At 32.3% G+C, this 57,671-nt stretch carries 62 protein-coding genes, 2 tRNA genes and 1 riboswitch (1 of these 65 running past the window's edge); of the genes, 6 read left to right on the top strand and 58 right to left on the bottom strand.

Translation table 11 applies throughout. The features are described from left to right. Nucleotides 1-3: 3 nt before the first annotated feature. From AC1Q7N_RS08495 to AC1Q7N_RS08580, 18 genes are all read right to left on the bottom strand, one after another. Nucleotides 4-77 (bottom strand) — tRNA-Gly (locus AC1Q7N_RS08495). A 22-nt stretch (nt 78-99) separates the two neighbouring features. Then, nucleotides 100-186 (bottom strand) — tRNA-Leu (locus AC1Q7N_RS08500). Between the two features lie 747 nt (nt 187-933). Next, on the bottom strand, nt 934-1,389 hold the full coding sequence (locus AC1Q7N_RS08505) for a SprT family protein (protein WP_001829897.1): 456 nt from the start codon (nt 1,387-1,389) through the stop codon (nt 934-936). Continuing rightward, nucleotides 1,382-3,532, bottom strand: coding sequence for a Tex family protein (locus tag AC1Q7N_RS08510; protein WP_001832739.1), 2,151 nt, complete (start codon nt 3,530-3,532; stop codon nt 1,382-1,384). Before AC1Q7N_RS08510 ends, AC1Q7N_RS08505 begins: the two co-directional genes overlap by 8 nt. 287 nt (nt 3,533-3,819) lie before the next feature. Beyond that, nucleotides 3,820-4,590: an RNA polymerase sigma factor SigB gene (sigB, locus tag AC1Q7N_RS08515; RefSeq protein ID WP_002440602.1), complete on the bottom strand. Its 771-nt coding sequence runs from the start codon at nt 4,588-4,590 to the stop codon at nt 3,820-3,822. Beyond that, on the bottom strand, nt 4,565-5,044 hold the full coding sequence (gene rsbW, locus AC1Q7N_RS08520; RefSeq protein ID WP_001829903.1) for an anti-sigma B factor RsbW: 480 nt from the start codon (nt 5,042-5,044) through the stop codon (nt 4,565-4,567). Before rsbW ends, sigB begins: the two co-directional genes overlap by 26 nt. A gap of 1 nt (nt 5,045) precedes the next feature. Further along, a complete protein-coding gene (locus AC1Q7N_RS08525; protein WP_001829952.1) occupies nt 5,046-5,372 on the bottom strand; it encodes an anti-sigma factor antagonist in 327 nt (108 codons plus the stop codon). Nucleotides 5,373-5,471: 99 nt separating this feature from the next. Beyond that, a complete protein-coding gene (locus AC1Q7N_RS08530; protein ID WP_001829902.1) occupies nt 5,472-6,473 on the bottom strand; it encodes a PP2C family protein-serine/threonine phosphatase in 1,002 nt (333 codons plus the stop codon). A gap of 344 nt (nt 6,474-6,817) precedes the next feature. Further along, nucleotides 6,818-7,180, bottom strand: a complete 363-nt coding sequence (locus AC1Q7N_RS08535) for a type II toxin-antitoxin system PemK/MazF family toxin (RefSeq protein WP_001829891.1) — start codon at nt 7,178-7,180, stop codon at nt 6,818-6,820. Beyond that, nucleotides 7,177-7,347, bottom strand: a complete 171-nt coding sequence (gene mazE / locus AC1Q7N_RS08540; RefSeq protein ID WP_001829931.1) for a type II toxin-antitoxin system antitoxin MazE — start codon at nt 7,345-7,347, stop codon at nt 7,177-7,179. Before mazE ends, AC1Q7N_RS08535 begins: the two co-directional genes overlap by 4 nt. Before the next feature lie 86 nt (nt 7,348-7,433). Next, nucleotides 7,434-8,582, bottom strand: coding sequence for an alanine racemase (alr, locus tag AC1Q7N_RS08545; RefSeq protein ID WP_002457107.1), 1,149 nt, complete (start codon nt 8,580-8,582; stop codon nt 7,434-7,436). 66 nt (nt 8,583-8,648) lie between these two features. Next, a complete protein-coding gene (gene acpS / locus AC1Q7N_RS08550; protein ID WP_002457108.1) occupies nt 8,649-9,002 on the bottom strand; it encodes a holo-ACP synthase in 354 nt (117 codons plus the stop codon). 47 nt (nt 9,003-9,049) lie between these two features. After that, nucleotides 9,050-9,559 carry a PH domain-containing protein gene (locus tag AC1Q7N_RS08555; protein ID WP_145376510.1) on the bottom strand — a complete coding sequence of 170 codons (510 nt, stop codon included), beginning with the start codon at nt 9,557-9,559 and terminating at the stop codon, nt 9,050-9,052. Next, on the bottom strand, nt 9,546-11,051 hold the full coding sequence (locus tag AC1Q7N_RS08560; protein WP_145376508.1) for a PH domain-containing protein: 1,506 nt from the start codon (nt 11,049-11,051) through the stop codon (nt 9,546-9,548). The genes AC1Q7N_RS08555 and AC1Q7N_RS08560 overlap by 14 nt, the downstream gene beginning before the upstream one ends. Next, entirely contained in the window at nt 11,044-11,523 is a 480-nt protein-coding gene (locus AC1Q7N_RS08565) for a PH domain-containing protein (RefSeq protein ID WP_002457111.1), read from the bottom strand. The genes AC1Q7N_RS08560 and AC1Q7N_RS08565 overlap by 8 nt, the downstream gene beginning before the upstream one ends. 249 nt (nt 11,524-11,772) lie before the next feature. After that, a complete protein-coding gene (cshA, locus tag AC1Q7N_RS08570; RefSeq protein WP_002457112.1) occupies nt 11,773-13,302 on the bottom strand; it encodes a degradosome RNA helicase CshA in 1,530 nt (509 codons plus the stop codon). A gap of 298 nt (nt 13,303-13,600) precedes the next feature. Beyond that, entirely contained in the window at nt 13,601-14,956 is a 1,356-nt protein-coding gene (locus AC1Q7N_RS08575; protein ID WP_145376506.1) for a UDP-N-acetylmuramoyl-tripeptide--D-alanyl-D-alanine ligase, read from the bottom strand. An 11-nt stretch (nt 14,957-14,967) separates the two neighbouring features. Then, complete coding sequence (locus AC1Q7N_RS08580; RefSeq protein WP_145376504.1) at nt 14,968-16,041, bottom strand: D-alanine--D-alanine ligase; 1,074 nt, start codon at nt 16,039-16,041, stop codon at nt 14,968-14,970. 390 nt (nt 16,042-16,431) lie between these two features. Here AC1Q7N_RS08580 and AC1Q7N_RS08585 point away from each other — a divergent pair, with 390 nt between their 5' ends. Continuing rightward, nucleotides 16,432-17,643: an FtsW/RodA/SpoVE family cell cycle protein gene (locus tag AC1Q7N_RS08585; protein WP_002486299.1), complete on the top strand. Its 1,212-nt coding sequence runs from the start codon at nt 16,432-16,434 to the stop codon at nt 17,641-17,643. A 98-nt stretch (nt 17,644-17,741) separates the two neighbouring features. On the opposite strand, the gene AC1Q7N_RS08590 is transcribed toward AC1Q7N_RS08585, so the two are convergent. The 3 genes from AC1Q7N_RS08590 to csoR form a co-directional block, all read right to left on the bottom strand. After that, the gene (locus tag AC1Q7N_RS08590; protein WP_001829949.1) at nt 17,742-17,879 is read right to left on the bottom strand and encodes an Lmo0850 family protein; all 138 of its coding nucleotides are present in this window, start codon (nt 17,877-17,879) and stop codon (nt 17,742-17,744) included. A 142-nt stretch (nt 17,880-18,021) separates the two neighbouring features. Next, a complete protein-coding gene (gene csoZ / locus AC1Q7N_RS08595) occupies nt 18,022-18,225 on the bottom strand; it encodes a putative copper chaperone CsoZ (protein ID WP_002494680.1) in 204 nt (67 codons plus the stop codon). A 12-nt stretch (nt 18,226-18,237) separates the two neighbouring features. After that, complete coding sequence (csoR, locus tag AC1Q7N_RS08600) at nt 18,238-18,531, bottom strand: copper-sensing transcriptional repressor CsoR (protein WP_001829893.1); 294 nt, start codon at nt 18,529-18,531, stop codon at nt 18,238-18,240. Nucleotides 18,532-18,704: 173 nt separating this feature from the next. Here csoR and cls point away from each other — a divergent pair, with 173 nt between their 5' ends. Together cls and AC1Q7N_RS08610 are read left to right on the top strand one after the other, a co-directional pair. Beyond that, nucleotides 18,705-20,189, top strand: a complete 1,485-nt coding sequence (gene cls, locus AC1Q7N_RS08605) for a cardiolipin synthase (RefSeq protein WP_002457116.1) — start codon at nt 18,705-18,707, stop codon at nt 20,187-20,189. A 181-nt stretch (nt 20,190-20,370) separates the two neighbouring features. Beyond that, entirely contained in the window at nt 20,371-21,024 is a 654-nt protein-coding gene (locus AC1Q7N_RS08610; RefSeq protein WP_001829983.1) for an HD domain-containing protein, read from the top strand. 105 nt (nt 21,025-21,129) lie between these two features. Here AC1Q7N_RS08610 and yidC read toward each other — a convergent pair whose 3' ends face one another. The 7 genes from yidC to AC1Q7N_RS08645 form a co-directional block, all read right to left on the bottom strand. After that, a complete protein-coding gene (gene yidC / locus AC1Q7N_RS08615) occupies nt 21,130-22,002 on the bottom strand; it encodes a membrane protein insertase YidC (RefSeq protein WP_002458703.1) in 873 nt (290 codons plus the stop codon). A gap of 88 nt (nt 22,003-22,090) precedes the next feature. Further along, nucleotides 22,091-22,729 (bottom strand): thiamine phosphate synthase, encoded by a 639-nt coding sequence (gene thiE / locus AC1Q7N_RS08620; RefSeq protein ID WP_002505076.1) that lies wholly within the window; start codon nt 22,727-22,729, stop codon nt 22,091-22,093. 5 nt (nt 22,730-22,734) lie between these two features. Continuing rightward, nucleotides 22,735-23,523 carry a hydroxyethylthiazole kinase gene (gene thiM, locus AC1Q7N_RS08625; RefSeq protein WP_001829971.1) on the bottom strand — a complete coding sequence of 263 codons (789 nt, stop codon included), beginning with the start codon at nt 23,521-23,523 and terminating at the stop codon, nt 22,735-22,737. After that, nucleotides 23,516-24,337, bottom strand: a complete 822-nt coding sequence (gene thiD / locus AC1Q7N_RS08630; RefSeq protein ID WP_001832736.1) for a bifunctional hydroxymethylpyrimidine kinase/phosphomethylpyrimidine kinase — start codon at nt 24,335-24,337, stop codon at nt 23,516-23,518. Before thiD ends, thiM begins: the two co-directional genes overlap by 8 nt. Further along, nucleotides 24,330-25,019 carry a thiaminase II gene (tenA, locus tag AC1Q7N_RS08635; RefSeq protein WP_001829894.1) on the bottom strand — a complete coding sequence of 230 codons (690 nt, stop codon included), beginning with the start codon at nt 25,017-25,019 and terminating at the stop codon, nt 24,330-24,332. Before tenA ends, thiD begins: the two co-directional genes overlap by 8 nt. 71 nt (nt 25,020-25,090) lie before the next feature. Next, a riboswitch (TPP riboswitch) is annotated at nt 25,091-25,189 on the bottom strand. Nucleotides 25,190-25,302: 113 nt separating this feature from the next. Continuing rightward, a complete protein-coding gene (locus tag AC1Q7N_RS08640) occupies nt 25,303-25,962 on the bottom strand; it encodes a transglycosylase family protein (protein WP_001829904.1) in 660 nt (219 codons plus the stop codon). Between the two features lie 387 nt (nt 25,963-26,349). Further along, on the bottom strand, nt 26,350-26,745 hold the full coding sequence (locus tag AC1Q7N_RS08645; protein WP_002457121.1) for a single-stranded DNA-binding protein: 396 nt from the start codon (nt 26,743-26,745) through the stop codon (nt 26,350-26,352). 190 nt (nt 26,746-26,935) lie between these two features. Between AC1Q7N_RS08645 and AC1Q7N_RS08650 the strand changes: the two genes are divergently transcribed. Continuing rightward, nucleotides 26,936-27,376, top strand: coding sequence for a YwpF-like family protein (locus tag AC1Q7N_RS08650; protein ID WP_001829935.1), 441 nt, complete (start codon nt 26,936-26,938; stop codon nt 27,374-27,376). A gap of 317 nt (nt 27,377-27,693) precedes the next feature. On the opposite strand, the gene fabZ is transcribed toward AC1Q7N_RS08650, so the two are convergent. From fabZ to fdaB, 26 genes are all read right to left on the bottom strand, one after another. Then, nucleotides 27,694-28,131 (bottom strand): 3-hydroxyacyl-ACP dehydratase FabZ, encoded by a 438-nt coding sequence (gene fabZ, locus AC1Q7N_RS08655; RefSeq protein ID WP_001829953.1) that lies wholly within the window; start codon nt 28,129-28,131, stop codon nt 27,694-27,696. 33 nt (nt 28,132-28,164) lie between these two features. Then, nucleotides 28,165-29,430, bottom strand: a complete 1,266-nt coding sequence (gene murA / locus AC1Q7N_RS08660) for a UDP-N-acetylglucosamine 1-carboxyvinyltransferase (protein ID WP_001829978.1) — start codon at nt 29,428-29,430, stop codon at nt 28,165-28,167. Nucleotides 29,431-29,539: 109 nt separating this feature from the next. Further along, a complete protein-coding gene (locus AC1Q7N_RS08665; protein WP_002456242.1) occupies nt 29,540-29,773 on the bottom strand; it encodes a DUF1146 family protein in 234 nt (77 codons plus the stop codon). Between the two features lie 148 nt (nt 29,774-29,921). After that, nucleotides 29,922-30,326: a F0F1 ATP synthase subunit epsilon gene (locus AC1Q7N_RS08670; protein WP_002447782.1), complete on the bottom strand. Its 405-nt coding sequence runs from the start codon at nt 30,324-30,326 to the stop codon at nt 29,922-29,924. A 19-nt stretch (nt 30,327-30,345) separates the two neighbouring features. Further along, the gene (gene atpD / locus AC1Q7N_RS08675) at nt 30,346-31,758 is read right to left on the bottom strand and encodes a F0F1 ATP synthase subunit beta (protein ID WP_001829930.1); all 1,413 of its coding nucleotides are present in this window, start codon (nt 31,756-31,758) and stop codon (nt 30,346-30,348) included. Nucleotides 31,759-31,779: 21 nt separating this feature from the next. Next, a complete protein-coding gene (gene atpG, locus AC1Q7N_RS08680) occupies nt 31,780-32,646 on the bottom strand; it encodes an ATP synthase F1 subunit gamma (protein WP_001829942.1) in 867 nt (288 codons plus the stop codon). An 84-nt stretch (nt 32,647-32,730) separates the two neighbouring features. Further along, on the bottom strand, nt 32,731-34,242 hold the full coding sequence (atpA, locus tag AC1Q7N_RS08685) for a F0F1 ATP synthase subunit alpha (protein ID WP_001829913.1): 1,512 nt from the start codon (nt 34,240-34,242) through the stop codon (nt 32,731-32,733). A gap of 22 nt (nt 34,243-34,264) precedes the next feature. Continuing rightward, complete coding sequence (locus AC1Q7N_RS08690) at nt 34,265-34,804, bottom strand: F0F1 ATP synthase subunit delta (protein ID WP_001829963.1); 540 nt, start codon at nt 34,802-34,804, stop codon at nt 34,265-34,267. Then, nucleotides 34,804-35,319, bottom strand: a complete 516-nt coding sequence (locus AC1Q7N_RS08695) for a F0F1 ATP synthase subunit B (RefSeq protein ID WP_002457122.1) — start codon at nt 35,317-35,319, stop codon at nt 34,804-34,806. Before AC1Q7N_RS08695 ends, AC1Q7N_RS08690 begins: the two co-directional genes overlap by 1 nt. A gap of 97 nt (nt 35,320-35,416) precedes the next feature. Then, on the bottom strand, nt 35,417-35,629 hold the full coding sequence (gene atpE, locus AC1Q7N_RS08700; protein ID WP_001048816.1) for a F0F1 ATP synthase subunit C: 213 nt from the start codon (nt 35,627-35,629) through the stop codon (nt 35,417-35,419). Nucleotides 35,630-35,671: 42 nt separating this feature from the next. After that, a complete protein-coding gene (gene atpB, locus AC1Q7N_RS08705) occupies nt 35,672-36,400 on the bottom strand; it encodes a F0F1 ATP synthase subunit A (protein WP_001829936.1) in 729 nt (242 codons plus the stop codon). 25 nt (nt 36,401-36,425) lie between these two features. After that, on the bottom strand, nt 36,426-36,776 hold the full coding sequence (locus tag AC1Q7N_RS08710) for an ATP synthase subunit I (RefSeq protein ID WP_002494682.1): 351 nt from the start codon (nt 36,774-36,776) through the stop codon (nt 36,426-36,428). 152 nt (nt 36,777-36,928) lie between these two features. Continuing rightward, nucleotides 36,929-38,074: a non-hydrolyzing UDP-N-acetylglucosamine 2-epimerase gene (wecB, locus tag AC1Q7N_RS08715; protein WP_001829933.1), complete on the bottom strand. Its 1,146-nt coding sequence runs from the start codon at nt 38,072-38,074 to the stop codon at nt 36,929-36,931. A gap of 24 nt (nt 38,075-38,098) precedes the next feature. Then, the gene (gene upp / locus AC1Q7N_RS08720) at nt 38,099-38,728 is read right to left on the bottom strand and encodes a uracil phosphoribosyltransferase (protein WP_001829916.1); all 630 of its coding nucleotides are present in this window, start codon (nt 38,726-38,728) and stop codon (nt 38,099-38,101) included. 28 nt (nt 38,729-38,756) lie between these two features. Next, complete coding sequence (gene glyA, locus AC1Q7N_RS08725) at nt 38,757-39,995, bottom strand: serine hydroxymethyltransferase (protein ID WP_021298841.1); 1,239 nt, start codon at nt 39,993-39,995, stop codon at nt 38,757-38,759. A gap of 24 nt (nt 39,996-40,019) precedes the next feature. Continuing rightward, nucleotides 40,020-40,544: a TIGR01440 family protein gene (locus AC1Q7N_RS08730; RefSeq protein WP_001829927.1), complete on the bottom strand. Its 525-nt coding sequence runs from the start codon at nt 40,542-40,544 to the stop codon at nt 40,020-40,022. A 109-nt stretch (nt 40,545-40,653) separates the two neighbouring features. Continuing rightward, nucleotides 40,654-41,073 carry a low molecular weight protein arginine phosphatase gene (locus AC1Q7N_RS08735; protein ID WP_002457126.1) on the bottom strand — a complete coding sequence of 140 codons (420 nt, stop codon included), beginning with the start codon at nt 41,071-41,073 and terminating at the stop codon, nt 40,654-40,656. After that, nucleotides 41,070-42,113 carry an L-threonylcarbamoyladenylate synthase gene (locus AC1Q7N_RS08740; RefSeq protein ID WP_001829923.1) on the bottom strand — a complete coding sequence of 348 codons (1,044 nt, stop codon included), beginning with the start codon at nt 42,111-42,113 and terminating at the stop codon, nt 41,070-41,072. Before AC1Q7N_RS08740 ends, AC1Q7N_RS08735 begins: the two co-directional genes overlap by 4 nt. Nucleotides 42,114-42,275: 162 nt before the next feature. Next, on the bottom strand, nt 42,276-43,112 hold the full coding sequence (gene prmC, locus AC1Q7N_RS08745) for a peptide chain release factor N(5)-glutamine methyltransferase (RefSeq protein ID WP_002440566.1): 837 nt from the start codon (nt 43,110-43,112) through the stop codon (nt 42,276-42,278). Continuing rightward, on the bottom strand, nt 43,099-44,175 hold the full coding sequence (prfA, locus tag AC1Q7N_RS08750) for a peptide chain release factor 1 (protein ID WP_001829940.1): 1,077 nt from the start codon (nt 44,173-44,175) through the stop codon (nt 43,099-43,101). The genes prmC and prfA overlap by 14 nt, the downstream gene beginning before the upstream one ends. After that, nucleotides 44,175-44,774 (bottom strand): thymidine kinase, encoded by a 600-nt coding sequence (locus AC1Q7N_RS08755; RefSeq protein ID WP_001829979.1) that lies wholly within the window; start codon nt 44,772-44,774, stop codon nt 44,175-44,177. The genes prfA and AC1Q7N_RS08755 overlap by 1 nt, the downstream gene beginning before the upstream one ends. Nucleotides 44,775-45,060: 286 nt before the next feature. After that, nucleotides 45,061-45,318 carry a type B 50S ribosomal protein L31 gene (locus tag AC1Q7N_RS08760; protein WP_001829959.1) on the bottom strand — a complete coding sequence of 86 codons (258 nt, stop codon included), beginning with the start codon at nt 45,316-45,318 and terminating at the stop codon, nt 45,061-45,063. A 116-nt stretch (nt 45,319-45,434) separates the two neighbouring features. After that, nucleotides 45,435-46,751, bottom strand: coding sequence for a transcription termination factor Rho (rho, locus tag AC1Q7N_RS08765; protein WP_145376502.1), 1,317 nt, complete (start codon nt 46,749-46,751; stop codon nt 45,435-45,437). 303 nt (nt 46,752-47,054) lie between these two features. Continuing rightward, complete coding sequence (locus tag AC1Q7N_RS08770; protein ID WP_001832742.1) at nt 47,055-48,482, bottom strand: aldehyde dehydrogenase family protein; 1,428 nt, start codon at nt 48,480-48,482, stop codon at nt 47,055-47,057. Nucleotides 48,483-48,909: 427 nt separating this feature from the next. After that, on the bottom strand, nt 48,910-50,169 hold the full coding sequence (murA, locus tag AC1Q7N_RS08775) for a UDP-N-acetylglucosamine 1-carboxyvinyltransferase (protein ID WP_001829922.1): 1,260 nt from the start codon (nt 50,167-50,169) through the stop codon (nt 48,910-48,912). A 361-nt stretch (nt 50,170-50,530) separates the two neighbouring features. Continuing rightward, entirely contained in the window at nt 50,531-51,391 is an 861-nt protein-coding gene (gene fdaB / locus AC1Q7N_RS08780; RefSeq protein ID WP_001829938.1) for a class IIb fructose-bisphosphate aldolase FdaB, read from the bottom strand. Between the two features lie 219 nt (nt 51,392-51,610). On the opposite strand from fdaB, the gene AC1Q7N_RS08785 reads away from it, so the two are divergent. After that, complete coding sequence (locus AC1Q7N_RS08785; RefSeq protein ID WP_001829945.1) at nt 51,611-52,132, top strand: DUF2529 domain-containing protein; 522 nt, start codon at nt 51,611-51,613, stop codon at nt 52,130-52,132. A gap of 226 nt (nt 52,133-52,358) precedes the next feature. On the opposite strand, the gene pyrG is transcribed toward AC1Q7N_RS08785, so the two are convergent. The 3 genes from pyrG to AC1Q7N_RS08800 form a co-directional block, all read right to left on the bottom strand. Next, on the bottom strand, nt 52,359-53,966 hold the full coding sequence (pyrG, locus tag AC1Q7N_RS08790) for a CTP synthase (RefSeq protein WP_001829895.1): 1,608 nt from the start codon (nt 53,964-53,966) through the stop codon (nt 52,359-52,361). A gap of 336 nt (nt 53,967-54,302) precedes the next feature. Further along, entirely contained in the window at nt 54,303-54,839 is a 537-nt protein-coding gene (gene rpoE, locus AC1Q7N_RS08795) for a DNA-directed RNA polymerase subunit delta (RefSeq protein ID WP_001829934.1), read from the bottom strand. Nucleotides 54,840-54,949: 110 nt separating this feature from the next. Then, on the bottom strand, nt 54,950-55,810 hold the full coding sequence (locus AC1Q7N_RS08800) for a GNAT family N-acetyltransferase (protein ID WP_001829899.1): 861 nt from the start codon (nt 55,808-55,810) through the stop codon (nt 54,950-54,952). Between the two features lie 302 nt (nt 55,811-56,112). Here AC1Q7N_RS08800 and coaW point away from each other — a divergent pair, with 302 nt between their 5' ends. After that, entirely contained in the window at nt 56,113-56,910 is a 798-nt protein-coding gene (gene coaW / locus AC1Q7N_RS08805; protein ID WP_002440556.1) for a type II pantothenate kinase, read from the top strand. A gap of 221 nt (nt 56,911-57,131) precedes the next feature. On the opposite strand, the gene AC1Q7N_RS08810 is transcribed toward coaW, so the two are convergent. Beyond that, nucleotides 57,132-57,671, bottom strand: partial view of a DUF2750 domain-containing protein gene (locus AC1Q7N_RS08810; protein WP_001829955.1) — the 3' portion only. Its footprint extends 126 nt past the window's final position; the window shows 540 of its 666 coding nt (coding positions 127-666); its start codon lies beyond the right edge, outside the window — the gene reads right to left on this strand; its stop codon occupies nt 57,132-57,134.

Raw genomic sequence — 57,671 nt, forward strand, 5'->3', positions numbered from 1 at the left:
AAATGGAGCGGGTGATGGGAATCGAACCCACAACATCAGCTTGGAAGGCTGAGGTTTTGCCATTAAACTACACCCGCATGTAGATATAAAAATTCAATTTGGTGCGGCCGAGAGGACTTGAACCTCCACGGGATTAACTCCCACTAGGCCCTCAACCTAGCGCGTCTGCCATTCCGCCACGACCGCTGGCAAAACGCATAATTAGAATTTAATTATCGAGAACATTAACTATTGTAAATGCTTTGTTACGTTTTGTCAATAATAATTTAACTTTATATTAATAAAATTAATTAGTACTTAATATTAAGACCTCTTATTAAGACAACGATAACTATGATATATCACAACAATTACATTGTCAATGCTTTTACAAGTATAATTTAAATTTTGTTTGTAACATTATACACAAGTCAAATTATATAGCATTACATCGTAAATCATTCTACAATATTATCTTAAACTTCAATTAAAAAATACAAATATGTTCTTTTTAATTATTTTACTACCATAGCGTAAGTCAAGGATAACTAAAATTACCTTTAAATAATATAAAAAAGTTACATCACCATATTCAAGTCATCGATTATTACTTTACAATTAATAAGACGCCTAATGATAAAATTCATAAGACAATAATCATCAAACATATAATTTTGTGATTATTAACATTTCAATTTTCAGTATTAAATCAAAAACTGTAAGATAATTTAATGGTTTCTCATTGATTCAAAATAAAATTACTTATCTTTTACATCTTATTTTAATAATTATTTGCCCTTACTCAGCTATTTATATATATATCTTCAAGATATATCATAGAAAAACCTGAGACATTATAAATGACTCAGGTTAAATTTATATATGATTAGTACAAGTACTCTTTTATTAATTTTAACAATTCATTTTCAAAACAAAATGATGATTTAAATTCTTTCACTTTCTTGTTTGAAGAAGTTTTAAAATACCTCCACATCGTCCACAACGCATTTTTTCAAGATTCACACGCTTTATACGAATAAATTCTTGTTCACAATAGATGCACCTATATTTATAATTAGCTCTATCTTGATAAGATTCTGTCGGAGTACAAAACCTAGGTGCTCCTACTTTGGCACTCAAACTCTTGAATGCTTTATCACGATGTTGATATCCTTCACCAGCTAAATGAAGAAAATAATGACACAGTTCATGTTTTATGATATCAATGACTGCTTTTTCTCCAAACATTTCATACTGTTTTGGATTTATTTCTATATTATGACTACTTAATATATATCTACCGCCAGTGGTACGTAAACGTTTATTATAATATACCTCGTGCTTAAAAGCTTTGCCAAAATACTTTATCGCTATACTTTCGGTAAGGCTTTGTAATGCTAAATTATTCATTTGGGGCAACCATAGTCAATGAAACTTTGCCTTTATTTTCATCTATATCTAAAATCCAAACTTCTACAATATCTCCTACACTTATCATATCCATTGGATTTTTAACGAATTTCTTAGATAATTTTGATATGTGTACTAGTCCGTCTTGTTTAACACCGATATCTACAAATGCTCCAAAGTCAACAACATTTCTTACTGTACCATTCAACTTCATGCCTTTAGATAAATCTTCAATCGATAATACATCGGACTTCAAAATAGGTGTTTCAAATTCATCTCTTGGATCTCTATTAGGTGCAATCAATGATTGTATTATATCTTTTAATGTAGGTTCACCAATATTTAATTGAGATACAAGTGTTGAAATATTAACATTTGATAACGTGTTTTTGAGTTTAACGGAACCTATATCTTGTGCAGTTAAATCTAATTGATGAAGCATGCGATATGCAACATCGTAACTTTCAGGGTGTATTGCAGTATTATCTAAAGGTTCTTCACCATCAACAATTCTTAAAAAACCAATACTTTGCTCAAATGTTTTTGCACCTAATCGTTTAATTCTACTTATTTCTTTATGATGTTTTATAGGTCCGTTTTCTTCCTTATAATCAATAATATTTTGAGCGATAGTTGATGTAAGACCTGATACATATTGTAACAAGGATTTAGAAGCAGTATTCACATCCACACCAACTTGATTGACGGCAGTCTCTACTACAAACGTTAAGGCACTACTTAAATCTTTTTGGTTGACATCATGTTGGTACTGTCCTACTCCTATAGATTTAGGATCTATTTTAACAAGTTCGCTTAAAGGATCCTGAACTCTTCTACCAATTGAAACTGCACTTCGTTCTTCTACTTGAAAATCTGGAAATTCTTGTCTAGCAATTTCTGATGCTGAATAAACTGATGCGCCAGCTTCATTGACTATGATAAATTGAGCTTGAAGTTGATATTTTTTTATTACTTGAGCAACAAATTGTTCAGTTTCTCTACTCGCAGTACCGTTACCAATCGCTAAAAGCTCAATATTATAGTCACTTATCATCTTTACCAGCTCTTTTTCGGCTGCCTCAACTTTTGATATTGGAGGATGAGGATAAATAACACCTTTAGCAATAAAGGTACCAAATGGATTGACGACAGCAAGTTTGCACCCTGTTCTAAATGCTGGATCTACTCCAAGAATTTGTTTACCTTTCATTGGTGGTTGTAGTAATAAATTTCTAAGATTTTCACTGAATACATCTATTGCATGAGATTCTGCATTTTGTGTTAAATCTCCTCTAATTTCTCTTTCTATTGAAGGAAGAATTAATCGCTTAAGGCTATCCTGAATAGCCTCTTTAATAAACGGAGTTGCTTCATTTTGAGTTTTTATCTCAACATTTGCTATTTCTCTTTGAATACGTGTCGTGTCAAAATCAATTTTTATTGATAATACTTTTTCTTTTTCTCCTCGATTCATCGCTAAAACACGATGATTAGCAATACGTTTAATTGGTTCCTTGTAATCATAGTACATAGAAAATGTTTGTTTCTCATCTTCGGCTTTTTTCTTTTTCGAGGAAACAATTAGTCCCTGATTAAAAACATCTTTAAGTATTTTAGAGCGATATTGAGGATTATCCGAAATACGTTCAGCTATAATATCTTTAGCCCCTTCTATCGCATCTTCAATTGTAGTCACTTCATCATTTAAGAATAATTGAGCTTTATCTTCAATTTTTGTATCCAATTTTGATTGTGAAAACCAATCTGCTAAATCTTCTAATCCTTTTCTTTTAGCCTCAGTTGCACGTGTTTTCTTTTTTTGTTTATATGGACGATATAAATCTTCAACTCTTTGTAGCTTCGTCTGTGTTAATATGTCTTGCTTTAAATCAGAAGTTAATAGACCCTGTTGATCAATATTATGTATTACTTCTTCTTTACGTTTTTGAAGATTTAACATATAGTTATATTCATCATTGATTTGTTTAATTTCTACTTCATCAAGTCCACCTGTAGCTTCTTTACGATATCTTGCTATAAATGGAACCGTATTGTTTTCTTTCAGCAATTTTAAAACTGCTTTAATTTGTTTTTCCGAAAATTGATATTTACTTACAATTGTTTCAATTAAACTGTTATCCATTTGTCTTTTCTACCACGCTTTTCTTTAAAATTACTTATTTATCTTAACATAATAATTAAATTGATTTTCTAGCGATTCATTTCAATCAGAGTACCTAGTAAAAATAGAGATATAATTCAGATTGATAAAATTCATTCTAATAGTATCCAATATTTCATATAACTAATACTAATTTTAAATTTATTAAATCATGCAAATATAAATATAAGAAAACCTGAAATGAACTTATTTTAATTCATCCCAGGCTATTATAACGGATTTAATTGCCAAATCTGTTAACAACTCGTTTACTGTCTTGCAGCTTCTTGTAATTTTTTTATTGCGGTACGTTGCAAACGTGAAACATGCATTTGACTAAGACCAATTCTTTCACCAGTCTCTTTTTGGCTAAGACCTTCAATAAAAGTACATTGTATGATTTGTCTTTCTCTCTCTGACAAAATAGGTAAAATACGTTCTAATATCATACGTTTTTCCGTTAAATCATAATTATCATCTTGTTGTCCCATAATATCTAATAATGTAACTGTCGAACCATCTTTATCTGCTTCTATAGAGTGATCCACACTCAGGGCATTGTAACTCTGCCCCATCTCCATCGCTTCCAAAACTTCTTCATCTGAAACTTCTAAGCGTTGTGCGATTTCACTAATAGATGGTGAACGTTCAAGTTCATTTGTTAATTCATCACTAACTTTTTTGATTCTTGGACCAATTTCTTTAATACGTCTAGGTACATGAACACTCCATGTTTTATCTCGTAAATATCTTTTAATCTCACCAATAACTGTTGGTACTAAGAAGGCTTCAAACTTACGATCAAATGATAAATCAAATCTATTAATAGCACCTATTAGACCAACCATACCAACTTGAACTAAATCTTCATGATGTGATTGTCCCTTAGAGTACCTATAAGCTAAAGATTCAATCAGCTTACGATAATGTTTTACTAATTTATCTTGAGCTTGGCTATCTTCGTTTTCTTGATGTTGTTTAATCCATTGGTTAATTTGTTCAGGTGATACTTCACTAGCTGATTTCGACTCTTTCGCCATTATTTCGCACCTGCTCTTTTTTTATATACTTAATCATACTGATTGTTACACCAGATTCTTTATAAACAGTAACTTCATCCATTAAAGACTCAATTAAAAATAATCCTAGACCACCTTCACGTAGAAAATCAATATTTTCATTATCATTATATGGACCTAAATGTGATTTTGTGGCTTCATAATCAAAACTTTCACCTTGGTCTGAAATAACGATTTTAATTCTATCATCAAATATTTCAAAACAAAGATTAATCATGCCTATTTCAGAATTTTTTTTATATGCATGTTTAACCGCATTTGTCACCGCTTCACTCACTGCTATTTTAGAATCCTCTATATCATCGTAAGATGCGCCAGCTCTTGAAAATACCCCTGAAAGCGTCAAACGTATTAAACTTACGTATTCTGCAGAAGCTGGCAACCGCATTTCAATATAATCTTGTGTAGATTGCATGTTATTCTACCTCCGTTCCTTCATTAACATGCATTAAATCTTTTAAACCTGTAATATCAAACAATCTACCTATCCGCTCTGAAACACCTAAGATATAGAGATTTTTATCATTTTGATTTAATGCTTTTAGCGTGCCTACGAATAAACCGAGGCCTGTTGAATCCATATAGCTCACATTAGCTAAGTTAACGTGAACATCATGTGTGCCTTCTTGTCTCATTGGTACTAGTACCTCTTCTAATTCAGGTACAGTATATACGTCCAATTCTCCACCAACTTTAACCTCATAAAAATCATCATGAGTTATTGTTTCAATATTTAGATTCATTTAATACACTCCTAGTCTTTATCAAATGTGTTTATCCTACATATGTACTCAAAATCACCTATACCCTACATGAATTAACTTTAATCTATATTTTATAAATTAGTTTACTCTTTTTATAATTAAAATAGTCATATCATCTTTTCTCGCAGGATTTTGTAATTTTAAAATCGCTTCGTAAATAATTTGAACTATATCCTGTGGATGCATATGCTTATATTTTTGAATTAAGTCTAACAACTTATCTTTATCAATAAAATTACCTTCTACATCTCGTGCCTCTGTAACACCATCAGTAAAAATTATGATTAAATCATCAAGGTAAATAGGGATTTCCTGTTGGCTATAACGTGTTTTGGGACTCACACCTAGAACTCTTCCTCGCACACCAATTTCCTCAAACGCTTCAGTTTCTGCGCGATATATATAGCCAGGTTCATGCCCAGCTGAGCTACAGTAAAGAAGATGATTCATCTCTTCATACAGTCCATAAAACATTGTGACAAACATATTTTGGTTAACGTTCTTTTCAACAACACGGTTCAAACGCTTCAAACCATCACTAGGTAGTTGTGAATGTCCATAAGCATCCATGCCAAATTTTATCATACTCATAGCTAAAGCTGCTGGAATACCTGAACCTATAACGTCTGCCACAGCAAAACTCATTGTGCCATCTTTATGATCAATAAGATTAAAATAATCACCACTTACTTTTTGTGCAGCAACAGATATCACTCCTATTTGAATGCTATCAAATTGTGGAATATCAGCTTTCAGCATAGTTTGTTGAAGTCTTGAGGCTAAATCCATTTCTTTATCGTGGACTTGAAGCTTATTAACAAGTCTTTGGTAATCTCGGTAACTATATCCAAATCCTTTAACGACTTCTTGTAACACATCGAGCGTTTCTAAAATATCTTCTTCAGTTAAATCTAATGTATTAATATAATCTTTATGTATCTCAACTATATCTTCAGGTAAAACATCTTTCTTTATAACTTCATTTGTGAATGCTTCACATTTCTTAATTAATAATGTTTTATTGTTAGTTATTAAACTTTCTTTAACAAGGGCTTTATAACTTTTTGTGAATTCTTCCACGAAATGCGCCTCCTTACTTCCACTTCAATATCCCATCATTTTTATAACAATATGAAACCTTTATTTACTTTCTGCGAATAGCATAATTTTTGGTGTTAAAACTTTGTTGATAGCTAAAAAAGACTTTAGGAATGGATAACCTAAAGCCTTAAAAACTCAAGACATCCTTTTATAATAAATACATTTTCATAATAACTATAGTGATACGTCTTAAATCAAATATAAATAGACATATCGACAACTATATAAGTGTTTAAATATCCTAATATTACTTAAACACTTAATTATTATAAAGTTATTGCCTTTTATTTCAATATTTTTTTATGTTTACTGCATATAATTATTTAAGATTTATGATGATCAAAGTTATTTAATCCCAAACTAATATCTAAGGCATTATCAACCTCTATCATTTTACTCTCTGATAAAAATGTTAATTTTTCTTTTAAACGCTTTTTATCTAGTGTTCTAATTTGTTCAAGAAGAATAACTGAATCTTTGTCTAATTTATACTTTTTCTTTTCAATTTCTACGTGGGTTGGTATTTTCGCTTTATTAATCCTACCAGTAATCGCAGCTACAATTACAGTTGGACTATATTTATTACCAGTATCATTTTGAATGATAACTACAGGTCTTACTCCCCCTTGTTCAGACCCTTGAACTGGTGATAAATCCGCTAAATAAACATCTCCTCTTCTAATCATTCATTCTTTGAATTAGATATTAAATGTGATTCATTGCAATCACAAGCTTCACACTCTATCGGGAAAGCTTCTGTTGCTAGGGAGAGGTTTAAATCGGCCATTTGTGCATAACCTTCTTTTAAAGATTGTTCAAGACTGTGGTTTCTATTTTGATTAAAAGATAACATGAAAAGAACCTCCATCTGATTCCAAAAGTTGTTATATTAGCATCAATTTAGTTTTATAATAACAAATTTCCTAATCAGTGACTATACTATTTTAACAATTCGTTAGTAACCTCTTCATTATTATCATAATAATATATTCTTGGAAGACGTCTTGATAAATTACATAATACTTCGTAGTTAATTGTACCTTGTTTATTTGCTACGGCTTCAGCTGATTGTGGTGAATCAACGTGATTATCCATAAGTATTACTTTTTCACCCGTTTTTACATGAGAAGGAACCTTAACTATCATTTGGTCCATACAAATGCGTCCAATGACTTCACATTGACTCCCGTTAACATTGACGAATGCACCTTGCATCGATCTTAAATATCCGTCGGCATACCCAATAGGTAAAATTGCAATTGTCATTTCTTCATCAGCAATAAATGTACGTCCATAACTAACAGTTTCCCCAACTTTAAGCGTTTTGACTTGAACGGTTTCTGATACTAACTGCGCACTCGGTCTTAAATGAACTTTCACATTATCTTTAACATATTCTGAAGGATAGTATCCATAAAGAGAGATTCCTAATCTTATTGCATTACAAAATTGACCATCCATGAGTAGTGATCCAGCAGAATTTTGACAATGAATATAAATTGGTTTCTCAACTTGATTAACCATCTCTTTGAACAAAGTATATTGTTCATTCATAGAACTTCCAGGTTCATCAGCACTCGCAAAATGTGTGAAAACCCCTTCAAAAACTAAATGATCTCTTTTATTAATTAAATCAACCACTTCTTTATATTCATCTATATCTTTCATTCCAATTCGGCCCATACCAGTATCTAATTTTACATGTAGCCATAAATTTTTTTGGTTATCATCAGGAATTTGCTTGATAGTTTCCTTCAACCATGCTTTAGAAGGTACTGTTAATGCAACACGATGCTGTATAGCCTTCTCAATGTCTTCTGTTGGAACAACGCCTAAAACTAATAATTTAGCATCAACTCCATGCATTCTTAACTCTATTGCTTCATCAAGTGTAGCCACCGCAAAAAATGTTGCACCATGACGCATTAAATGTTGTGCTATTTTCACACTTCCTAATCCATATCCATTTGCTTTAATAACTGAAATGACAGTCTTATTAGCGTGTAATTGATTGAAATTTTGATAATTTGCTAAAATTGCATCTAAATTCACATTTAAATATGTTGCTCTATAAAACTTCTCTGACATATATATGTCCTCCTTGAAACTACTTACTTCATCTTATTTCTGATGATTAAAAATTCTATCCAATTTTCATTCGTTTTTTTCAAGAATAACTTGACTCATAGCATAATTCTCCGTATGTGTAATACTCACATGTGTATAAAAACCAGGATAGTCAATACATGGTTTACCTAGAGCGTCGTTGTAACAGTTAATGTCCTGAAACGATACTGATTTCCCTAACCCTGTACCTAAGGCCTTACTAAATGCTTCTTTCACTGTAAAGCGTCCAGCTAAAAATTCTAATCTACGTTGCTCGTGTGTATATTGATTTAATTTGTCCCTTTCTTCTATAGTAAGTATTCTTTCAATAAATTTTGTTTGATTCTGAAGATTTTTAATTCGTTCAATTTCTATTAAATCTATACCTATTCCATAAATCACTTGTATCGCCTCTTTAGTATATCACCAATAATCTTTTATCAAGTCTTTTATATATCATCGTTTAATTTTTCTAATGAAGTTACATTTGTCGTTATTGATTTTTGTTGTTTAATTTGTTTTTTCAATCTTTGTGCTTCTTGAATATCTATCAATGCTATTTCAGAATTTCCCCCAGCAGTTGATAATGACAGCGAAGCGAGTTGGAACTTTCTCATGATAAATCCCTCAACTATATCTATATTTTGTATTCTAAAGTAAGGGATGACGTGAACATCTATAAAAATGATACCTTCTCTAATATGTATTTCTTTATCATCTAAAAAATATCTAAGATGTTTAAACTTAAACCAAGGCACTATAATCATAAATAAAATACAAACTATTGTAGTTAAAATTATTGCTCCAATTATTAAATTTTTAGTATTAATAAAATGGAATTTTAATTCATTAAGCAATATTAAAATAGACAATGCTATCACTAGTAAAAACGTCCAAAAAGCACCAATAATTCTCATTACTTTAATACCATTTTGGTGCATATATTTATAAGACTTCATGAGTATCACCTTTCATGTACCAATTTTTGAGTTTAAGAACATTATCTACTTCACTAAACTTCAAACCAATGTTTTGCTGACTACTACCCTTAGCAATAACAAATTGAAAATTTGCGAGTTGACTTCTTTCAAGAAAGGGATGTTGGCTAATAGTCATTCCTAAAACTTTTTCTTTTTTAACATAAAATCTCTTAATATTTAATATAGACGCTTTTTGGACAACAAGCTCTGATTCGCTAAAAGCAAAACCACTAAAACATGTATAAAGTATAGCGTAAACAAAAAATAATAAGATTGGTAATAAAGCTATGATTAAAGACCATAAAGACCACATATACCATCCAATAATGCCTATACCAATAATACATATGGAAGGAATTAGAAAGTGACGATGAAATCCTTTTAAAGGCATGCCAATTTTAGCATGATTAAATGTCATCTCAGGAACCAAAGGTCTAATCACTTTATATGCCTCTTTTCTTGGAATAAACGGTAAAATCATAATTCTTCCATCATTATCAGTGGGTTCCCCTTCAGTAGTATCTATATCACTTGTAATATAGAAATGTATAGATGTATAACCAAATAATTTTCGTATAAAAGATTGATGTTCAAGTACACCTTGCAGTCGGTCAGTTGGTACAGTGATATTTTTCTTCGTAAATAATCCATATTGAATTTTAAGTTGATGATTATCTTGAATAACTTGATATCCATAAAACTTTATTAAGTACATGATAGTTCCGATTATATAACTTAATAATAACACTAGTATGACAATAAAAATGACAATGAAATATATCGTTTTAAATACAGAAGATATTTCTTCACCAAATTTATCCCATGGAATAACACTTGAGAGACTGCCAATAATAGGAGATAGTGTCACAAAAGCAAGTGCTATAGCTCCACTTGTCATAGACATAAATAATAGTTGTTTAAAAGGCATTTTAAATATTGCATATTGGGGTTTGGCATGTTGTTGATATGTCTGAGTATGATTCTCATCATTTAACTCTTTAGCTTCTTGATTTACCTGGTTATTCATGCGTTCTTGAATAGATCGCAATTCTTGTTCAATAACTTCACTTTGCTTTTTTGAAATTGTCCCTAATTCTATGCCATCACTTGGTGTTTTAATAATGAGTTCAACGCCGCCAACAATCTGATTAATCAATCCTTGAGACGTATCTGCAGATTGTATGCGACTAATATTTAGTTCTTTTCGTTCCTTATTAAAAACACCAGTAGTTAATATAAAATGATCCTCTTCAATCCAATATCGTGTATTATAAACCTTAATAATATTATGAATGAAACCGATAGAAAATATCAAAGTCATTATACCTGGAATAATATAAGACGAAAAATCATCATATTTAAAATCTTTTATATTAAATAAAAAGATGATAATTACAATGAAATTTGATTTAATCACACTAATCAAGCCATCAATATAAGAAATTGGATGTAGCTTTTGCGGACTATACATCGTCATTTGCACCTCTCAATCTCAATAGTATTTGTTGTTGAATATTTTGTGCTTCTTTCTCAGATATTATTGGAAATGAGATTGTATGACCTGCAGTAAATAAAGTTATGGAATTAAGATTTAATTTTTTTGATAATGGATTAGTTCCAATATCGATAAATTGTATTCTCTCTATTTTACTTAATTCTTCTTTCTTAAAAATAAATAATCTTTTTAATATGACAAAATCTTCGTGAATTTTATAATAATGATATCTATATTTAATTAGTGGAGATATACAAGTGTTTAAAATAGATAACAAACCTAGCCCAAGAAAGATGTAGGATGTAAAAGGCCACCAATGATTTAAATAGCTAAAATACAAAAGTAAACTAAGTATAACAAGCAAAATAAATAAACCTATGCAACTAGTTATGTAATAGTACTTTAGCGCTTGGATTGGGCTTCTATGAAACGTACTATCATTTTTCATAAATATACTCCTTTTCAAGATTTACCCACATTATAGCATAGTGATAATAAAGTCTAAAAAATAACAGCGACCTATATTTTCAATGTATTATTTATTAAAAAATTTATTCACATGCAAAAATGAAAAAATTCATATCGACGCGTCACACCTACTATATAATAAGTTTTATGCTCAATACATATGTACTTTTTAATTCGTATAAATAAAAAATGCCTGAGACAAAAAATTATCTCAGGCTAGTTAATTTATTTATTTTTGATGATCTGCAAATGTGCGACCTTTTAGTGATTGATTACCACTTTTTTGTTGCTTATCTCTACGGTCAAATTTCTTTTGGTTTTTCTTTTTGCTTGATTGACCTTTAGACCCTTTTGATCGTCTATTTTTATTATCAAACTTACCATTACCACGTTTATGATTACTTCTTCTAGAACCGCCTTTACTACTGCGATTTTTACGTGCTAATGGTTTTTCAAAAGTTAATTGTACTTCCACTTCATCATTAGCTTCTACAAGTTCTTGAAGTAAAGAGGCTACTAATTCTGTACTATCATATTCTTTAAGTAATTCACTTGATATTCTTTGTAAACGCGGCTCATTTTCTCTTGACATCCAGTTTTGAACTCTATCTTTAATATCATCTTCACGCGCTTTAAGCACCTCTTTACGATGTGGAGGTCTTAATGCTTTCATTCGACGATTATTGACATCTTCAATTTGTCGAATATAATCCATCTCAATTGGATTTACAAAAGTAACTGCAATACCTTCTTTTCCTGCTCGACCAGTACGTCCAATACGGTGAGTATAACTTTCTGTATCTTGAGGGATATCAAAATTATAAACATGACTCACACCAGAAATATCAAGACCACGTGCAGCCACATCTGTAGCAACTAAAATATCTATTTGATCGTTCTTAAATTTCTTCAATACTTCTAAACGTTTTGCTTGGGTAATATCACCATGTAAACCTTCTGCTTTGTATCCTTTAGATAATAGCGCGCTTGTTAATTCATCTACGCGACGCTTAGTACGACCAAAGACAATCGCCAATTCAGGCTGATGAACATCTAAAAAGTTTGTAAATGTATCAAATTTCTCTAATTCTTTAACTATTGTATAATATTCATCAATTTGAGGATCTGACATTTCATTATTCATTGTCTTAATTATTTTAGGAGCTTTCATAAACTGCTGTACCAATTCTTGGATTGCTTTTGGCATCGTAGCTGAAAATAGCATAGTTTGACGTTGTTCAGCTGGAATTTTATCCATAATAAATCTCATATCATCGATGAATCCCATATTCATCATTTCATCTGCTTCATCTAAAATAAGCGTGTGAATTCCTTGAGTTTTAAGTGTACGACGATTAAGATGATCAATAACTCTTCCCGGCGTACCTACTACAATTTGAGGGCCTCTTTTTAATGCTTTAATCTGTCTTTCAATAGGCATACCACCAAAGACTGTAACAACTTGTACTTTTTGACCTTTACTGAACTCTCTTAATTGCTCAGCTACTTGCATAGCAAGCTCTCTCGTTGGCGCAAGAATTAATGATTGAACACCCTGTTGGCCTACAACTTTCTCAATTAAAGGTATACCAAACGCCCCTGTTTTCCCAGTACCAGTTTGGGCTTGTCCAAGGATGTCATCTCCTTCTAACGCATAAGGGATGCTATCTTTTTGGATAGGTGTCGGTTCTTTAAATCCCATTGCTTCTAGTGTTTGAACCGTTTTATCCGAAATCCCTAGTTCTTTAAAATTTTGCAAAATAATTCTCCTTTTACGTGTATATTTCTTAATATGCTTTTTTTACATATATGTTCACTTATGTTTTATCAACTTCTATATAGTACCACCTTAAAAATATTATAGCAATAAAGCAATTTCACACATTTACTGTTTTCAATGTAATTCATCAAACTATTTAACTTTCAAAAAGGTCGTGCAATATGTAATGTAAGCGCTTTTTCATAGTTTACCAAAAAAATAAAAGCATGCAATGAAAGTAACATCCTAATTAATTTACAGATTTCATTCATTGCATGCTTTGAAATTAGATTTTATATTACAACAATGCGTCAACAACTTCCTCAAGCTTCATACCTCGTGAACCTTTAACTAAGACTTTATCCTCAGGTTTAACTTGAGATATTAACGTCTGAATTAACTGGTCTTTATTATCAAAGTATTTTGCTTCTTTAACAAAAACTTTACCACTATCATAGATATAACTAGCTTCTTTACCAAATGTATATAAAACATCAATATTTTTATCTTTCAAATATTCACCAACTTGTTTGTGCATCAATTGACTATTAGGTCCTAATTCAAGTACATCTGCTAATATTAAAATTTTTCGACCTTTCATAACACTTAATGTATCAATGGCTGCTTTCATACTCGTTGGACTTGCATTATATGCGTCATTAATTACTGTTACATTGTTTGATGATTCATGTCTTTCCATTCTCATAGCGGTTAATTGCACGTTGTGAATATTATTTTGAATTATTGTTTCATTTAGGCCTAATTCATGTCCAATAGCAATTGCAATAGCAGCATTTTTCATATTATGCGTGCCCAAAATTGGTAAATGATAATGTTCTTTTTGATTGATAGTAAAATGAATACCTTCGTTTTTTACATCGTTCATATGACAAGTATATGTACTGTCTGAATTTAACCCAATGCTTATTAATTTCGCATTTTTAACTTGATTAACATGAGGTTTTAATAAAGGTTCATCTCCGTCATAAATAAATATACCATTTGTTTTGAGACCAGTTGTTATTTCAAATTTAGCTTTTGCAATGCCTTCTCGCGATCCTAAATCTTGCATATGTGATTCGCCAATGTTTGTGATGACCGCTATTTCAGGTTGTGCGATATGAGATAACAACTCTATTTGATGAAAACCTGACATCCCCATTTCTAGAATAGAAATTTCTGTGTCTTCATCAAGTTCTAGTAAAGTCAACGGCATTCCAATTTCATTATTATAATTTCCTTGTGTTTTCTTAACTTTAAATTCAGTTGATAATACACTTTCAATCATGTCTTTTGTTGTTGTTTTTCCATTAGAACCAGTAACCGCTATCACCTTAGGATTTACATGATTTAGATATGCTTTTGCCAATTGCTGTAAGGCTATTAAAGTATCTTCTACCCAAATAATAGGACCTTGGTTCCCTTCAGAATGTTTATTCTCTTTTTCACTAAAAACAGCTCCAGCACCATCGTTCAAAGCTTGTGTGATAAAACGATGGCCATCAACATTCTCACCTTTAAAAGGTATAAATAACGCCCCTTCATTGATTTTTCGTGAATCAATTGAAACGCCATTTATTGTTTTTTTTAAATGTTTTTCATCAATTTCACAATCTATCCAGTTTTTAATTTGCTCTAATGTTACGTTTATCATAACTAAAACCTCTAATAATCAATTTTATATTTATTTTTCTTTTTATCTTCATAACGTTCTTTAGCCAAATCAATCAATTTAGCAATTAAATCAGGGTAAGATAAGCCCATATTTTTCCATAAGTTTGGATACATACTATATGCAGTAAATCCTGGCATGGCATTTGTTTCATTGATATAAATTTGATTATCATCAGTAACAAAGAAATCTGCACGAACTAATCCCGAACAATCAGTAGCTTTAAAGGCCTCTAATGCCATGTTTCTTAATGTCATTTGAACATCTTGATCTAAATCTGCTGGAATATCTAATCTAATCTTACCGTCTTTATACTTTGATTTATAATCATAAAACGCTACATCCTTAACAACCTCACCAGGCCATGTCGTTTCAGGATAATCGTTACCTAAGACAGCTACTTCGATCTCTCTAGCATTAATCCCTTGTTCAATGACAAGTTTACGATCAAATTGGAATGCTTCAGTTATCCCAGATTTTAATTCTTCTTCATTGTTACATTTACTTATACCAACACTTGAACCGAGATTAGCAGGTTTTACAAATACCGGATATGTTAACTTATCATTAACTAATTTAATGATATTATTTTCATATTTTTCATACTCACTTCTTAAAAAGCTAATATAAGGTAATTGAGGTAAACCTCTATGCTCAAATAATTGTTTCATCACAAGTTTATCCATTGAGCTTGAAGCAGCTAACACACCATTACCTACATATGGTATATCAAGTACTTCAAAAAGACCTTGGATAGTTCCATCTTCTCCATTTGGACCATGCAATAATGGGAATACTGCATCATATGATTTTCCTAAACTACCTTTACTGAGTAACTGTGAGATTTCTCCAGTCTCTACATCGTTAATGACGAGTTCATCAGTATTTTTTATTTCTTGTGTAATATTATCTTTTTTCTTCCATTCACCATCGTTTGTTATATAAATGATATCAACTTGATATCGTTCTTTATCAATTGCGTTTAAAACATTTTGTGCAGTTAAAATTGAAACATCGTGTTCTGCACTTTTACCTCCAAAAACGATACAAATATTTTCTCTTGTCATTTCGTTTTCCTCCATTACAATTACAGTTCTTTTAGCCTTTTTCTTTAACGTAATTGTTTAATTGATCTTTTTATTTACTACTTTAAGTACATAACGGCTTCTGAAACTTAATATTATCATATTTTTAAATTCAATTGCATTTGATAATCTAAATATAGAACTAAATTTTAATGACAATTTGCGCTAATATACATATTTTTATTATGACTATTACATATTAAAAGTTAATAAGGTGCTATCATTCTGTGATATTCTAGCAAATTTAAAAGAAGTCATGTAAAATTAATATATATTTGATTAGAAAATATGAATGAATACAGATGATTAAAATATTGTAAAAGTATCTACAGAAATTTTAAAAAGTGATCCATATACATAAAGGAGTAAGCAATGAATTATTCTTCTCGTCAACAACCTAAACGTAACTGGTTACGTAAAGTAGACTGGATACTCGTACTAGTTATATCACTATTAGCACTAACAAGTGTTATTTTAATCAGTTCCGCTATGGGTGGCGGACAATATAGTGCAAATTTCAGTATTAGACAAATTATTTATTATATTTTCGGAGCTATTATTGCATTTTTAATTATGATAATTTCACCGAAAAAAATTAAAAATAATACTTATATTTTATACAGTATATTTTGCGTTCTATTAATAGGGTTACTTATTTTACCTGAAACTTCAATCACCCCAATTATTAATGGTGCTAAAAGTTGGTACAGTTTCGGTCCTATAAGCATCCAACCTTCCGAATTCATGAAAATTATACTTATACTTGCTTTGGCTAAAACGATATCTAAACATAACCAATTTACATTTAATAAGTCTTTTCAGTCTGATTTAATGTTATTTTTTAAAATTTTAGGTGTATCCATTATACCTATGGCATTAATTCTATTGCAAAATGACCTAGGTACTACTTTGGTGTTATGTGCAATTATAGCTGGCGTCATGTTAGTAAGTGGAATAACATGGAGGATATTAGCCCCTCTTTTTATTGTTGCATTTGTAAGTGGTTCTAGTATTATATTAGCTATCATTTATAAACCATCCTTAATAGAAAACCTATTAGGAATAAAAATGTATCAAATGGGACGTATCAATTCTTGGTTAGATCCCTATTCATACAGTAGTGGAGATGGATATCACTTAACAGAATCTTTAAAAGCTATTGGTTCAGGTCAATTATTAGGTAAAGGTTATAACCATGGCGAAGTTTATATTCCTGAGAATCATACCGACTTTATTTTTTCAGTGATTGGAGAAGAAATGGGCTTTATAGGTTCAGTATTATTGATATTACTTTTCTTATTCTTAATATTTCACCTTATACGGTTAGCTAGTAAAATTGATAGTCAGTTTAACAAAGTATTTATCATAGGATATGTATCGTTGATTGTTTTTCACGTGTTACAAAATATCGGCATGACGGTTCAATTATTACCGATTACAGGTATACCACTTCCGTTTATTAGTTACGGTGGAAGTTCTTTATGGAGTTTAATGACTGGTATAGGAGTAGTTCTTTCAATTTATTATCATGAACCCCAAAGATATGAAATAACCACATTATCTAAAAAATCTAATACAATTTAACCTGTATAAAATAAGAGACACTATTCACGATGAACAGTGTCTCTCTTTATATATTAATTTAGATAATCAATACATAAAATATTATATTATCATGCAAATTATTTTAATTCATGACTTACTTGATTAGATGTAGGCAAAGTATTAATAATATCTAAACGAGACTTAGTTTTCTTAATATTCACACCCAATGATGATAATAATTTGACTACATTTTGAATCTTATCCTGATTCTTCACAATTATCACCTCGTTAGAAATAGCTTTATTTCAATAATACCCTAATTACTTCTACTTTACTACATCATTCTAAAAATATTTTTAAATATTTCTAAAAGCTATAATAATTCAAACGAAAAATGAATTAAGCGCAATTATTTAATTATAAAATACGAAATCCGTAATCGTAAATTTCTTTTTCAATGTTATTTAAATTTGCAGGAGTGTCAAATTCTACTCGAATCTCATTCATTTGGTAATCGATATCCACACTATTGATGCCTATCATCTTAGATAAATGATCTTTGAGCTGTTTAGCTTGTTCAGTTGTTTTAATACCTGAAACATTTATCAATCCTTTTTTCAATTTCATACCCTCTTAATCTTTTATTAATTTTTGGAATGTCACGAGCAATTCATCCATTGCTTCTTCTTGCGCACCGTCGTTTATTTTTTCCATAATACAACCTTTCATGTGATGGTCTAGTAATTTAGTAGCTACACTATTCAATGCTGAACGTGTTGCTCTAATTTGAGTTAGTACATCATCACAGTAAACGTCATCATCAATCATACGATTTATTGCTCTTACTTGACCTTCTATTCTATTTAATCTTGATTTTAAATTTGTTTTTATTTGCTCTGAGTGATGTGCACTCTCCATGTCTGCCATAAAGTCACCTCTGTTCATATTATATCGTATTATTCATAAATTCACTCGTCAATGATTCAGGTAATTAAATATTATCTAACCATGATAATCGTATTTCTTCATGCTATAATTATATTTAAAAATCACTGAAATGAAAACTGAGTGAGAATAAACAATCATAAAGGAGGTAACCTATGATAGAAGTCTTTACTATGGCACTTCATCAATCTAATATTATAATTAATATTTTATTAGTTAGTGCCTTTTTATTAAATTTAGTTTTTGCATTCATTATTATTTTCATGGAGAGGCGTACAGCAAATTCTATATGGGCGTGGTTATTGGTTTTAGTTTTTCTACCTTTAGTAGGATTCATATTGTATTTATTATTAGGTCGCCAAATACAGAGAGAACATATATTTAAACTCGCCAAAGAGGATAAAGTTGGTCTTGAAATGATTGTTGACGAGCAATTAGAGGCATTGAAAAAGCAAGACTTTTCTAAGGGTAATCATCAAATTGTTAAATTTAAAGAAATGGTACAAATGTTACTTTATAATAATGCTGCTTTTTTAACAACTGATAATGATCTAACAATTTATACAGATGGTCATCAGAAGTTCGATGATTTAATTAATGATATTAGACACGCACAATCATATATTCACATCCAATACTACATTATTCATAGTGATAATCTCGGAAAGCAATTGTTACATGAATTAGAAAAAAAAGCTGAAGAAGGTATAGAAGTTAAAATGCTATACGATGATATGGGCTCAAGAGATTTACGAAAGAAAGATCTAAAAAAGTTTCGTCAAAAAGGCGGTCACGCTGAATCTTTCTTTCCATCAAAATTACCACTTATTAATTTAAGAATGAATAATAGAAACCACAGAAAAATAGTAGTCATTGACGGTACGATTGGATATGTTGGTGGTTTTAATGTAGGAGATGAATATATAGGTAAATCTAAGAAATTTGGTTATTGGAGGGACACACACTTACGTATTAAAGGTGACGCGGTAAATGCCCTTCAACTTAGATTCATCTTAGATTGGAACTCACAATCAACTCGTGACAATTTAACTTATGAATCTCGATATTTTCCTGATGTTGACTCTGGTGGTACGATAGGCATACAAATTGCTTCAAGTGGGCCTGATGAAGATTGGGAACAAATTAAATATGGTTATTTAAAAATGATTTCATCAGCCAAAGAATCTATATACATTCAATCACCATACTTCATTCCCGATCAAGCTTTTTTAGATTCGATTAAAATTGCAGCGCTTGGTGGTGTGGATGTTAACATCATGGTTCCTAACAAACGTGATCATCCCTTTGTTTATTGGGCTACGCTTAAAAACGTAGCGTCTTTACTTGAAGCTGGCGTTAATGTCTATCATTATGATAATGGTTTTCTACATTCAAAAACACTTGTCATTGATGATGAGGTAGCAAGTGTAGGAACTGCCAATATGGATAATCGAAGCTTTACATTAAACTTTGAGGTCAATGCTTTTATTTATGATGAAGGCGTAGCACGATCATTAAAACAAGCTTTCATTAATGATATGAAATTATCTAACAAGCTCACTTCTGAAGAATATGCTAAACGAAATCTGCTAGTTAAATTCAAAGAAGGGATTTCACAACTACTTTCTCCAATTTTATAATAATTTGCAAGAAGTGAACGCTTAACGAAAGGTTCACTTCTTCATTTATATCTTCTTTAATGTAATAGGATAAGTAGTTTCATTAATTAAACCATTATAAAGGATGTCAAAGATACTATTAAATACTAAATGTAAAAAATTAAATACTTTGCTACTTTTAAATTAAGTAAGGAGTCTATCTATGAACTCAAGAATGAAGATTAAAAAAGCTTATGAGTATATGAAAAGTTTCCATCAACATGATACAACTGGACATGATATTGCACATGTGGAACGTGTCTATAACAACGCTTGTTATATCGCTAAACGAGAAAATATAACAGATACACTTGTTATAGAACTATCATCTTTATTGCATGATACTGTTGATAGTAAATTAACTGATGAAATTTTAGCATATGATCAGCTTAAACAGTTCTTATCTACCCTAGATTTAAGCAGTGAAATATCACAACAAGTTCTCTATATTATTAAACATATGAGTTATCGAGCTGGTAAAAATAATCACGTTAAACTTTCAATAGATGGTGAAATCGTTAGAGATGCTGATCGCCTAGATGCAATAGGAGCAATCGGCATTGCGAGAACATTCCAGTTTTCAGGACACTTTGGTGAACCTATGTGGACTGAAACGAAGCTTTCAAATGAAGAGTTACATACGTCTCTCGTTGAAGAATTAGACAATTCAGCAATAAAACATTTTTATGAAAAATTATTTAAATTAAAAGATTTAATGCACACTCCTACTGCAAAAAAACTTGCTGAAGAAAGACATCAATTTATGATTCAATATCTCAAACAATTTATGTCAGAGTGGAATTTTAATAAAGAGTAAATTCAAATAAAAGATATATTGTTAACTCATGTTTTAACCAAAGTCCATTAGCATCTACCACAAAAAATACCTGAGACAACGATTGATGTCTCAGGTTATTGTTTATTATTTTTTATTCTTTTTTGATACTACTTGAGTATTTTTCCCTTTTTTCTTTGAAGATGGATTATGTTCTCTTTCATACTTTTCAATAAAAGGTTGAACTTCTTTTTTAGCAAGTTTAGAGTAATAAATATTAGCAAAATGCGTTTGAATTACTAAGAATAATGCACTGACAGACCAATATAAACCTAAAGCTGATGATGCTTGTAAAGAAATCCAAATAATCATTATTGGAGAAATAACCATCATCATATAGCCCATCTGACGTTGCTCTTGAGGCATCGTTTTGCTTGAAACTACAGCTTGAATAAAGTATAGCACACCGGCAATAACTGTAATCCAAATATCAGGCTTAGTTAAATTGAACCATAAGAAATGCGGATGTTCAGATAAACCATTTACAAGCTTATCTTTTAATACAAAGTATAATCCCATAATAATTGGCATTTGAATAAGTATAGGTAAACATCCTAACATGCTCTTCATAGGGTTCATATCATATTTTTTATAAACTTCCATAAGTTCTTGGTTTGCAGCCATTTTTTCTTCTTGTGTTCGCGCACGTTTAACCTTTTCTTGAATGCCATCTACTTCAGGTTTAGCCACTTTCATTTTCTCACGCATCATGTGACTATTTTTATAGTTAGATAACATAAATGGTAACAAGATTAAACGAATGAAAAGAACTAATACAATAATTGCTAGTCCAAAATTATTATGAAAAACATCATTTCCTAACCACTGTAAGAGATGTTTCATAGGTTGAACAAAAGTATTAAAGAAGAATCCATCTTGCTTCTCAGGTGTAGAGTAATCACAACCTGCTAGAAAAATCATTATTCCCAAAAACAAAGGTAGTAACGCTTTTTTCTTCATTTTTCCACCTCTAATGTTATATTCACATAGAGTATATTTTATCATACTAATTCAATAGTAGAAAACAAAAAGTAGAAAAAATAGAGATTTAGGTGAAATATCTTAAGAAATATTTAACCGTTTTGTCTATATTGGTACTACGTGTAATAGCTGAGATGACAGAAATACCATCTGCACCTTCGTCAACAATAGGCTGCACGTTAGTTTCATTTATACCTCCAATGGCAACTATAGGAAAATCATGAATATATAATCTTAATTGAGATATCATAGATGGACCAACAGGTTTACTAGCGTCATCTTTTGATGATGTTGTATACATTGGACCTACTCCAATGTAATCAACTTTAGACAAATCAGATTGTTGATACTCTTTCAAATTCCCAACACTTAAACCTATAATCTTATTTTTAAATTGGCTTGCAAATTGTTGAATTTCCATATCATCTTGACCTACATGAATGCCATCAGCATTAATCTCTTGGGCTAATTGAACATCATCATTAACTATCATAGGTACGTGATATGAGTGACATAATTGTTTAAGTTTTAAGGCTAACTGTTTTTTCTTTTCCCCTTTTAGTGCATTCGGACCTTTTTCACGAAATTGATATAGCGTGATTCCAGCTTCTAATGCCTCTTTGAGAACTTGCTCAATTGATTTATTTTTAGGTATATCTTGTGTTCCGCAAATAAAATAGACTGATAATTGTTTTGAATCAAACATCATATTCATATCTCTACCTTTTTGACTTGATTTTTATAAGTAATGTCATTCATCTGATAAAGTTGATCTAGCAGTTCAGATAGAAAAGTACCAGGTCCATTTACATGAGGCGCTTGTTCAGCAAATTCTGCTGCGATGTTGTAGACACTTACCGCTTCAACTAATAAATCAATTGAAGGTTGAGTATTTCTAAACAAGAAACTTGCTAATACACCACCTAACAAGCATCCAGCCCCCGTGATTTTAGTAAGAAGCGGAGAACCATTAGATAATTTAATTATTTTCTCATTTTTTGCAATAATATCATCTTTTCCAGTAATGACAATAGCAGTATTTAAAGTATTAGCCGCTTTTTTTGCAATATTTACTGAATCTAATTCGCTGTCACTGTCAGTACCTTTCATAGTTGTATTAAAATCTATTAATGTCAATATTTCTGAAGCATTGCCTTTTATTACTGTGACATTAACTTCACCAAGAAAACGTTGACAAAAATTTTTACGATATGTAGAAGCACCAACTGCCACTGGATCAAAAACTATTGGTGTACCTTGCTGATTAGCAATTTTACCTATTTTGATAATGTCTTCTTCATTTTCACGTGTGAGTGTACCGATGTTAATTAAAAGCGCACTAGCCATTCGAGTAAAATCTTCAGCTTCTTCTGGTGCCTCACTCATTGCGGGACTAGCACCTAAACTTAGTAAACCATTCGCAGTAAAGTTTTTCACAACATCATTGGTATAGCAAATTACGAGTGGATTTTCTGAACGTAATCGTTCTAAATTATTCATCATCTAAACCTACTTTCTTCATATAAGCAAAATGATTTACAGGTCCTCTCCCCTTGCCAATTTCTGGGGTATGTTCAATACTTAATGAAATAAACTCTTTTGCTTTTTTAACTGCATCTTTTATGGAACGACCTTTAGCTAATTCTGCTGTAATAACTGCTGAAAAAGTACAACCAGTTCCATGAGTATGTTTAGTATCAAAGCGTTTGTTCTCAAAGGTATACGTTTCATTCTTAGTAAAAAGAAAATCTTTAGCATTATTTAAATCGGCTGAATGCCCTCCCTTAATTACAACACCCTTACTACCAATTTCATTAATAAAGATTTGACCTGCTTTACGTATGCTTTCTTCATCATTAATTTTAATACCAGTAATTTCCTCAGCTTCAGGTATATTCGGAGTGACAACATCAGCCAAAGGTAATAATGTTGATTGCAAATGATTTTTAGTATTTTCATCCATCAATGAATCACCACTTTTGGCAAGCATAACTGGATCAATCACATAAGGAATATTGGAATGTTCCTTTAAGTAACTTTGAATCAACTCCATCGTTTTTTTTGTTGCAATCATACCCGTTTTGATAGCTTGTGGTAATTCATCATCAAACACACTATCAAGTTGTTCCTTTACCCATGAAGATTCTAAATTATGGATATGTTGAACTCCTAGGGTATTTTGAGCAACGATACTTGTTATAGTGGCCATACCATAAACGCCACACGCGTGAAATGATTTTAAATCCGCCATAACACCTGCCCCACCGGTGGGATCTGTGCCTGCTATTGTTAGTGCAATTTTAGGTTTATTCATTGTTATTTCCCCCATATTCCCATTTTTCATTAATATATGCCATATTGAAGAAATGTCTCTCATGAATAGTACTTTGCAAGAAATTTTCTTTAATCTCTTTTTTTTCTGTCTCACTACAATGTTTAGTTAAACGGTCCATCAATTGATCGAACACATCAACAAGTTCGTCCATTTCAGTACTATAAAATTGAAACCATTTAGAAGTCACTGATTCTTTATTTAATTTGGGATCTTCCATCGCACGTTTACCAATGACAGCGTAGACGTATGGACAGGGTGCCATCGCTGCAATCGTGAAGGCTGCATTTTCACGTGCAAATGCATTGAAGTACATATGTTTAATATAATGATCACCACTTGGTGGCCATACTTTTTCTTTTACTATTTCTTCATATGGTTCATTAATGAAATCAGCTAGAACCTCATGCGCTTCAACTTCTCCTTCTAACATAAACTCAATTTGTTCTACTAGAAATTTAACATCTTCCATAGAACTCATTTTGGGTATGAGCATTGCATAAATATTTGTAAACTCTTTTAAATAAGAAGCGTCTGCTCTTAAGTATTGTCTTACAGCTTGATTAGATAACTTACCTGCTAGTAAATCTTGAATAAAACCATCATTGTAAATGTCATCAATAATAGGTCTTGATGCTTCCCTCAACTCTTTTGAAAATGTCATAATTAGCCTCCTCAAAAAATAAAACTACTTCCCAGCGAAGAAAGTAGTTAGACCAAGACATCTCAATGACGAATAGTTAATAACTACTTTCCTACGTTGGTATTAACCAAATCAGGTTATAAGGGTCTGAATACATTCATCTCAGCCTTTTGGCTCCCCTAGTAGCAAATAATATATGATTCATTATCAACCATAGCAAACGATTACATGTAAATCAAATAAGTCGTACAATAAAAAACCATCTTCTCAAATTCGAGAAGATGGTAGATACTTCATATTTTAATTATGCAGTTACCCAATGACCTGGGCCACCAGTATTATATAATTTTACTGCTGCTCGGTCTTGTACGCTTTCTGGAGCTTTTGCAGGTGAAACACCTTTATATTGACTTGGAGCAACAGAATCCCAAGTTGATTGTAAGAATTGATATTTACCTGCTGCACCTGAAGATGGGTTTATTGCATGAATATCGCCACCTGATTCACGTTGAGCAATTTGTTGTAAATGTGAATTTACATTTACTGATGAACCACTTGAAGCTTTACTTGAAGAAGTTTGACTTGTAGATGTTGATTTTGTTTGTGGTTGTGCTGTTTGCTCATTTTGTGGTGCTGATACTTGTACAGGTTGTTGTTGTGTAGCTACTTGAGATTGGCTTGGTTGAACAGGTTGCGTAGCATTGTTTGTTGATTCATAACTCCAACTCCAAGTAGAACCATCAGATTCAAAATGATATGAATTACCATTGTAATCAAAATTAATATTATAAGCACCTTCTTGAACAGGGCTTTCATTTAGTGATTGATCATTAGTTAACGCTTTTTGAGCTAACTCTGCTTTATCAACATTTGTAGTCTCACTTGCATGTGCGTCATGACCTGCGTTACCTGCTACAACGCCTAGTCCTATAGCTAATGATGATGCAACTAATGTTTTTTTCATTATTAAAAATCCTCCTAAAAGTGATTTGTTTTCTTAATTTGTTTACGTAACCCACTGTAACATCTATAAAAATCGTGCAGGTTACACTGAAATAAAAATAAACGCCTATTTTTTACACTACAATTACATGAAATAGGATGCTAATTTTTATGAATAACCGTAATGATTCCTATCATGATAGTTTTTTCGAGTCATATTACTACAATATCGTTGTAATACAAATGAAATTTATCAGATAATTATTGAAATTATAGGCCTTTGCTATGTATTTAAAGCGACCTTTTATTAATATTTTATGATTAACAAAGGCCGCTCGAGTATAATTGAAAGAAAGGATAAATTAATTTATTAAATATAGGATGGAGTTTTAAAGGAAAAGTTAGTTGTTTAAATATGAATTATTTCTAAATCATCAGGTTGATAAGTGTTGTTTTCAAATTGATTATCAGAGGGAGTTTCATTGTTTTTATTTTTTGGGGACATGAATTTTATTGTTTCAACGTATAATTCTGTAACAAAATGTGTTTGGCCTTCTTTTTCATATTTTCTTGAACGCATTTGTCCAGTTATACCTACTAAAGTACCTTGACTAGTGTACTTTTCAATATTAGTGGCAGTTTTACCGAAAGCTTTACAAAGTAAATAATCTGTAGAAATTTCATTATTATCATCTTTGTAGTTTCTTTCTGTAGCAACGCAAAATGTTGCTATTTTGTTATCCTCCTTTTCATAGATTTGAGCATCTTTCGTCATTCTACCAACAATGACTATTTTATTTAACATGTGTCACCTCCTTCTTATGTTCTAATCATAACTGAGCTTAGTTCACTGGTCAAAACCACAATTTTATTGAAATTGTTAGTAAATGACGATGAGATTTTGATATATTTAAAGAAAATATTGAAGTATTATATCTAAATCTGACATAAATTTCTATTATTGTATTAATAAAAAAATTTGGAGAAGTGATATTATGAAAACTTTTAAGGCAGTAAGATTTCAAATTGTGAATGAACATGGTGCAATATCAGAATACGTCATTGAAGATGGTGTGATTATAAATAAAGAAGGAAGTGGCACTGGGTGGTTACTAGAAATAGTAATTTCAAATGAACACTATGAAACATTTAAGCAATATAAGGATAACAAACAACTTTTAGATATTAGAGTAGTCATCACAAGACCTGCTAACGATCCAGCGTTATTTAATGCAACAGTTAAAAGCGTTAAAAATTTTAAATATTCAATGTCAGTCGTTTTAGAATGTCACATCTACACTTTGAGACAAGAATACGCTGAGAGTTTATTAGAAGAATTAGTTGATGAAGGACTTACAGGTGAAAAGTTGAAAAAAACATTTAATCGTATGATGCAATCAAAACCTAAGTTGAAAGATGAGAAAATCGAAAGATAAACACCAAGGGTAATTATAAAACATTTAATTTTCATATATTTAAATCATATACAATTTTAAATATTGAACATAAATAAAGCCTAGAACATGAATTAACCATTGTTCCAGGCTCTTTACGAACAGAGATTACTATATTAAAAAGTACTGCCATTTGATACTTATATTTCTAGGCGAGACCTGACTTAAAGTATTTCAACCAGAAATTCAATATACATAAAGTGTTAGGTCAATAATCTGTGCGATATTCTTTAAATAAGTTTTACTATTTTGTTATCACAATACGAATTATTTTACCTAAAGAGTTTAATTATCTAAGATTAAGCATCTTGAATAGCAAAAGTAAGTTCACAGCTACAAGCAAGTTGGCCATCAACAGTCGCTTTAGCCGAACCCTTACCAATAGGACCTTTTATTTTAGTTATTTCAACTTCCAACATTAATGTATCTCCAGGTACGACTTGTTTTTTGAAGCGACACTTATCAATGCCTGCAAACAATGCTATTTTCCCTTTATTTTCTTCACTATTTAACATAGCTACTGCACCAGTTTGCGCTAAAGCTTCTGTAATAAGAACACCAGGCATCACAGCGTAATTAGGGAAATGTCCCTGGAAAAATGGTTCATTACCTGATACTTGCTTTAGTCCTACACACCTTTTACCTTCTTCATACTCTACAATTTTATCTATTAGTAAAAAAGGTTGTCTATGTGGGATAATTTGTTTAATTTGATTATAATCAAAAATCGTTTCCATTTTTAAAACCTCCGAGCTTAAGCTGTAATAATATTATCGATTTACACGTTCTATGTTTGCACCTAGACTTTTTAGTTTTCCATGTAAATTGACGTATCCTCTATCTAGATGCTTTAACTCAGTCACTTGCGTAGTTCCCTCTGCAACTAAACCAGCTAAGATTAAGGCTGCAGCAGCTCTTAAATCTGTTGCTTTAACTTGAGCACCTTGTAAATGGCTTTTTCCTTCAATTTTAGCACTTCTTCCTTCAACACTTATATTCGCATTCATTCTTCTAAATTCTGCAACGTGCATAAATCTATTTTCAAAAACAGTCTCAGTAATCACTTTGTGTCCATTTGCTGTTAATAATAAAGCCATCATTTGAGATTGCATATCAGTTGGGAAACCTGGGTGTGGTAAAGTTTTTACATCTACTGGATTTAAATCTCCATTTGCTGTAACTCTTATACCTTCTTCATAATATTCAAGATCTACCCCCATCTCTTCAAGCTTATATATTAAACTAGCCATATGTTCTTTAATTGCACCACGTACAAATATGTCACCACGAGTTATTGCACCTGCGATAAGTAACGTTCCAGCTTCAATTCTATCTGGTATAATTGCATGTTCAACACCGTAAAGTTTTTCAACACCATGTATCGTAATGGTATCAGTACCTGCACCTGTAATTTTACCGCCCATTTCATTAATATAATTAGCTAAATCAACAATTTCAGGTTCTTTAGCGACATTCTCAATGATAGATTTTCCTGATGCCAAGGACGCTGCCATAATAATATTTTGAGTTGCACCTACACTCGGAAAATCTAAATGAATATGTGCTCCCTTTAATCCATCTTTAGCATTTGCATAAATATTTCCATTTTCTAAATGAATGTCTGCACCTAAAGCTTCAAATCCTTTAATGTGCTGCTCGATAGGACGTGTTCCAATCGCACATCCTCCTGGCAAAGCAACAATAGCATGCCCTAGTCGAGCAAGTAGTGGTCCCATAACCAAGATGCTTGCTCGCATTTTACTCACATATTCATAAGGGGCTTCTTCATTTAAAGTTTTAGTTGCATCAACTTTAACTGCATTTTTATCTTTATCATACTCTACATTTGCATTGAGTGTAGATAATACATTATTGATTGTTTCAACATCGCTTAACTCTGGGACATTAACTAGTTTACTGTGTCCTTCAGAAGCAAGTAATGACGCTGTAAGTACAGGTAATACAGCATTTTTAGCTCCTTCAACATTAACTTCACCTGTTAAACGATTTCCACCATTTATTACTATTTTATCCATCTTTAATCCTCCACTTAAAACTCTAATCAGTTATACATTTCCCAACATTTTAATTAAATATTCGTCATATGATCATATTTAACTTATAAATTAAATAACAATTACATAGTTATTTTATCAAGTATTTCACTTGAGTTGAATATTGCAATAAATCAACTATAAAGTTACTGACTGCCGTACCCAGTAAAATAGAAATAAAAATCATACAAACTTGAACTTGTAATGGGTAGCCCTTTTTAAAAAATTGGTCTAATTTTATGGAATTTAAAGCCCAATAAGCTACGCAAATACAAACAACATGTAAGATTAAATGAACAATTGCGAACTGACCAAGATAATCCATATTAAGCTCCTTCGTAAGATTACTGTATAACATTGTACACGAAAAGAGGCAATAAAGATACTTATAAAAATGGATATTACTTTTTAACATTTTAAAATTTAAAAAAAGGTTCGATAGTCATTAAAATATACTATCGAACCTTTTTTAATTATTGTAATTCTGCAACACGTAAACGATTATTTGCTCGTTCAAGTGCTCTTTTAGCTCTATTTATGTCTGTATTATCATCATCATCTTCTAAATGTGATTCTGCTCTCGACTTAGCTAATTTAGCTCTTTCAACATCGATTTCACTAGCAGGTTCGGCCGTTTGGACGATAATTGATAATTGATGTTGTCTTGCTTCAATAAAGCCATCACTTACTGCAATAAATTCATTTCCGTTGTGAAAATTAACTTTCACATGACCTGTTTTTAATGCAGCAACAGTTGGAATGTGACCATACATAATCCCCATTTCACCAGCTGTTGTTTGTAAGACAGCCATCTCAACGTCTTCACGTTCATAGACAGAACCATTAGGAGTGACAATATTTAGTCTAAGTGTATTCATTATCCATACCTCCTAATTATTAGACTTCAACACCCATATCTTTTGCTTTCTCAATTACGTCTTCCATGCTACCTACTAAACGGAATGCGTCTTCAGGAATATGGTCATACTTACCATCTAAAATATCTCTGAAGTCTGCAACTGTTGTTTTAACAGGTACATATGAACCTTTTTGTCCAGTAAATTGTTCTGCAACGTGGAAGTTTTGTGATAAGAAGAATTGAATTCTACGTGCTCGTTCCACAGTTTGTTTATCTTCATCTGATAATTCATCCATACCAAGAATCGCAATAATATCTTGTAACTCTCTATATTTTTGTAAAGTAGATTGAACTTCACGTGCCACATCATAATGCTCTTGACCTACTACTGAAGGTTCCAAAGCTCTAGATGTAGAAGCAAGCGGGTCTACAGCTGGATAAATACCCATTTCTGTTAATTTACGCTCTAAGTTTGTTGTTGAATCTAAGTGTGCGAACGTTGTTGCTGGCGCAGGGTCAGTATAGTCATCGGCTGGTACGAAAACAGCTTGAATTGATGTAACTGAACCTTTATTTGTTGAACTTATACGTTCTTGTAATTGACCCATTTCTGTAGCAAGTGTAGGTTGATAACCAACAGCTGATGGCATACGACCTAATAACGCAGAAACTTCTGAACCAGCTTGAGTAAATCTGAAAATGTTATCAATGAATAATAACACATCTTGGCCTTCTTCATCTCGGAAATATTCGGCCATTGTTAATCCGGATAATGCTACACGCATACGTGCACCAGGTGGCTCATTCATTTGACCAAAGACCATTGCAGTTTTCTTGATAACACCACTGTCACTCATTTCATAGTAAAGATCATTACCTTCACGTGTACGTTCACCAACACCAGCGAATACTGAGATACCACCGTGTTCTTGAGCGATGTTATTAATAAGTTCTTGGATTAGTACGGTTTTACCTACACCGGCACCACCAAATAATCCAATTTTACCACCTTTTATGTAAGGTGCTAATAAGTCTACTACTTTAATACCAGTTTCTAAGATTTCTACTTTTGTTGATAATTCGTCGAATCCTGGAGCTTGTCTATGGATAGGGTCACGTCGTACTGAATCATCAATTTTTTCATCTAAGTCAATAGTTTCTCCTAGTACGTTAAACACTCTTCCTAGAGTTACGTCACCGACAGGTACACTTATGTCTCTACCTGTATCTTTAACTTCCATTCCTCTTTGAACGCCGTCAGTTGAGTCCATTGCAATTGTACGAACTACATCGTCACCTAGTTGAAGTGCAACTTCTAATGTTAATTGAAGCGCTCCATCTTCTTTAGGAACTTCGATGTGTAATGCATTATTTATCTCAGGTACTTCGTTATGTTCAAAACGAACATCTATTACTGGACCCATAACTTGAGTTACACGGCCAATTCCCATGTTGATTTCCTCCTTTTATTATTACTCAAGAGCTGATGATCCACCAACAATTTCAGTAATTTGTTGAGTAATCGCAGCTTGTCTCGCTCTATTGTATTCTAATGATAAATCATCGATTAGTTCTGTCGCATTATCTGAAGCATTTCTCATTGCTGTCATACGTGAAGCATGTTCACTAGCTTTTGCATCTAAGATTGTACCGTAGATTAAGCTTTCAACGTATTGTGGCAAAATAACGCTTAAAATAGATTCTTTATCTGGTTCAAATTCGTATGAAGACATTTGACCATGTCCTTGACCTGAATCTTCTTGAGATAATGGTAAAACTTGTTTAGTTGCAGGTTTATTTTCTAAGACACTAACATAATGACTGTAATAAATAGTCAATTCATCTATGTTTTCCTCGCTAAATAAATCAATAGCATGTTTAGCTATAGATTGAATAGATTTAAATGAAGGTTGATCTGGAACTTCAACTAAAGAACTTTCAATTTCATATCCTCTATGTTTGAAGAAATCTACACCTTGCTGACCTAAAACGATTAGACTATATTCACTACTGTCGTTGTGTTTAGAATTGATATCGTTTACTAAGCTTTTTAAAACATTTGTACTATAGGCACCGGCTAAGCCTTTATCACTAGTGATTACTAAGTAACCACTTCTTTTAATATCTCTAGATTTAAGCATTGGATGATTAGAAGTACTATTTGAACCAGCTACAGCTGTAATAGCATCTTGCATCTTTTCCATATAAGGTCTAAATGATTTAGTATTTTTCTCAGCTCTACGTAATTTTGAACTAGAAACCATGTTCATCGCCTTTGTTATTTGCTTCATCTTACTTGTCGATTTAATACGACTATCTATCTCTTTAAGAGAGGCCATTATCTCACCACCTTTGGAGTATTAATCTTAATTTAACGATTTATAAGATTTAGAATGTACTCTCTATTACGATTAAATTAGATTTTATTCTTCTGATTTATTAAATCCTTTTTTAAATTCTGTGATAGCAGAATCAAATTTATCAGCATCTGGTAAAGCACCAGTTTCTCTAATTTCATTTAATAATTCAGTTGCATTTGACTCAGCCCAGTGGTTAAATTCCTCTTCAAAACGATTGATATCTTGGACAGGAATATCATCTAAGTAACCTTTAGTTAAAGCAAAAATAATAAGTACTTGATGTTCTACAGGCAGTGGGTTATTTTGACCTTGTTTTAATACTTCAACAGTACGTTCACCACGCGCTAATTTTTTAGCTGTAAATTCATCTAAATCAGAACCAAATTGCGCAAATGATTCTAACTCACGATATGAAGCTAAGTCTAAACGTAATGTTCCTGCAACTTTTTTCATCGCTTTAATTTGAGCTGAACCACCAACACGAGATACTGATTGCCCAGCATTAATCGCTGGTCTAACACCTGAGAAGAATAAATCAGATTGTAAGAATATTTGTCCGTCAGTAATTGAGATAACATTTGTTGGAACGTATGCTGAGATATCGCCAGCTTGAGTTTCAATGATTGGTAAAGCAGTAATTGAACCGCCTCCAAGATCATCGTTAAGTTTTGCAGCTCTTTCTAATAATCTACTGTGTAAGTAGAACACGTCCCCAGGATATGCTTCACGACCTGGTGGTCTACGTAATAATAATGATAGCTCACGGTATGCTGCCGCTTGTTTAGTTAAATCATCGTAAACGATAAGAACATGTTTTCCATTAAACATGAACTCTTCACCCATAGTTACACCAGAATAAGGTGCAATATAAAGTAATGGTGCTGGATCAGCTGCGGATGCAGATACAACGATTGTGTAGTCTAAAGCACCTGCTTGTCTTAATTTTTCAACATTTGCACGAACTGTTGAATCTTTTTGACCTATTGCAACATAAATACAAATTGTATCTTGATCTTTTTGGTTTAAGATTGAATCAATTGCAACAGTTGTTTTACCAGTTTGACGGTCACCAATGATTAATTCACGTTGACCACGGCCAATTGGTACTAAAGCATCAATTGCTTTGATACCTGTTTGTAATGGTTCATCTACAGATTTACGATCCATTACGCCAGTTGCTTTTTTCTCTACAGGACGAGTTTTAGTCGCATTGATTGGACCTTGTCCGTCAATGGGTTGTCCAAGAGGATTAACAACTCTTCCTATCATTTCCTCTCCGACTGGTACTTCCATAATTCGGCCAGTACGTTTAACTTCGTCACCTTCACTAATTTCTTCATATGGTCCTAAAATAACCACACCCACATTAGATTCTTCAAGGTTTTGTGCTAAACCAAGAACACCGTTATGGAATTCTACTAGCTCACCAGCCATAACGTCGTTAAGTCCGTGAATTAATGCGATACCGTCACCAATTTGGAGTACTGTACCAACATCTGTAACGGACATTTCTGACTCATAATTTTCAATTTGTGAGCGAAGCAATGCACTGATTTCTTCAGCTTTTATGGCCATCTATGTCACTCCTCTTTAAATATTAGTTAGCTCTTTCAAATTTTCTTTGTAATTGAACAAGGTCATTTCTAACACTACCATCCATAACTGTAGTTCCAACCTTAACTCTAAATCCACCAATTAAATCTTGATTGATTTTAGTGTTAACAATTACATTTGATAATTCAGTTTGCTTTTTGATAAGTTCTACAATTCTTGATATTTCATCTTCGCTTAACTCGTAAGTCGATTCAATAATTGCAAAATCTTGTTTGTAGTATTTGTTATATAAATTTTGGAATGATTTAAAAACATTCTCTACAATTGAAATATGTCGGTTATCTGCTAATACTTTTAAAGTATTTACCACATATGGATTTGCTTCGTTGTAAACTCTTTCTACAAATTCTTCACGTTGATTTGCAGTTAAGCTTGGATTACTATCAATTGCTTTAAGTTGTTTGATGAAATCAAACGATGAATGGCTAATTGTTTCTAAATCTTCATAGACAACATCTAGTTGATTTGTATCTAGAGCGACATCAAATAATGCTTTGGCATATTTTTTTGCTACCTTTGCCATTATTTATCCCCTGCCTCTTTTAAATACTTTTCAACTAATTCTTTTTGATCTTGCTCTGAAATTTCTTTTCTAAGAACTTTAGATGCAATAAGTACTGATAGTTCAGAAACTTGATTATTAATATCAGAAATTGCACGTTCTTTTTGACTATTAATTTCACTTTGAGCAGTTTCAATCATACCATTAGCTTTTTCGTTAGCTTCATGAATAATTTCTTCATGTTGCTTACGTGCTTGAATCTTAGCATCGTCTAAGATTTTTTGAACTTCATCTTGAGTTTCTTTAAGTGTCTTTCTATTTTCTTCTTCAAGTTTTTGAGCATTTATCTTAGCTTGTTCTGCGTCGTCAATATCTTTATTGATATCACGTTCACGTTTGTCCATTACTTCTTTTAATGGACCCCAAGCAAATTTCTTCAAAAGTATGATGAGGATTACAAATGTTACGAGTGTTACAAATGTTGTCCCCCATTCAACTCCTGCACCGAGAATAAATGTATTAGCTGTTGCAGTCACGGGCTCATGACACTCCTTTCGTCAAAATAATCACTAAGCTATAAAAAACAAAACGAACGGCGATAGTCTCTCATTAGACTTCGCCTTATAAAATGTCTTATCCAGCAAATGTCATGAATGCAATTACAACACCGATGATTGGTAATGCCTCAACTAAACCAACACCAATGAACATGATACCCATTAATTGCCCACGTGCTTCTGGTTGACGTGCTACACCTTCAACTGTTCTAGATACGATAAGACCGTTACCAATACCTGCACCTAATGCTGATAAACCAATTGCGATTGCCGCTGCGATTAAATTCATAATAAAATTTCCTCCTAATATTTATATAGTTACTAAATTATATTAATGTCCGTCTGCCACTTTATGTGACATGTAAACCATTGAAAGCATTACAAAGATATATGCTTGAATTGTTCCCACGAATATAGAGAACGCTTGCCAAACAATTAATCCAGGAATACTAATTATCCAACCCCATGCAGGTTGTTCAAAGAACAATGATGCAAGTAAACCGAGTAATAATTCACCTGCAAAAATATTACCGTACAAACGTAGACCTAAAGTTAATGTAGAAGTGAATTCTTCGAATACATTAATAATAGCTAATGGCCAGAAAGGTTTAAAATATCCAGCTGCATAAGCTTTTGTTCCACGCATTTTAATACCGTAATAGTGCGTTAACAAAATCATAGTTGTAGATAACGTTAGAGTTACCGTAGCGTCTGCTGTTGGTGATTTCCACCATAGCGTATGGTCATGAGTGACAATTGCGAACGGTAAACCAAGCATGTTGGCCACAAAAATGAAAAGAATTAATGTCACTGCTAAGAAGTGGAAATTCCCACCTTTTTTCCAGGCCATATTACTTTCAATAATACCTCTAACAAAATCAAATACCCATTCAATGAAGTTTTGTTTTCCAGTTGGTCGTTTCTTTAAGTTTCGAGTGCAAACTATAGCTAAAATAAAAACTAAAATTGCTGTAATCACTACCATTAAAACACTGGCCAAATTAAAAACAATATCGAAACCAAAGACGTTCCAACTAACGAGTGGGGATTTGTGATCCATAAACTCACCTCTTTCTATTAAATTTTTACTCCCTTTGTAGTAGAGGGCGCAATATGATTACAATATAAGAAATCATTAACCCAATTAAAACTCCGATAATATTAATGTGTTCTTTAAAGAATAACCATAATACACATGCAATAACTGCCACTAAATACCTCCAAGTACTACCAGTAGACATTTGTGTAGTTTCTTTATGCATTGATTTAGCTAAATAAATCTCAAAGATGTATGTATTTACTAAAGAACCACATGTACCTATCATAAGACCCAAGAGAAATGGGTGGGGTGAAATTGAGTACAATATTCCAATTATTACCAATATATAAAGATAATATTGCAAATATTGTTTGAAAATGATGTTGAAACGACGCATTTTATAGCCTCCGAGTGTCCTATACCAATCATGTAAACCGTTCCACTCATACAATCTAAATGATAATATAGCCTGTTGTATGGTGTCAATTCTATTCAAATTCTTGTTAAATTTTCACCGGTTTTTGTCACAAAAAATTCACATTTGTCATTTTATAAATCTTTTGTAAATTCAAAATGATTGGGTCTGTCATTTGTCAAATTAAAATAATATTTTATATGTTGCACAATTCTCTCACTAGCTTGTCCATCGCCATATGGATTAACAGCTTGACTCATTTTTTGATAAAGGTCTGGGTTTTCTATTAATTTTTTAGTTTCATTATAGACATCTTCTTCATTCGTACCAATGACTCTCAAAGTTCCAGCATCTACTCCCTCCGGTCTTTCAGTACTATCTCTCAATACTAAAACTGGTTTGTGTAATGATGGTGCCTCCTCTTGTATTCCACCAGAGTCAGTCATAATGAGATATGCTTGTTTAGCAAAATTATGAAAATCAACCACATCAAGTGGTTCTATCAATTCAATCCTAGGATGATTTCCTAAATATTTTTGCGCAATATCTCTTACTTTGGGATTCATATGCATAGGATAGACCAACGCTAAATCCTGATATTCATCAATCAACTTTCTAATCGCTTTAAACACGTTTATCATAGGTTTACCTATATTTTCACGTCTATGTGCTGTGAGTAAAATAAAGTTTTTATTTTTATGTTTTTGTATGATAGATGATGAATATTGGTGATCGATTGTATAATTCATTGCGTCAATAGCTGTATTACCAGTGATAGCTATATGTTTGGCTAATTTACCCTCTTTTACTAAATTCTGTGCAGCATTATAGGTTGGGGCAAAGTGCAAATCTGCCATTACCCCAACCATTTGTCTATTTATTTCTTCAGGATAAGGTGAATATTTATTATAACTCCTTAATCCAGCTTCAACATGTCCTATAGGTGTTTGACTATAAAATGCGGCTAATGCTCCAGAAAAGGTTGTCACTGTATCACCATGAACAAGTACCATATCAGGCACTTCCTTTTGTATGATATCTTCTAACTTTTTCATTGCTTCAGATGTTACTTCAGACAATGTTTGACCAGCTTTCATAATATTCAAATCATAATCTGCACTTATGTTAAAAGTATTCAACACTGAATCAAGCATCTCTCTATGTTGGGCGGTGACTACAACAACGGGTTCCAGGTCAGAATCTTTCTCTAACGTTTTAATCAACGGAGCCATTTTTATAGCTTCAGGCCTAGTTCCAAATATGGTCATAACTTTTTTCATCAAAAATATCTATCTCCGAATCTATTATTTAGTACCGAATAATCTATCCCCTGCATCACCTAAACCTGGTGTAATATACGCTTTGTCATTTAATTTTTCATCTAATGCCGCAATATATATATCTACATCTGGGTGTGCTTCTTGCATTTTTTCAACGCCTTCAGGGGCAGCTATTAAACACATAAAACGTATACTTTTAGCTCCACGTTTTTTTAATGAAGAAATTGCTTCAATAGCTGAAGCACCAGTAGCAAGCATAGGATCAACCACAATAATTTGACGTTCATCGATGTCTTGAGGCATTTTCGCAAAGTACTCTACCGCTTCAAGAGTCTCTGGATCTCTATATAGTCCTATATGTCCTACCCTAGCAGCAGGAACAAGACTTAACACACCATCTGTCATGCCTAGACCAGCTCTTAAAATAGGTACAATTGCTAACTTTTTACCCGCCAAACGTTTAGCTGTCATTTTAGTCACAGGTGTTTGTATTTCAACATCTTGCAGTTCTAAGTCTCTAGTTACTTCATAAGCCATTAACATACCGACTTCATCTACAAGTTCCCTAAACTCTTTTGTTCCAGTGCGAGCATCTCTAATATAACTTAGTTTGTGTTGTATTAATGGGTGATCAAAAACATGTACTTTACTCATAATCATTTTCCTCCAATGTGTATGTCTATTAATTATATAATGGATATTTAGATGTGAGTGCGTGAACTCTCTCTTTAGCTTCATTTAGTTTAGTATCATTATCATAGTTATTTAATGCTAAACTAATAATTTTTGCTACTTTCACAAATGCAGATTCATCAAAACCACGAGTTGTAGCTGCTGGTGTTCCTAGTCTAACACCACTTGTTACAAACGGTTTTTCTTTATCAAATGGAATAGTATTCTTATTACATGTAATTCCTACTTTATCAAGTGTCTCTTCAGCTAATTTACCAGTCATATTGATAGAACCTTTAACATCAACTGCAACTAAATGATTGTCTGTTCCGCCAGATACAACTCTGAAGCCTTCTTCAATTAATGTTTGAGCTAAAGCTTGTGCATTTTTAATGACTTGATTTTGATAATCTTTAAAATCGTCGTTCAAAGCTTCTCCAAATGCAACAGCTTTTGCGGCGATGACATGTTCTAATGGACCGCCTTGAATACCTGGGAAGATTGTTTTATCTATATCTTTTTTATATTCTTCTTTACATAAAATCATACCACCACGTGGACCGCGTAAAGTTTTATGAGTTGTAGTAGTCACAAAATCAGCATATTCTACAGGATTAGGATGTAAACCAGCAGCTACTAAACCAGCAATATGTGCCATATCTACCATCAATTTAGCTCCTACTTCATCAGCAATTTCTTTAAATTTTTTAAAGTCAATAGTTCTTGAATATGCTGAAGCACCAGCTACAATTAATTTAGGTTGATGCTCAATTGCTAAACGTCTCACTTCATCATAGTTTATTAATTCATTTTCTTGGTCCACACCATATTCAACAAAATGATAAAATTTACCACTAAAATTGACAGTTGCCCCATGTGTTAAATGACCACCATGACTCAAATTCATACCTAACACAGTATCGCCCATTTCTAAAGCAACCAAATACACAGCCATATTAGCTTGAGAACCTGAATGGGGTTGAACATTAACATGTTCTGCTCCAAATAAAGCTTTTGCTCTTTCAATGGCAATGGACTCAGTTACATCTACATGCTCACACCCTCCATAATAACGACGCCCAGGATAACCCTCAGCATATTTATTCGTTAATACTGAACCTTGGGCTTCCATAACTGCTTGTGATACGAAATTTTCTGATGCAATGAGTTCAATATTACTATTTTGTCGTTGAAACTCCTTTTGAATAGCATCGTAAACAACTTTATCCTTTTTCTCGATATAAGACATTTAAATCCCCTTCTTCCTCAATATTTATTGATATTTAGCTCGTTCGCCACCAATTTTCTTAGGTCTAGATGTCGCTATGGTAACGATAGCTTCTCCAATTTGTTTAACACTTGTTCTTACAGGAACACACACATGTTTAATATGCATTCCAATTAAGGTCTGACCTATATCTATACCTTTTGAAACAGTAATATGCTCAACAACAATAGGATCTTCCATTTGTTGATAAGCGTAAGTGGATAAACTACCACCTGCATGAACGTCTGGAACGACAGTAACTTCTTCCATAGTCAATGGGTTGAAATTTGCTCTTTCTATCGTTACTGCCCTGTTAATATGTTCACATCCTTGAAAAGCAAATGTCACGCCTGTATCAATCTCTAGTTGTTTCAAATTTTCGTAAATTTCTTTAGCTACGTCCATTGATCCAACAGAACCAATACGTTTACCTATAACTTCGGAAGTTGAACAACCAATGATACACATTTCGCCTGGATTAAAGAATGACATATCTTTCAATTCATCAAGCAGTTGTTGTAAATCACGCATTTGAACCCACCCCTTTGTATAAAATAAAAAAGGAACATAGCAAACTTGCTATACTCCTTAATTATAACTTATTTAAAGCTTAACATATACTAATTATATATATTTTACTTTACTCGTGTTTAAATTTTATTTTGTCGACTAAATCATAAATTTTGGTATAAGTTTGTTCATAAACATCAAACGAGCCACCAAATGGGTCATCAATTTCTTGTGTGTCACCTACATACTCATTTAATGTAAAGACATTAGATTGTCGTCCATACATAGAAAATATTAAATCTTTATGAGCTTGCGTCATGGTAAGTATAATATCAGCATCAAGATCATCTATATGAAATGCTTGTGCTCGTGATGGTTCAGGTAAATCGTACTTATGAATTAATTCTAACGATTCCTTAGATATGGCCTGTCCCTCAACTGCGAATAGCCCTCTTGAAGCTATACTATCGTGTGGTAAAAGGGACTTGGCTATACTTTCAGCCAGTGGGCTTCGACAAGTGTTGCCACTACATACAAAAATTATTTTCATAGCTTTTCACCTTTAATTAGTTTATAACTTGCTGCTTTTAACATTCGGTTCATGATAGCTTCAGTGTGATGATTATCTTCAAATCCATAAATATATGCCTCTTCTATTTCTTCATTCTGGTCAAGTTCATGTAAAATTTCATATAAATTATGGCCTGCTGATTTAAAATCTCCCTTATTTTCACATAAAGATATAAAAATGCTATTTTCGGGAATCAAACTTCTTTGACTCTCTGGGAATACAAATGCTACTTTTGACCATTTATCATCATTAGCAATTTTTTTATTTAAATCTTTAACAATTGTTAATGGGGTCTCTGGGGAATAATGTTTATATTTCATACCAGGTGCGATAGGCTTTTCATTTTCCTCATATATTTGACGATTTATCGAATGAGGTAGTTTAGTTTCTATCATATCTTGCGTAATTGAACCTGGTCGCGCGATACGAAACGGAAACTGTGTGCAATCAATCACAGTACTTTCAAGTCCTTCTTCACATTGATCACCATTAACTATACCGTTGACTTTACCATTTAAATCTCTATTCACATGTTCAAAAGTTGTTGGTGACGGTCGACCACTAATATTAGCACTAGGAGCTGCTATGGGTTCATCTACAATTTGAAGTAATGCTCTCCCTATTTTATGACTAGGCATTCTAACAGCGATAGATTCTAATCCACCAGTCACTTTACTGCAAAGATATCCCTGTTTAAGTGGTAATATAAAAGAAATAGGTCCCGGCCAAAATTCATCCATCAATACTTTAACCTTATCATCAATATACTCTACAAAATCATCGAGTTGTTCAATACTGTGAATATGAACGATTAACGGATTATCGGACGGACGTCCTTTTGCAACATAGATGTTTTCGACTGCTTCTTCGTTTCTAGCATTCGCACCAAGACCATATACTGTTTCAGTAGGTATCGCTACTAAACCTCCATCTAGGAAAGTTTGTTTTATCTCATCTATATGTGGATATTGACTAACATTATTTTTATACATTCTTAAATCCCATATTTGTGTGTGCATGTTTTCACCTCTTCTGTGATTATATGCTGTAAAGAAATAAGGGCAGAATTTAATTCATTTTCAAAAAGTTGAATTAAAATTCCACCCGTGCTATGTTGCTGATCGAAAGTCACGTTTTTCTTATACAAAACAACTATAAAAAATATCTTATAAATTGTTTAACTACCAAATAATAGATATAATACGCTGATTTCCATTGATATCTTTGAAAATCTCTACTTCTTTTTCAGGATATAAATCTTGAATCATTCTTTTTAAGATATCTCCTTGACTATAACCTATTTCAAAAACAACATGTCCACCTTGTTTCATTACAAATGGTAAATCTTCTAATATTGACTCATAAATAGCAAATCCGTTTTTCTCAGCAAATAGAGCATGATGTGGCTCATAATTTAGTACTGTTGACTCCATATCTATTATTTCACTATGGCCTATGTATGGTGGATTAGATATCAGCCCATCCAATTTTATATCATTTTCAATTAGCGGTTTTAAAGCATTTCCACGCAAAAACTGAATATTTTGGTGATAATGACTAGCATTTTGCTTAGCTACATTTAAAGCATCTTCATACAAATCTGTTGCAATAACATTTAATTCAGGTTGCAGTAACTTAAGCGTAATTGCTATAGCACCACTTCCAGTTCCAATATCTGCTATGGTATCAGTCTTTTTACACAATTCTAAAAAATGCAACATAACTTCCTCGGTTTCAGGCCTTGGTATAAGACAGTGTTGATTCACTTTATATTGATAACCATAAAAAGACTGAAATCCAACAATGTATTGAATAGGTTCTCCTGTGATCATTCTATCCAACGCTTTATCCAATTTGTTAATTGATGTCAAAGACATTTGCTCATCTTTATGAATTAAATAATCTGTTTTCGACCAACCAAAAACATCTAAAAACAACCATTCGGCACGAGTTGATTCAAACCCCTCATTTACGGCAATTGTCTTGGCTTCTGCAAACTTCTCTTTATAATTCACCATTGTTTAATTCTTTCAGTTTCTCAGTTTGTTCTGAAAGTGTGAGTGCCTCCACAATCTCGTCTAAATTTCCTTCCATGATTTGATTTAACTTTTGAAGCGTTAAACCAATTCGATGATCTGTCACACGACTTTGAGGATAATTATAAGTTCTTATTCTTTCAGAACGATCACCTGTACCAACAGCTGATTTTCTTTGAGAAGCATATTTTTGTTGTTCTTCTTGCAATTTCATATCATACAATCGTGCTTTTAAAACTTTCATAGCTTTTTCTCGGTTTTGAATTTGAGACTTTTCAGAAGAAGTTGCTATAACACCAGTCGGCAAGTGTGTAATACGCACTGCAGAGTCAGTCGTGTTAACGTGCTGACCACCAGCACCACTAGAGCGATAAGTATCAATTTTTAAATCTTCATTACGTATCTCAATTTCGACATCTTCAGCTTCAGGTAATACAGCAACAGTTGCGGTAGAAGTGTGAATTCGCCCCCCTGATTCTGTTTCAGGCACACGTTGGACCCTATGTGCACCATTTTCAAATTTTAATTTACTGTAAGCACCTGTACCAGATACTGAGAAACTCACTTCTTTATATCCACCATGATCACTTTCTGAAGCTTCAACTATTTCTGTTTTAAATCCGTTTGCCTCGGCGTATTTTGAATACATTCTCATTAAGTCCCCAGCAAATATTGCAGCTTCATCTCCCCCTGCAGCTGCACGGATTTCAACTATAACATCTTTATCATCATTAGGATCTTTAGGTATAAGTAAGATTTTTAATTCTTCTTCCATATCAGGTAATTCTGTTTTTAAAGCACTACTTTCTTCTTTTAGCATTTCAACTTCTTCTTTATCAGATGTTTCATTTAGCATATCTTCAATATCTTGTAATTCTTCTTTTTTGGTTTTATAACTTCTGTACACATCAACAGTCTTTTGTAAGTCAGCTTGTTCTTTTGAATATTTTCTTAATTTATCAGCGTCATTCACGACATCAGGATCACTCAGTAATTCATTTAATTGTTCATATCGTTCTTCTACTATATCTAATTGATCAAACACTACATTTCCTCCTTCTCATTTTCACTAGGTGCAACTATATGATGTGCTCTACAACGTGGCTCGTAACTTTCATTTGCACCAACCAATATGATGGGATCATCTACTTTCGCCGGTTCACCATTTATTAACCGTTGTGTACGACTCGAAGGTGAACCACATACAGAACATACTGCTTGCAACTTTGTAATATGTTCACTAACTGCGAGCAACTTGGGCATAGGTTTAAACGGTTCTCCTCTAAAATCCATATCTAAACCTGCTACAATAACACGATGCCCGTTTTCAGCTAATTTTTCAACTATGTTGACAATATCGTCTTCAAAAAATTGCACTTCGTCAATTCCGATGACGTTTACTTCTTCTAGCTTATGATTTAAAATTTCTTGAGCTGTAGATATATTAATCGCTTCTATCTCATTACCATTATGTGAGACGACCTTTTCTTTATGGTAACGATCATCAATTGCTGGTTTGAAAACAACCACCTTTTGTTTAGCGTATATTCCACGTCTTAAGCGACGTATAAGTTCTTCAGATTTCCCACTAAACATACTTCCTGTTATGGTTTCAATCCAACCTGAATGGTACGTTTCATACATTGATAGTTCCACCTTTTTCAAAACATAATCGCTTAATTATATCATATTTTTTATGTAGATAAATGTATTTTCAAAGTAAGAATCATAATTTACAGGTGCATTATGAAATTTAAAAATTGAACGAATGATTTATAAAAAGTTTTACACACCTCTATATATAATTATACTAATCGTAGATTTTATAGATATAAAGAGCTTTGATATAGAGTTGATGATTCAACAAAACTCTATAATAAAAAACTGTCTACAATACCCAAACGGGAAAGTAGACAGTTGAAATCCAAAATTAGTTGTTGTTTGATTTGAGTCCAAACTTTTTGTTGAAACGTTCCACACGACCATCCGCTGCTGCGAATTTTTGACGTCCAGTATAGAATGGATGAGAATCTGATGATACATCTAAACGAATAACTGGGTATTCATTTCCATCTTCCCATTCCATAGTTTCTGAAGATGTTTTTGTAGAACCACTTAAGAATTTAAAGTTTGTTGTTGTATCTAAAAAGATAACTTTGTGGTATTCAGGATGAATTCCTTGTTTCATTTTTTTCAGCTCCTTTGCCCTGAACCATCTGGAACAGAGTTATTTGTGAGTTTTTTACCCAATACTGTGTAATTATAATAGTAATATTTGGAAAACGCAACCCTTAATCTACGAGTTTAAATAATTCGTCTTCCAGTTTTAGTACTCTCTTCAGCTGCTTTTTGCAATTGCTTAAAGAATTCTTCATTATTTTTCGAACGCTTAAGTTTTCTAATAAAACGTTCTGTAAAGTCTGTTGAATCAGTAAATAAATTTCGTAATTGCCATAATGAATCTAATTCCGCTTTAGTGATTAATAGCTCTTCTTTTCGTGTTGAACTACGACCTATGTCTATCGCTGGGAATATTCTACGTTCTGATAACTTACGATCAAGATGTAATTCCATATTACCTGTACCCTTGAACTCTTCATAGATCATATCATCCATACGAGATCCTGTCTCAACTAAAGCAGTAGCTAAAATTGTCAAACTTCCCCCAGCTTCAATGTTACGTGCTGCACCGAAAAACGCTTTAGGTTTGTGTAATGAAGCGGGATCAAGCCCACCTGACAATGTACGTCCACTAGGTGGTATGACTAGATTATATGCTCGTGCCAAACGTGTTATGGAGTCCATAAGTATAATTACATCTTCTCCAATTTCAACTAATCGTTTTGCACGCTCTAATAATAATTCAGCAACTTTAACATGGTGTTCTGGTGGTTCATCGAAAGTCGAATGAACGACTTCTGCAGATTCAACCGATCTTTCAATATCCGTCACTTCTTCTGGACGCTCACCTACTAGTAATATAAATAAATTCGCTTCCGGTTTATTACTCGCTATTGCGTTAGCGATTTCTTTTAATAAACTTGTCTTACCAGCTTTAGGTGGTGCAACTATAAGACCACGTTGACCAAGACCTATTGGTGTGACTAAATCCATAATACGAGTGGAATAATTTGTAGATTGCGTTTCTAATAGGATTCTTTCTTCCGGATAAAGAGGTGTTAAAGCTTGGAAGTGAGGACGTTTTTTGACTTCTTCTGCATTATGGTCGTTTACAAAATCAACTTGAAGTAGACCATAATATTTTTCATTATCTTTTGGTTTACGAACTTTACCCGTTACTTTATCACCACGTTTTATTTCAAAACGTCGAATTTGGCTTGCAGAAATATAAATATCCTTCTCACCTTTAGAATAGTTAACGGTTCTTAAGAAACCATATCCATCTTGTTGAATATCATCTAATATTCCTTCCATATAGTAATTACCATCTTTTTCCATTTGTGCTTCCATAATGGCAAGTACCAATTCTTTTTTATTTAATTTACTGTAATTAGTTAATTTTAAAGATTTGGCTTTTTGAGTGAGCTCTTTAGTAGTATTGTTTTTATATAATTCGTGGAAAGATTCATACTGCGGAGATGTTCGTTCTCTACCAGGCATAGACTTGCACCCATTTCATTAATTATTTATTTTACGAAGTTCAAAAATAATAAACGTATAGTTAGCTTAACCAAATAATAGATTCTTATCTCGATATTTATGTGACTGACAATAATAAAAAGTCACATTATAGCTATATTTATACGTTTGTATATTTCTCAACCTTCTAATTACTAGACTAACTATAGCAAATTTTCATTTTAATTACAAAATGATTTTAGGAATTTTAACATAAAAAACAAAACACAGAACAAAATTAGTTCCGTGCTTTGTTTAATTGCAACATTTAATTTAATTTACTAATTATTTAAAATATCCAGCTATTGATTTTACTTCTAAGAATTCTTCGATACCATAATCGCCCCATTCACGACCTAAGCCAGATTCTTTATAACCACCGAATGGTAAGTCTGGTTTTCTACCAGCTTCATTAATTTCAATTGTACCAGCTTCGATTGAACGAGCAACATGTCTCAATGTATCTTTATCTTTACCAATAACATAGCCAGCAAGACCATATTTAGTATCATTAGCAATTTCAATAGCTTCGTCAAGATTATTATAAGTGATTACAGACATGACAGGTCCGAAAATTTCTTCTTGTGCAATCGTCATGTGATTATCTACATTAATAAATATAGTTGGACGCGCAAAATATCCTTTATCTAATCCTTCTGGTTTACCTGGACCACCGTAGAATAACTCTGCTCCTTCATTGATACCTTTATCAATGTAATCCTGAACTTGATCAAATTGTTTTTTACTAATAATAGGACCTACTTGAGTTCCTTCTTCTCTTGGTTGACCTACTTTAACTTTACTAAATGCTTCTTTAACTGCTGTTAAGTAGTCTTCTTTAATACTTTCAGGAATAAGTACACGTGTTCCTGCAGTACAAACTTGACCTGTATTGTTAACTACTTTTTTCGTTGTTGCATTAGCAGCTTCTTCAACATCAACGTCATCTAATACGATATAAGGTGATTTCCCACCCAATTCAAGAGACACTTTTTTGAAGTCTTTTGCAGCTTTTTCCATAATTTTTGAACCTGTAGGACCAGAACCTGTAAATGACATCATTCTTACTTTTGGATGTTCACTTAAAGGATTTCCTACTCCAGATCCATCACCATTGACTAAGTTAAACACACCTTTAGGTACGCCTACTTTATCAAAAATTTCTGCTAAAATAATTGCAGCAAATGGTGTTTCTTCAGATGGTTTTAAAACAACAGGGCTACCAGCAGCAAACGCAGCAGCTAATTTAAGTGAAGTTTGGTTTGTAGGGAAATTCCAAGGTGTAACAAGTCCAGCAACTCCAATTGCTTCTTTAACAACCAAATCATCGCCACGTTGTTCTTCAAATTGGAAGCTATCTAAAGCATCTCTTGCAGCTGTAAAATGATTCAATCCCATTTGATAATGAACGTTCTCGGAAACTGATAAAGGCGCTCCTAGTTCATCAGTAATTGCTTCAATTAAATCATTTTTTCTATTTTGATATTCTTTTACGATTTTATCTAAAAGTTCTCTTCTTTCTTCAACAGAACTATGTCTAAATTCTAAATATACTTTATCTGCAGCATCTACAGCTTTATTAACATCTTCTTCGTTACCTTTAGCAATTTTACCCATTACTTCTTCAGTTGCAGGGTTAATAACATCAATAGTTTCACCGCTTGCACTATCAACCCATTCACCGTTTATATATTGTTTAGTGAAATTTCTCATCTTATTATATTCACTCCTTAGAAAAGATATATACATATACTATCCTATTTTTACAGGTAATAAACATAACTTGCTCACAGGTCGATTTAAATAAATGCTATTTTCTAAAATGCACTTAATATAATTTGAGATATCAAATTATATTTTTCAAATTTGATTTTGAACCAAAAAGAGCCTGAGACATTAATGTCCCAGACTCTCTTAACTTATAGGTAAGTCAATCACTAAATTAAAATTGCGCTTAAATCGGTCTTTTTGTACTCTATTCCAACATCCTAAATTCGATTGATTCATAAGATTATTTTTCAGACATTACAAGTTTAGGGTTTGTTGTAAAGAAACAACGTATTTAACATGAATTCTGATACACTCACTATTTCATATCACTCAAATATAAATGTTGTTAATTTAAAAATTGTGTTAAGAATTATACCGTTTCCGTCCAAATATCAGCACCAAGTGCTTTAAGATGTTCAACGATGTTAGTATATCCTCTATAAATATGTTTTACATTAAATATTGTCGTCACACCTTCAGCTATTAAACCTGCAGTAATTAAGCAAGCGCCTGCGCGTAAATCACTTGCATATACTTCAGCTCCATTAAGTGTCGAAGGTTTAATCACAGCTGTTCCCTCATCCGATTTAATATTAGCACCCATACGCTGTAATTCTTCTACATGTTTAAAACGCGCTGGATAAATAGTATCAGTCACAAACGAAGGTCCTTCTGTCATGAATAATAATGGTGTAATAGGTTGTTGTAAATCAGTTGCAAAACCTGGATAAACAAGCGTTTTTATATCTACATTTTTATACGGTGTTTGTTTACGAATGATTATTTTTTCATCTTCAATTTCAATATCTACACCTAACTCTTGCAACTTAACAGTTAAAGCTTCAACATGTTTAGGAACAATATTATGTAAAATGACCTCCTCACCCATTGCTGCGGCCATACACATATAAGAACCAGCTTCAATTCTGTCCGGAATAATTTGATACTCTGAACCTTTTAGTTCCTCAACACCATTGATTTTTATTGATGTTGTACCTGCTCCTCTAATATCAGCACCCATACTCATTAAAAAGTTTGCAACATCTACGACTTCAGGTTCTTTGGCTGCATTATCAATAACAGTTTGACCTTTGGCATGGACTGCCGCAAGCATAATATTAATCGTCGCTCCAACACTTACCATATCTAAAAATATATGAGCGCCTCTAAGTTCTTTTGCTACTAATTTCATGGATGTATTGCTAGATTCGTCAATTTCTGCTCCTAATGCTTTGAATCCCTTAATATGTTGATCAATAGGTCTTGGCCCGAGTGGACATCCACCTGGCAATCCAATTACACATTTTTTAAAACGACCAAGCATTGCGCCCATCATATAATAAGAAGCACGTAAAGACTCAACTTTATTATTAGGTAGAGGTGCATTCTCTATTTGTGTAGTATCCACTTCTAATTGTTTACCATTTAATCTTGCTTCAATATTTAAATCTTCTAACAAACTTACTAGAGTTTCGACATCAGAGATTTGAGGAAGGCCTTCCAACTTTACTTGTCCTTGAGCTAATAAAGTTGCGGGGATAATAGCAACTGCACTATTTTTTGCTCCACTAATTTCTACTTCTCCTTTTAGTGCTTGTCCACCTCTAATTTTTATTACCTCTTGAGCCATATCACTTTTCTCCTTTGTTTCCTTCTTTTTAAAATATCACATTATTAGCATTATAAGATAATTTTACTTTATTTGTAAAATACTTATTTTTACAATAAATAAATACAATTTATTTATAGCATCATTTTGTTTTTTTATAAAGATTGCTAATTACGACTAAGAATACGTCAATGAACTAATACCACTTATCTTTTCAATTAATCATTTATTTTGTTAATTATTCGTTTGTAAGCTATTTTATTATATAAAACCTTCCCGAAATTGAATATTGTAACCATAAAATGTAAATTTCTGTCATTATTATAGCATAAAAAGAGGCCACTGAACTTATGTTCAATGACCAATAGCAAAGATATTTAAATTATTTAGCGCGATTAGAAGTACCGAATTCTCTAATTTTACCTTTAACTGTCTCTTTAATTGCTTCACGTGCTGGTCCTAAATATTTACGTGGATCATACACATCTTTGTCGTTGTTTAATACTTCACGAACTGCTTTAGCAGACGCAATTTGATTTTCAGTATTCACGTTAATTTTAGCAGTACCATAAGGAATAGCTTTTTGAATATCTTTAGTTGGAATACCTGTACCACCGTGTAATACTAAAGGTAATCCAGTTGAAGCACCAATTTCTTCCATCTCTTTAAATCCTAATTTAGGTTCACCTTTATATGGTCCATGTACAGAACCTAATGCTGGAGCTAAAGTATCAATTCCAGTTTTTTCTACTAATTCTTGACATTCTTTAGGGTCTGCATAGATAACGCCATCAGCAACTACGTCGTCTTCTTGTCCACCAACTGTACCTAATTCAGCTTCTACAGAAACGCCTCTATCATGAGCATACTCAACTACTTTAGAAGTGATTTCAACATTTTCTTCAAAAGGACTATGAGATGCATCAATCATTACAGATGTGAATCCAGCATCAATTGCTTCTTTACATTTTTCAAAGCTTGAACCGTGGTCTAAATGAATTGCTACTGGGATTGTGATGTTTAAGTCATGCATTAAACCTTCTACCATTTTCACAACTGTATAAAAACCACTCATATAACGAGCTGCCCCTTCAGAAACACCTAGAATAACTGGCGCATTCTCTTCTTGGGACGCTTCTAAAATAGCTTGTGTAAATTCGAGGTTGTTAAGATTGTATTGACCAACCGCATAACCGTTTTCTTTCGCATCGATTAACATTTCTTTCATTGAAACTAAAGGCATGAAAGTTCCTCCTTGAGTGCAACAGTGCACGTTTTTTTCAACGTCATTATATCAAAAATATATACTGATTGCATTCGAATATTTTATTTAATATTGATATTTTTTATAATTAGTTGTTTTTACGTTTTTGGAAGCGAATACATTTCAAAAAATGTTCACATATTGCATATCTATCTAGGATTATTTACAATATTTCAGTAAAGAGATTGGAGGTTTACAATGTCAAAAATCTTAAACACACAATTAACTGGTATTTTTAATCGGCTTGAAAAACAAGAGTTGGATATTCAAATGGCAGCTCAATGTCTCATTCAAGCAATTGGTGGAGAAGGACATGTCTATATCAAAGGCTACGATGATTTAAAATTCTATGAGTCATTCATATTACAAAGCCATGAAAAATTAGCGTCTAGCTTACCACTTGAAGATTTACAAAATTTTAACGATATAGATACAACAGATAGGGTACTGTTATTTTCACCATACTACACTTCGGAAGTTGAAAGTGATGTACTTCAACTTATTGATTTAGATGTCGATTTAGTGCTTATTTGTAATAACCCTAAACGAGATGATTTTCCTAATCATTTAATTCATTATGTTAATTTATCAACACCTAGGCCCATTGTTTACACAGAAGATTATGATAAAATCATTCAACCACATCCGATGGCCTTAAATTATATTTATTATGATATTTATACTCAAATGATTGAAATGACTAGAGACCTAGATTTATAGAATATGTGTGAAGTCGTTCAATTATTTTCTATAAAATAATTTCATCCGTGTGATTAACTGATGAAGCAACAACGTATAATAATTATAACCAAAACATCTAATCTATAATGATAAATAAAGTACACTGTTAAAGTTTTAACAGGCAATTAAAAATGGTCATTTCCTTCTTGCTTTTAAGGAAATGACCATTTTTATTTATTTTTATATTGTTTGCGTATCAAAACAATTATTTTTGTTGGTAATTCAACGCCGCTTCTACAAATGATTTAAATATAGGCTGTGGACGATTAGGTCTTGATAAGAATTCAGGATGGAATTGACATGCAATAAAGAAATCATTTTTAGGTATTTCAATAATTTCTACTAAACGACCATCTGGACTTGTACCTGAAAATACCATACCGTTACTTTCTAATTGTTCCCTAAACTCGTTATTGAATTCATATCTATGACGATGACGTTCTTCAATATCGTTTTTATTATAAATTTTTTCTGCCAATGTACCTTCTTTAATGTGGCAAGGATAAAGACCAAGTCTTAAGGTTCCACCTAAATCTTCAATATCCTTTTGTTCTGGTAATAAATCTATAATTGGATATGGTGTACTTGGATCTAATTCTGCTGAATGCGCACCTTCATAGCCTAAAACATGACGCGCAAATTCAACAGTTGCCAATTGCATTCCTAGACAAATGCCAAAGAATGGTATGTTATTCTCACGGGCATAACGAATAGCTGCAATTTTACCTTCACTTGCTCTGAATCCAAATCCACCAGGAACTAAAATACCATCAACGTCGGATAAATAAGCCTCAACATTATCATCATTGACCTCACTTGAATCAATCCATTTTACCACAACGTCTTTTTTAAATGGATAACCAGCATGCTTAAGTGATTCAACAACTGATAGATAAGCATCTTGTAAGCTTACATATTTACCAACTAAACCGATTGTAATTTTACCATCTAAATTATTAACGGTATTTAATAGATGTTTCCACTCATCCAGTTGCGTTTCATACTTGGCATTTAATTGTAAACGTTGAATAACAATGTCGTCCATATTTTGCTTACTAAGTTGTAACGGAATTTCATAAAGAGAATCTGCATCTCTACATTCTATAACACTTTCCTTTTTGATATCACAAAATAGGGCGATTTTGTCTTTCAAATCTTGTGTCATTTCGTATTCTGTACGTACTACTATTAAATCAGGTTGAATACCTAGACCTCGTAATTCTTTAACACTGTGCTGTGTAGGTTTTGTTTTCATTTCCCCAGCAGCTTTAATATATGGTAGCAAAGTACAATGTACATACATTACATTTTCACGACCTAAGTCGCTTCTAATTTGACGAATGGCTTCCAAGAAAGGTAAAGACTCTATATCACCTGTTGTTCCACCAATTTCAGTAATTACAACATCCGCATTAGTACTCTCACCAGCTAATAGCAATCTTTCTTTAATTTCGTTTGTAATATGGGGAATAACTTGTACAGTACCACCCAAGTAATCACCACGGCGTTCTTTTTTCAACACATGTGAATATACTTTTCCGGCAGTAACATTTGAATATTTATTTAAATTAATATCTATAAAACGTTCATAATGTCCTAAGTCTAAATCAGTCTCAGCACCATCGTCTGTAACGAACACTTCACCATGTTGATACGGACTCATTGTGCCTGGGTCTACATTTAAATATGGATCGAATTTTTGTATTGTAACTTTAAGTCCTCTATCTTTAAGTAATCTTCCTAGAGAAGCGGCTGTTATTCCTTTTCCTAATGATGACACAACCCCGCCTGTTACAAAAATAAACTTTGTCATTGTCTGACCTCCTGTAAAATTTAGTAAACTATTTAATGATTGATAAAATCTATTAAAAACTGTGAGTAACCTATGTATTTAACAATAATAATGAAATAAATTTGGTATATTACTCAACAATTTGATTCACTTTTACATTTCATTATGAATATTAAAAATAAAAAAATCGCTCCCTCTCACAGCAATTGTAAGGGGAGCGTATCTATTTAATACACGTGTCCTAATTAAAGGAGCCCAAATAAAATACTACCACCTTTTAAATAAAAATAAAAGTCCCACTTTAATGTTTCTGTTATAAAGCGAGACATATTTTTAAATTAAAATATAGTTACTTGATTAATCATTAAAGTCTTCGGCGTCTTCAAAGGCTTCTTCTTCACCTTCAGCAATATCTTCGTCTTCGTCTTCATCAATAACGATATCTGCATCATTCATTTCAACATCATCTTCATCATTATCTGACTCGTCTAATGTTTCTTGATCATCTGTTTGAGCAGGAATATCGTCATCTTCATCAGCGTCGTCATCACCTAATAATTTAAGGTTTTGATCTTCTTCATCTTCGTCATCTAGAATATCGAATTTTTGAATTGTTGGTGCGATTTTTTCCTCAATATCATCTACAGAGTACCAATCACGTAGACCCCAAAGATTTTCTCCTACATTTAAAAAACGACCATCAGTGTTTAAATCGGTATAGAATTGTACGATTCGATTTTCAATATCTTCATACTCATATCCGCCTAAAGATTTAAATTCATCAATAATATCATATAAATTCATCGTTGTTTGTTTATCATTTAATAAAGTATAGGCCATATCGATGAATGATTTCTCATCAACCATTTCTTTTGTGTAATCTTGAATTTTCATATAAAAATACTTCCTTTCAAAGGATTTTCTTTAAATTAACGTCAAATAATCATTTATTAATAGTAACAAAAATAAATTATAAATGACAAGTTGTGATTTAGCAATCACTGTTAATAATTAATATATTTTTCAAAACGTGTATAATCCTCAGTTTCCTCTATTGCTACAAAATTACTATTCAAGCACAATGGTTTTAATTCATTACGTTCGCCATATAAAGTAATTGATAAAACTTCAATGTCTTCAAACTGTTTACGTATATACGTTGGTAATTGGCGTAAAGCACTTTCTGCAATTCCCTCATTCCTATTTTTCTTATTAACTTCGATTGCAGAAATATTCATTTTATTATCATTTTGTTCTAGTGCAATAAAGCCTACCTTCACATCATCTTTAAGCAAATTAATCACGTGAATATCATCATTATATGTGACTTCCCCCTCTTTTAGCCTTAAAGAAGATACATGTTTTGAATCTAAATCTAAATAATAAAGTCTTTCTTTCCCAATAGGTCCTTCTTCTTTTGTAGCTGTATGCATAAAACCTGCACGTTCATAAACGTTCCAAGCACTTTGGTTTTCAGCGTCTACTACTAAGTATAAATGTGTAAAATCAGGAAATAATGCTTGAACATACTCTGGTAAAAACATCATCATTTTTGTCCCATATCCATGGCCTTGAAACTTTTCATTAACTGACAATGAACGTACATAAACAACATTGTTTGGTGTATCATAACCTTCATGTTGATAATAACGATGCAAAACGAAGAACCCCACTACTTTTCCTTCTTTATTTAAAGCTACATTAGCAATTCGATTTTCATCTTTTAATGCATCATCTAAAACAGTTTGAGGCAATGAAGAATATATTTGTTGTCGTTCACTTAATTCAAATTGGTTAAGTGCATCTCTATATTTTTCTTCAAATACTTGAACTGTAATATCATCAAAATCCTTTTTTATAAACATTGCTTTACCCCTATCTATTAATTACCACTTATATTATATATGAATTGCATAATTATGACTATCCGACTAGTTATGTATAACATTTTCCCTTGCTCAACATCATTTTACCCTAATTCAACTCATTACAACCTCATTTTATCAATATCTATGTCATCACTATAATGACTACCCTATGTTTATTATTAACTGTATTATTAACATAAGTGTACCTTAATAAGAGCTTTCTATAAATATTCACTTGTTTTTCAGTTATTTTACTATACTATAATGAGTGACAATAATTGTTATGGAGTGATAGACATATGAAGATTGGAATTGATGCCGGAGGGACTTTAATTAAAATTGTACAAGAGCATGACAATCGTAGATATTACAGAACTGAATTAACAACTAATATCCAAAAAGTCATAGATTGGCTTAACAATGAAGAAATCGAAACATTAAAGCTTACAGGTGGAAATGCTGGAGTAATAGCAGATCAAATTCATCATTCCCCTGAAATATTTGTAGAGTTCGATGCATCATCAAAAGGTTTAGAAATTTTATTGGATGAACAAGGTCATCAAATTGAACATTACATTTTTGCTAATGTAGGTACAGGTACTTCTTTCCACTATTTTGATGGAAAAGACCAGCAACGTGTTGGAGGTGTAGGTACCGGAGGCGGGATGATACAAGGTTTAGGCTATTTATTGTCCAATATAACAGATTATAAAGAATTAACGAATTTAGCTCAAAATGGAGATCGTGATGCCATTGATTTAAAAGTAAAACATATTTATAAAGATACTGAACCACCAATTCCTGGAGATTTAACAGCAGCAAATTTTGGAAATGTATTACATCACTTAGATAATCAGTTTACATCAGCTAACAAACTTGCCTCTGCAATTGGCGTCGTTGGTGAAGTTATAACAACTATGGCTATTACTTTAGCACGTGAATATAAGACTAATCACGTTGTATATATCGGTTCATCATTTAATAACAATCAATTACTACGTGAAGTTGTTGAAAATTACACTGTTCTAAGAGGATTTAAACCGTACTATATTGAGAATGGTGCTTTTTCAGGCGCTTTAGGAGCACTTTACCTCTAATAGGAAAATGACTGGAAGCAAATTGGTATGGATTGTTACTTCCCTTACCATCTAACTTACTTTATACGTTGAATTTTCTCAGTTTTTAGCTTCAAACATCTTTTTAATATCAAATTTATAATGTTCGTTTATAAAAAAAGCACCCCAAAAGTTAAATTAAAATCTAACTTATGGGGTGTAAATACTATAAACATGTCGCAGACTTTTTCTAATATAATCAATTAAAATGTTGCTTCATTTGACAGTTTTTGCGCTGATACAACAGTACCAACAACACCTGATTTCAAATCAATCGCCACTGCTTTATTATCATCGCGTAACTTGTCTAACCATTCACTAAAGACTTCACCTTCAATTTCGATTAAATCACATTCTTCAAAATCTTGATCACGTACTTTACGCGCTCTACTCTTAATACTCCAAACAGGCATGATGTGTGGTTTGTTATGGTCATCATCTGAAATCATAATAAAATTCTTTTCACCTTTGTTTGTCAATCCGTATACTTCGTCATATTTTGCGACATCTTTAATAAACTCTCTCATTCTTATATCATCTAATTCAGACATCAACTCATCAGTCATTTTAACTATATCTACAATGTTTCCTTCTTCACCATTATTCACATTAACTAAAACTTTGTCACCTGGATCAAAGATTTCATCCATTTCATATGTTACAAAACGGTCAATATCTGCTCTAATGATTTTGTCGTAATCAATTGAATGATGTAACAAATAAGACTCAGCAACATTTTCGTC

Source organism: Staphylococcus sp. GW823-FHT05F06, from assembly GCF_058795495.1.

Coding starts and splice junctions, on each gene's coding strand:
- AC1Q7N_RS08505 (WP_001829897.1), bottom strand. CDS start 1,389: ATGAATAATTTAGCATTACAAAGCCTTACCGAAAGTATAGCGATAAAG.
- AC1Q7N_RS08510 (WP_001832739.1), bottom strand. CDS start 3,532: ATGGATAACAGTTTAATTGAAACAATTGTAAGTAAATATCAATTTTCG.
- sigB (WP_002440602.1), bottom strand. CDS start 4,590: ATGGCGAAAGAGTCGAAATCAGCTAGTGAAGTATCACCTGAACAAATT.
- rsbW (WP_001829903.1), bottom strand. CDS start 5,044: ATGCAATCTACACAAGATTATATTGAAATGCGGTTGCCAGCTTCTGCA.
- AC1Q7N_RS08525 (WP_001829952.1), bottom strand. CDS start 5,372: ATGAATCTAAATATTGAAACAATAACTCATGATGATTTTTATGAGGTT.
- AC1Q7N_RS08535 (WP_001829891.1), bottom strand. CDS start 7,180: ATGATTAGAAGAGGAGATGTTTATTTAGCGGATTTATCACCAGTTCAA.
- mazE (WP_001829931.1), bottom strand. CDS start 7,347: ATGTTATCTTTTAATCAAAATAGAAACCACAGTCTTGAACAATCTTTA.
- alr (WP_002457107.1), bottom strand. CDS start 8,582: ATGTCAGAGAAGTTTTATAGAGCAACATATTTAAATGTGAATTTAGAT.
- AC1Q7N_RS08555 (WP_145376510.1), bottom strand. CDS start 9,559: ATGAAGTCTTATAAATATATGCACCAAAATGGTATTAAAGTAATGAGA.
- AC1Q7N_RS08560 (WP_145376508.1), bottom strand. CDS start 11,051: ATGTATAGTCCGCAAAAGCTACATCCAATTTCTTATATTGATGGCTTG.
- AC1Q7N_RS08565 (WP_002457111.1), bottom strand. CDS start 11,523: ATGAAAAATGATAGTACGTTTCATAGAAGCCCAATCCAAGCGCTAAAG.
- AC1Q7N_RS08575 (WP_145376506.1), bottom strand. CDS start 14,956: ATGATAAACGTAACATTAGAGCAAATTAAAAACTGGATAGATTGTGAA.
- AC1Q7N_RS08580 (WP_145376504.1), bottom strand. CDS start 16,041: ATGACAAGAGAAAATATTTGTATCGTTTTTGGAGGTAAAAGTGCAGAA.
- AC1Q7N_RS08585 (WP_002486299.1), top strand. CDS start 16,432: ATGAATTATTCTTCTCGTCAACAACCTAAACGTAACTGGTTACGTAAA.
- csoR (WP_001829893.1), bottom strand. CDS start 18,531: ATGGCAGACATGGAGAGTGCACATCACTCAGAGCAAATAAAAACAAAT.
- cls (WP_002457116.1), top strand. CDS start 18,705: ATGATAGAAGTCTTTACTATGGCACTTCATCAATCTAATATTATAATT.
- AC1Q7N_RS08610 (WP_001829983.1), top strand. CDS start 20,371: ATGAACTCAAGAATGAAGATTAAAAAAGCTTATGAGTATATGAAAAGT.
- yidC (WP_002458703.1), bottom strand. CDS start 22,002: ATGAAGAAAAAAGCGTTACTACCTTTGTTTTTGGGAATAATGATTTTT.
- thiE (WP_002505076.1), bottom strand. CDS start 22,729: ATGTTTGATTCAAAACAATTATCAGTCTATTTTATTTGCGGAACACAA.
- thiM (WP_001829971.1), bottom strand. CDS start 23,523: ATGAATAATTTAGAACGATTACGTTCAGAAAATCCACTCGTAATTTGC.
- thiD (WP_001832736.1), bottom strand. CDS start 24,337: ATGAATAAACCTAAAATTGCACTAACAATAGCAGGCACAGATCCCACC.
- tenA (WP_001829894.1), bottom strand. CDS start 25,019: ATGACATTTTCAAAAGAGTTGAGGGAAGCATCAAGACCTATTATTGAT.
- AC1Q7N_RS08640 (WP_001829904.1), bottom strand. CDS start 25,962: ATGAAAAAAACATTAGTTGCATCATCATTAGCTATAGGACTAGGCGTT.
- AC1Q7N_RS08645 (WP_002457121.1), bottom strand. CDS start 26,745: ATGTTAAATAAAATAGTCATTGTTGGTAGAATGACGAAAGATGCTCAA.
- AC1Q7N_RS08650 (WP_001829935.1), top strand. CDS start 26,936: ATGAAAACTTTTAAGGCAGTAAGATTTCAAATTGTGAATGAACATGGT.
- fabZ (WP_001829953.1), bottom strand. CDS start 28,131: ATGGAAACGATTTTTGATTATAATCAAATTAAACAAATTATCCCACAT.
- murA (WP_001829978.1), bottom strand. CDS start 29,430: ATGGATAAAATAGTAATAAATGGTGGAAATCGTTTAACAGGTGAAGTT.
- AC1Q7N_RS08665 (WP_002456242.1), bottom strand. CDS start 29,773: ATGGATTATCTTGGTCAGTTCGCAATTGTTCATTTAATCTTACATGTT.
- AC1Q7N_RS08670 (WP_002447782.1), bottom strand. CDS start 30,326: ATGAATACACTTAGACTAAATATTGTCACTCCTAATGGTTCTGTCTAT.
- atpD (WP_001829930.1), bottom strand. CDS start 31,758: ATGGGAATTGGCCGTGTAACTCAAGTTATGGGTCCAGTAATAGATGTT.
- atpG (WP_001829942.1), bottom strand. CDS start 32,646: ATGGCCTCTCTTAAAGAGATAGATAGTCGTATTAAATCGACAAGTAAG.
- atpA (WP_001829913.1), bottom strand. CDS start 34,242: ATGGCCATAAAAGCTGAAGAAATCAGTGCATTGCTTCGCTCACAAATT.
- AC1Q7N_RS08690 (WP_001829963.1), bottom strand. CDS start 34,804: ATGGCAAAGGTAGCAAAAAAATATGCCAAAGCATTATTTGATGTCGCT.
- atpE (WP_001048816.1), bottom strand. CDS start 35,629: ATGAATTTAATCGCAGCGGCAATCGCAATTGGTTTATCAGCATTAGGT.
- atpB (WP_001829936.1), bottom strand. CDS start 36,400: ATGGATCACAAATCCCCACTCGTTAGTTGGAACGTCTTTGGTTTCGAT.
- AC1Q7N_RS08710 (WP_002494682.1), bottom strand. CDS start 36,776: ATGCGTCGTTTCAACATCATTTTCAAACAATATTTGCAATATTATCTT.
- wecB (WP_001829933.1), bottom strand. CDS start 38,074: ATGAAAAAAGTTATGACCATATTTGGAACTAGGCCTGAAGCTATAAAA.
- upp (WP_001829916.1), bottom strand. CDS start 38,728: ATGAGTAAAGTACATGTTTTTGATCACCCATTAATACAACACAAACTA.
- glyA (WP_021298841.1), bottom strand. CDS start 39,995: ATGTCTTATATCGAGAAAAAGGATAAAGTTGTTTACGATGCTATTCAA.
- AC1Q7N_RS08730 (WP_001829927.1), bottom strand. CDS start 40,544: ATGCGTGATTTACAACAACTGCTTGATGAATTGAAAGATATGTCATTC.
- AC1Q7N_RS08735 (WP_002457126.1), bottom strand. CDS start 41,073: ATGAAAATAATTTTTGTATGTAGTGGCAACACTTGTCGAAGCCCACTG.
- AC1Q7N_RS08740 (WP_001829923.1), bottom strand. CDS start 42,113: ATGCACACACAAATATGGGATTTAAGAATGTATAAAAATAATGTTAGT.
- prmC (WP_002440566.1), bottom strand. CDS start 43,112: ATGGTGAATTATAAAGAGAAGTTTGCAGAAGCCAAGACAATTGCCGTA.
- AC1Q7N_RS08755 (WP_001829979.1), bottom strand. CDS start 44,774: ATGTATGAAACGTACCATTCAGGTTGGATTGAAACCATAACAGGAAGT.
- AC1Q7N_RS08760 (WP_001829959.1), bottom strand. CDS start 45,318: ATGAAACAAGGAATTCATCCTGAATACCACAAAGTTATCTTTTTAGAT.
- rho (WP_145376502.1), bottom strand. CDS start 46,751: ATGCCTGGTAGAGAACGAACATCTCCGCAGTATGAATCTTTCCACGAA.
- AC1Q7N_RS08770 (WP_001832742.1), bottom strand. CDS start 48,482: ATGAGAAATTTCACTAAACAATATATAAACGGTGAATGGGTTGATAGT.
- murA (WP_001829922.1), bottom strand. CDS start 50,169: ATGGCTCAAGAGGTAATAAAAATTAGAGGTGGACAAGCACTAAAAGGA.
- fdaB (WP_001829938.1), bottom strand. CDS start 51,391: ATGCCTTTAGTTTCAATGAAAGAAATGTTAATCGATGCGAAAGAAAAC.
- AC1Q7N_RS08785 (WP_001829945.1), top strand. CDS start 51,611: ATGTCAAAAATCTTAAACACACAATTAACTGGTATTTTTAATCGGCTT.
- pyrG (WP_001829895.1), bottom strand. CDS start 53,966: ATGACAAAGTTTATTTTTGTAACAGGCGGGGTTGTGTCATCATTAGGA.
- rpoE (WP_001829934.1), bottom strand. CDS start 54,839: ATGAAAATTCAAGATTACACAAAAGAAATGGTTGATGAGAAATCATTC.
- AC1Q7N_RS08800 (WP_001829899.1), bottom strand. CDS start 55,810: ATGTTTATAAAAAAGGATTTTGATGATATTACAGTTCAAGTATTTGAA.
- coaW (WP_002440556.1), top strand. CDS start 56,113: ATGAAGATTGGAATTGATGCCGGAGGGACTTTAATTAAAATTGTACAA.